This window comes from Peribacillus sp. NPDC055009 (assembly GCF_053608705.1).
Genome location: NZ_JBSGVZ010000022.1, coordinates 1 through 57,671, shown reverse-complemented (window position 1 = coordinate 57,671; position 57,671 = coordinate 1). Strand labels below are relative to the sequence as shown.

Genomic DNA, 57,671 nt, shown 5'->3' with positions numbered 1-57,671 from the left:
CTTCTAAACTCCCAATAAACTTGACTATATTAACGAGAATCCAATTGAATTTAAAAAACTTGCATTACTAATTATTTTAAGATTATAATACTTGTATACAAGTGTACTTGAACTCTAATAGAGGTGAATATATGGCTGAATCAAAGGAATTTCTTTATCCTGTAAAATGGCTTTCAAAAGCTTCAGCTGGTGATCGTGTTACATCCGAGCTTAGAATGCGTATTATTTCGGGGATGATTGAAAGCGGTGCCATCCTATCTGAAAATAAATTAGCTGCTGATTTTGGTGTAAGCCGCTCACCAGTTCGTGAAGCGTTAAAAATACTGGCCTCTGAAAATATCATCCGATTAGAAAGAATGGGTGCGGTTGTCATTGGTTTAACAGAAAAAAAGTATTCAGAAATTTATGATGTACGTATACTCATCGAAACATTTGTATTTGAACGTTTAGTAAGGATGAACACGAATGAATTGGTAATGGAACTTAGTAAAATATTGGAAATGATGAAAGTGTCCATAAAATACCTTGATGCGGATGAGTTTTCCTATCAGGATGTTCTGTTCCACGAAACGATCATTCGATCCATCGATCATTCCTACATCCTGATGATCTGGGATAATTTAAAACCTGTGATGGAAAGTTTGATTCTTCTATCCATGCGCAGTCGTTTTAAAGAAAAGTATGAAGACTTTACACGGATCATAAATAATCATCAACTTTATATTGATGCGATCAAAACAAAGGATCGAGACATCATGATTAAGTCGTTACATGAAAACTTTGATGATGTTCAAGAGAAAGTTGAAGACTTATGGATGGCCCAACAGATGCTTTCAAAAGGAGTCGAACAAGAAAATGACTAGCTATATGTTAGGTGTAGACATCGGTACAACAAGTACAAAAGCTGTACTATTCACGAAAAAAGGCGATGTCATCCAGCAAGAGAATATTGGCTATCCTCTTTACACACCGGATATGACAACGGCGGAACAAGACCCTGAGGAGATTTTCCAGGCTGTTCTGAAAGCCTTTTCAAATATAACGAAGCAGCATCCAGATAAAAAACCAACATTCATTTCATTTAGCAGTGCGATGCATAGTGTTATAGCTATGGATGAAAATGACCAGCCGCTAACCGCTTGCATCACTTGGGCAGATAATCGCAGTGAAGCTTGGGCCCATAAGATAAAGGATGAATTAGATGGGCATGAAGTTTACAAACGAACCGGAACACCGATTCACCCGATGTCGCCATTATCCAAGATCACCTGGATCGTGAATGATCGCCCGGAGATCGCAACCAATGTTAAAAAATATATCGGGATTAAAGAATATATCTTTAAAAAGTTCTTTGATCAATATGTGGTCGATTATTCCCTTGCTTCATCGATGGGCATGTTGAATCTCAAAAATTTGGATTGGGATGAGGAAGCCCTAAGAATTGCTGGAATAACGCGTGATCAATTATCTGAACTCGTACCAACAACAAAAATCTTTAACAACTGTGACCCGGATTTAGCCAAACAGATCGGGATTGATCCAGAAACCTCTTTTGTCATTGGGGCAAGTGATGGTGTCCTTTCAAATCTAGGTGTAAACGCTATCCGTAAAGGTGAAATCGCTGTCACGATTGGGACGAGCGGTGCGATTCGGACGATTATTGATGAGCCGAAAACAGACGAAAAAGGAAGAATCTTTTGCTATGCCTTAACGGAAAAGCATTGGGTGATTGGCGGGCCGGTAAACAATGGTGGGATGGTCCTTCGCTGGATTCGCGATGAATTTGCTTCTTCTGAGGTGGAAACAGCTAAAAGACTCGGAATCGACGCTTATGAAGTTTTGACCAAGATTGCCGAACGCGTAAGACCAGGCGCTGATGGATTGTTATTCCATCCATATCTTGCAGGTGAACGTGCACCATTATGGAATCCGGACGTACGGGGTTCATTTTTCGGATTAACACTGTCGCATAAGAAAGAACATATGATTCGAGCGGCTCTGGAGGGAGTCATTTACAATTTATACACAGTATTTTTAGCCTTAACCGAATGCATGGACGGTCCCGTGACCCGAATTCAAGCTACGGGAGGCTTCGCAAGGTCGGCGGTTTGGCGGCAAATGATGTCCGATATCTTCGAATCGGAAGTCGTGGTTCCAGAAAGCTACGAAAGTTCATGCCTTGGTGCTTGTATATTAGGGTTATATGCCGCTGGGGAAATTGATTCCTTCGAAGTAGTTTCTGAAATGATAGGCAATACCCACAAGCACACACCGATAGCTGATTCTGTAAAAGAATATAGGCAGCTGCTGCCGATTTTCATTAACCTATCAAGGGTATTGGAAAACGAGTATACACAGATTGCGGATTATCAAAGAAACTTAATAAATGCTGCAAAGTAAAGACATGGGGGGATTACAATGCCATTAGTTATTGTCGCTTTAGGAATTGTCGCCTTATTAATTTTAATAATGGGCTTAAAATTAAACACCTTTATTTCCTTGATCATTGTATCGTTTGGAGTGGCTTTAGCACTTGGGATGCCACTTGACGGAATTGTCAAAACCATTGAAGCTGGATTAGGCGGAACACTTGGCCACTTAGCGTTAATCTTTGGACTTGGAGCGATGTTGGGTAAGTTGATCGCAGATTCAGGCGGAGCGCAACGCATTGCCATGACCCTTGTTAAAAAATTCGGGGAAAAGAATATTCAATGGGCTGTCGTGGCAGCGTCATTTATTATCGGTGTCGCCTTATTTTTTGAAGTGGGCTTAGTATTATTGATTCCAATCGTTTTTGCGATTTCAAGGGAATTAAAAGTTTCGATATTGTATCTTGGTATTCCAATGGTAGCGGCATTATCCGTAACACACGGTTTCTTACCGCCACACCCAGGACCAACCGTTATTGCTGGTGAATATGGTGCAGACATTGGCCAGGTTTTACTTTATGGCTTCATCATTGCGGTTCCAACCGTTATTTTGGCTGGACCAGTATTTACGAAAATAGCCAAAAGATTAGTACCTGAATCATTTACGAAAACAGGCAGCATTGCCTCTTTAGGAGAACAAAAATCATTTAAACTTGAAGATACACCTGGATTTGGAATCAGTGTATTTACCGCTTTACTTCCGGTTATATTAATGTCAATTGCTACGATTATCACTTTGATGCAAAAAACAATCGGATTTGAAGATAATGGTTTACTGGCAGCTATCCGTTTCATTGGTGAAGCAGGTACTTCCATGTTACTTTCCTTATTATTTGCGGTCTATTCAATGGGGTTAGCAAGAAAGATTCCTATGAAAGATATTATGGAATCCTGTACATCAGCGATTCTGCATATCGGAATGATGCTCTTGATCATTGGGGGCGGCGGAGCCTTCAAACAAGTATTGATCGACGGCGGTGTAGGTGACTATGTAGCTGAATTATTCAAAGGAACATCATTATCACCAATCTTGCTTGCCTGGATCATCGCGGCAATCCTGCGTATTTCATTGGGATCTGCTACCGTTGCAGCCTTAACGACAGCTGGTTTAGTTATTCCGATGTTAGGTCAGACGGACGTTAACCTTGCTCTAGTTGTACTTGCGACAGGAGCGGGAAGTTTAATCGCTTCACACGTTAACGATGCTGGTTTCTGGATGTTTAAAGAGTATTTTGGTTTAAGCATGAAAGAAACATTTGCAACGTGGACTTTGCTTGAGACAATTATTTCAGTAGCTGGATTAGGATTTATTCTATTACTAAGCTTATTTGTATAAGCCTTTCCCGGCAGTAAATCCCCCACTTATGGCAGGGATTTACTGCCTATTATTCTTACATAGAAGGAGCAGAAATAAAATGTACAATACAATTGGTGTCATTGGTTTAGGGGTAATGGGCAGTAATATCGCTTTAAATATGGCTAGTAAAGGGGAACAAGTGGCTGTCTATAACTACACAAGAGATTTAACGGATCAGCTTGTTGCTGAATTGGACGGTCAGTCGATTCATCCATATTACGAGATCCAAGACTTTGTTCAGTCACTGGAAACACCGAGAAAGATTTTTCTAATGGTGACTGCGGGTAAACCGATCGACTCGGTGATCACTTCATTACTTCCTCATCTTGAATCAGGCGATATTATCATGGACGGCGGTAACTCCCATTACGAAGATACTGAACGCAGATATGATGAATTGAAATCTAAAGGATTCAGTTATGTAGGAATTGGTATTTCCGGTGGGGAAGTCGGTGCGTTAAAAGGACCTTCAATCATGCCAGGCGGAGATAAGGACGCCTATGAAAAAGTAGCTCCAATCCTGACAAAAATCGCAGCCAAAGTAAATGATGCTCCTTGCTGTACCTATATCGGTCCAAAAGGGGCAGGTCATTTTGTGAAAATGGTACATAACGGGATTGAGTATGCAGATATGCAATTAATCGCCGAAGCTTATACGTTTTTAAGAGAAAAATTGCATTTGGAGGTTAATGAAATTGCTGACATCTTTGAAACATGGAATGAAGGCGAACTGAAAAGTTATTTAATCGAAATCACAGCGGAAATTTTAAGGAAGAAAGATGAAGTAACGGGCTTACCCTTGATCGATGTGATTCTTGATAAGGCAGGACAAAAAGGCACAGGGAAATGGACCAGTATGCAAGCAATTGATAACGGAATACCAGCATCGATTATTACCGAGTCTTTGTTTGCTCGCTACATTTCCGCTTTAAAAGAAGAACGGGTTCATGCAGAAAACATTCTAACAGGGCCTGAGAACGTTCAGCAACAATTAGATAAAAATGAGTGGATTGACTATATTAGGCAAGCATTATATATGGGCAAGATTTGTGCATACGCGCAGGGTTTCACTCAATATAAAATGAGTTCTGAACTTAACGGCTGGGACTTGCCTTTAAAGGATATTGCGCTTATTTTCCGCGGCGGCTGCATCATTCGGGCAGAATTTTTAAATGTCATTAGCGAAGCCTATCAAGAGCAGCCGAATCTGGCCAATTTATTGATTTCACCATATTTCGCTGAAAAGGTTGCAAATTACCAGGCAGGATTGCGAAAGGTTGTCTGTGAGGGAATAAATTCTGGCATCTCGTTTCCATGTTTAGGCTCTTCACTTACTTATTACGATAGTTATCGTACAGGCATTTCAAATGCTAACCTACTGCAAGCACAACGTGATTATTTTGGGGCACATACCTATGAGCGACGTGATTTAGCAGGGGTCTTTCACACAAACTGGCAGTGATGGAAAGAGACAAAAGAGACAAGCATTTATCAATGACCGTTCATGAATTGGAGAAGGTACCTTCCTTCAAAAAGAGAGCTGCTTTGGCAGCTCTTTTTTTATGTAACAAAAGGGGTCCATTTAAATGTTAAAACAAAGTTGATTGGAACTGGTGTGAGACTCCTGCAAGGAAAGTGAGTTTCTTGAGAGGTAAAACAATGTTCAAATTGTACAAGCCTTTAAATAACTTAGACTCGAAATTTTAGATGGGAAATTTAAATGGTGTATTTAAATGATAATAATCCCTATATGATCGATAAGATACCATTTTTTTATTCTTATAATACCCATCCAACTGCAAAATTTTGGATTTGTTGGTTTCTAAATAATAATGATACCCTTCTGTTTCTAAACTATAGAAGGCATAGGAAATTCCAAGCATTTGTTTCTTGGTGACTTTTGTATCAGGGTGATGTTGTGTAAAATCAGCCAATTGCTGTACAGATGTTGCTCGAATGTCTGAGATATCAAATAATGTTTCCTTAATATTAGTCTTTATTTTATTCAAAGTAGTTTTTGCTTTATGTTTGATTTTTTTGGAATGCCTTTTCAAAAATATCACTCCTACTCTGTTTATAGTTAAAAGATTTATTATGTTATTTCCAATCAGGAAACGGAGTAAACGCAAATTTTAATCCTGGGTGAAATTCCACCAAAAGAGAAAGAATCTTGGTGAAAAGATCGACGGCAACGAATAATGTTTTTGGGGGTGGTTTAATATTCAGGTAAAGTGGTATATAAATGATAGCGGTTTATTCCTATGCTGTGCCTATTAATGGTCTGGGTTACTTACGAAGAAAGAGTATCGTTTCATGAATGATGTCGACAGGTAGCACATATTCTTCTTTTGATTATTACCAATTATTTCTGTATGAAAAAGGAGTGATATATCATGAGGCAAATGTGTATTTACTGTTTTAAATGGGCTGACATAGATACGATGACACCACTTTTTGAACAAGGTAGAGAGTTCGTCAATTATTATTGCGAGGATTGTGTTACTGCTGTTATGGATAATTTGTTTAAGCTCCCATACAAACATGTATGCGAACAATCAAGAATCCACTAGCATCAAGCAATGCGATTTAAAAGTTAAATGATTGCGCTGGAACAGCATAACTAGAGGCCATCTCAAACGAGAAGGGCTTTTTTTGTTCGCGTTTGTATATGGATGGGGAGCATGTGTAATCATCGGTGCTCATCTAACATGTGAATGTCTTTAAAGTTGAAGTCCTCCCACAGTTTATTGATGGGAGGCCTTTTCTTATCCAGTAAACAGGCTGTTTAACCCTAGTTATTTCAACCCACTTAAACAATATGATCATAACGAATATTATTAAGTAGTACTATGGAGACAGTATATCGGATTGAGGAAAAATCACATGATTTAATACTGTTGATTATTGAATTTGGATTAGATATTAACAATAAAAACAGATAAAGAAACTAAAGCATTTAAGGGGAAGATTAACCTGTTAAAGGAATTCAATGTTTGTTATACTCTTGACGCTGATGTTAAGTGGGAGAAAATAAAAAAAGGATTGAGCAGTAAAAAAGAGGATGTTTTACAAGAAGTCTTGAAAAGGATGGAGCACTGTGAGTATTTTATTGTGAAAAGTGATAGTAAGCATCATATTATCAATACTTCATTAATACGGTATATACGCATTTTTGAAAATAAGTAATCTCACTACTGCTTTCTTGGAATATAAGTTATGGTTGTATTCTCCTAACAGTCTATCTGGGAGGGGATTTTTCTATGGCAAAAAAACCTTTTCATACATATACAGAGCGAATAGGTTTGGTTAACACTTTGAAAGGAGTGAAGAGATGAATAAAGAGTTAGATGATGGTTTTATTGAGTCATTAATGGTTTCCCTTCAAGACGAAAGGGTCATTGAAAAGATAAAAGCAATAGCTGAAGCGGCCTCGTTTAGTCAAATGGGGGAATATAAGGAGCTGCTGAGAGGAAAAGAAAAAGAAATAGCAAGACTCCAACAAGAGATTGAGTCGAAGAAAGAGGAAATTAGTGAGTACCAAATAAAGATTACCCATCTAAATGAGAAAATGGAAGCCTATTTTACTGAATTGCAAAAGAGAAGAGCTGACTATCGGGAAGCGGAAGAACTTTACGAAGCTGTTCATCAATTATCCGAAACCACTAAAAATTCGTTAAAAGGAATTTTCAAGGGCGGGTCGGTGCAGGAATTTATTGTTTGTGGTGTGCAATATGAAAACATTTCATCTTTGTGGGATTTTATTAAAAACGAGATTATGGAAGGAAGAGAGCAGGAAAGAGAGATTTTGCTCGCCCTTTTTCTGTATTTCTTTCAAGAATACGGTAAAACATACGATACCCCTTTATATAAAATACAGCAAGTGAAAATGAATGAGGTCTTCAGGGAAGACTTATACATAAGGGCCCTCAATAGCAAAATATCAGGGAACATTACGGACATCCTGCTGCCGGGTTATATAAGCATTAATGGTAAAACCATAAAAAAATCGGTTGTGAGAATCTAGCAGGCGAAAAAGAGAATGATATTAAAGGAGAAATACAATGACATCGATAATTATCCCAGAGATTGAAGAAGGCATTGAAAAAATCCTTCTTATGCAATGGTATAAGCAGCCAGGCGATTATATTACGGTTGGCGAAAGCTTAGCCAAATTCAGCTGTGAGGGCATCGAATTTGACCTCTTTTCAGAAAAAGAAGGTACCCTTAAAGAATTGAATGTAGCGGAGGACACTATAGTCAAGATTGGTGATCTGATATGTTATTTGGATTCTGGTGATGCAATTTCAGAAGAATTATTAAAAGAAGTTGAAAAACAAGAAACGATAGAAGATAAAGAGCCGCATGAGAACGTAACAAGCTTAGCTGAAAAAAACAACATAGACAGTTCCATATACTTAATGAATAAGAACGAAGAGCAGGTTCTATTCTCACCTGATTCCCAAACCGTTCCGGTCTCTGCCATTTCAATGACTTATAAAGAATTGAAATCTTTAATCAGCCATTTATATCAGAGTGCAGAAGAAACCCTCTTCAAGGATGAAGCGAGCTTCTTTCAAGACATTAAAAAGATGCTCCGTTCCAGATGGGTTTACATGAATAACGGGAATATTATATATGATCACAACATTGCAGCTTTATTTCCTTATAGAAAATACTATGAATTAGTGGACGAGGATTTTGACTACAAAAAGCATCTGGACGTTTCCGGTTTTAAGGGTGATGCCATGACTCGGGAAGAGGCTGTGAAAAGTTTCAATACAACCGATCATCCTGTATATAAGAGAATACTAACTTTAGACGATTATTCCGCGAGTAAAAATCCTTCCATTTCAAGGATATTTGCCAATCAAACGGCTAACTCTTCTAAATCGATAGCGTTTAAATCCAACGGGTACGACATTCAAAGCTACGATGTAGTAAATCAAAAAAACAATTTGCTGGGAAAAGGATTTTTCGTTCCCGTTTTCCGTTTAAATGCGGAAAATGCCTTTGAAATCAATGACCGAATGGCTCTCCATCTCTGGCTGGAAAACCGATTGGTTCCAAGCGGATTAAGCGCAGAACGCCAGAAGGAGTATGATTATTTGCTGGAATTGTATCAATTAAAGGGTTTAGATCAGGAAAGTTTTCTAAAAGAATTGCCATCGATCGCTATCGATTCCAAGACGTTTTATGAGAAGCTTTTAAAATCTGAAAAAGTAAGAGCTGATATTGATACATATGACGAAAAGATGTTAACAGATCCAAACCGGGGACATTGGGATTTATGGCCTGTCCACTCTGCTGAAAAACCTTTAACGATAAAACTGAACGAAGAAATAATGGCCAGAAACCCTAAAATGGATATTAGGGAGGACGGCATAGTTGGTATTGACTTTGGAACGAAAAGTACAGTGGTCGTCCATCAAGAAGAAAGTGATTTTACTCTTCCCATGCGTATAGGGATTGGCTACCTTAACACGGAAGTACAAGACTGGCATTATGAAAATCCAACCGTGATCGAATTTATCGATTTAGAACATTTCCTGGAGCTTTATCAAGAAAAAGAAGGAAGACCAGATACAAGGTGGCAGGATGTGACGGTTTCCCATAATGCCCTTAACAACTTGATGAATGGAAAGAGTGACCATTACTATTCCATATTGAATAATCTAAAGCAGTGGGCTGGGGAAAAGAATAACGAACTCCGATTAAAGGACAAGAGGGGGTATGCCGTTGTACTGCGTTCCTTTTTGGACTTAACCGATCAGGAAATCAATCCAATTGAATTATATGCCTACTACCTCGGATTGTATATCAATAACCAGAACAATGGAATTTACCTGGACTACACCTTATCTTTCCCGGTGACGTATGAAAAAGAGGTAAGGGAAAAAATTCTTAAGTGCTTTGAGCGTGGGTTAAAAAAGACGCTTCCTATGCCGATTCAGCAGGATGAAGAATTAATGAAAAAGTTTCGTGTCACCGCTGGGGCGAGTGAACCTGCTGCCTATGCCGTTTGTGCGTTACAGGAATACGGGTTTGAACCTGAAGAGGATGAAAAAACGTACTATGGCGTGTTTGATTTTGGTGGAGGAACGACAGATTTTGATTTTGGGATTTGGCGTGAAGCGGGCTTGAAAGAAAGCAGGTATGATTATGTCATCGAGCATTTTGCAGCGGGAGGGGACCGTTATTTAGGTGGGGAGAACATGCTAGAGCTTTTGGCGTTCCAAGTGTTTAAAAACAACCAAAGAACAATGCGTGAGCTAAACATTCCTTTTACTCTCCCAGCAGAATGTGTGAAATTTCCCGGAAGTGAAACGCTGATAAATGAGTCACAAGAATCCTATTTAAATACGAAACAATTGGTAGAAAAATTAAGGCCGCTTTGGGAAAGGCATGAACGGTATGAAGAACAGTTTGGAAAAGGCATGATCCGGGCTGACTTGTTTGACAAAGCAGGTCACGCAAAACTCAATGTGGAACTTTTGATCGATCAAGATGAAATGGAACAACTGATTGAGGAAAGAATTGAAAAAGGCATTAAAAATTTCTTTGAGTCATTAAGGCGCGCTTTTGCCCGGTCAGAACACAGTAGAATTAATAAAGTGAATATCCTGCTTGCGGGTAATTCAAGTAAATCCCCGGTCGTCATGAATCTATTTAATAAATGGATTGAAAGGGAAGTGCAGAGCACTCAAAACTGGGGAGAAGTATCTAATGATCTTTTTGAGATTCTCCCGCCACTGGGGACAGAAGGCGCTTATTTAAAGCAAGAAGAGAGAAACAGAGTGGTTAACCGAGATATATTAACAGCTCCTACAGGAAAAACGGGCGTTGCCTTTGGACTTGTACAAAGCAGAAAAGGCGGAAGTATAAAAGTTATTGACCGCGATATGGTGAATGGTGAATCAAAGTTCAAGTATTTTCTTGGCATCGGGAGAAAAGGTAAATTAAAAACAATGATTGATCAAGAAGAAGAGTATAACAAATGGCATCTTTTCATTGATGCGTCAGAAGAAGATTTTGAAATTTATTACACAAGCCTGCCGGAAGCTAGTACCAACCAGCTTGATATTAAGCAGGCACAGAGGAAAAAGCTTCGAATTGAGCATGTGGATGATTCGGCTTTTGTTTATATTCGAACCATAAGCCCGACTGTTATTGAATATGTTGTTGCAGACGAAGGCTCGATTTTAAGTGGGGATCATTTATCTGAAATTACTAAAGTGGAATTAAGCTAATAAGATATGTTGAACGAAAAAATTAGGTTAAAACACAACAGATCATTCATGTATATAGGCTTTGATTTCTTCAATTGAATATATCAAGATGAAAGATGCTATGTTCAATTGAGTGGTATATAAATAGGAGATGTCCTCGCTTGGTGCAGGGTTAAGGTTTTATGCAGGACCTTGAGTGACTATAAAGTTAAAGGCCCCCCACAGTTTACTGTGGGGGGCCTTTTCATGCTCATCGTATATGTATTCCAATGGATCCCATTTAATAGCCTTTATAATGTTCAAGAAATAGTTTTCATTTCCAACATTTTTTCACTTCTTTGATCCTCCTGTTGTTCCATAATCATTAAGAGTTAATTTTACATCGTAGTTGATTGGAGCTTCACTAAATGTTTGGTCCCAATCCTTTTTGACCCTATTCCATACTTTTGGGTGCTCAATTCTCAATCGATTTCCGAAGCCGGCAACGTCCGTTTTGTATTCTTTTTGCATTTTTTCTAAAACATTCCCCACCAAGCGTTTCACTTCTTTTTCTGATGATTTTTCTGCTTTTTTTAGAAATTCATTTTTAAAAGTATCTCCTGAAACTACCCAGTTTTCAGATAGTCTCCCCACTGATTCAATGTTTACATCAAAAGAGATGCTGTCTCCTTTAACACGTGGTATGATACTGCTTTTCATGGTCTCTATTTCATATACAATCGGCTCACCGGTTTCTTTATCAAAGCTTTTCACTACACCGCCTTTTCCCTTACCTGTTATCCATGTTACGCCCTCCAGTTCCTCTTCATTTAAAGTACCAGTCATTTTGTGCGTCTTTCCATTGATTACGGCAGCTCCGGCAAATTTGACTTGCCCATCTGCTGATAGAACTTTTTGCATCAGAAAACTAGACCCTGATTTGATCTTGCTTTCTACTTTAATATGCGACATGGGGGGCAAAATCCTCGTTGTTCGATATGCATTTTCTACAATGCCAGCCAGACGGAACGCTGGAATTTCTCCTGCCTTCTTTGTTTCCAGTGTTTTGCTTGCTCTTCCTTTACTGATGAGCACAAGGCAGCTTGGCCTAAGCTCACTTTCCCGTAGATTTTGATCAAGTAATTGTTCCAACTTATACGATCTTGCAAGGTTTTCACCGATAACAACCACTTTCATATGGTGCGCGGTTACGGGTTGTTCACTTCTCAGTGATAATTCACGAACCATTTGATGCATGGAGTCTCCAGTTTCAGAAACATTAACATAAGATTTTTGTTGTGGTCCGGATTGTTTCGTTGTCGAACTCGCTACCTGTGGAGTGATGAATTGATAGGTTGCAGTAATCAGGTTCCTTTTTGAATAACCCCCCCCTTGTTCGTTTAACTTTTTCTCGATGGTGGACTGCTTGGCCTTATCGAATGCCAAACCTATACCTAAACTTTGCTCTTCAATTTCATGACTGCTCCAACATCCTGTAAGGGATAAGAACAAAAGAACGGAGAGGGAAATGTAGAGGGGGCGCGTATTGCTATGTGATTGTTTCATATTTTTTCCCTCCCTTTATTTTTGAGATGATAAGCAGTAGAAGGGGGAGTAAACCAAATAAAAACATTGCGATATTGCCGACGAAATCTCCTTGCTTAAATAGGTCATTGATATTTTTCGGAATCATGGCAAGGATGTAGAGAATCGGAAGCAAACCAAACATGAATGGGTGAATGCTTTTTTTCGTAATTTGAGCCAGCCCTAAAGCGGCTGCAAAAAATGTTATCGTAAATGTGGCGAATATTTGCATGATCCAGACAACGAGCAATAAAGATTCAAACCGTTCAAAGATCAACCCGGCGACTTCAAAACTTCGGATAAGATCAAGTGTCGGCCATGTTCTCATGACCACTCCATCAATAGATAATGCCCCGATAACCATTACGACCGTTATCACGTAAAAAATCAATGGAATGGAAACTCCAACAAGGAGGGCTTTTACGGCTTTTTTTGGTGAATTCATAAATGGAATAAGCAGCAGCATTATTTCAGGCCCTGAAAAAGCGAGAGCCGTTGTTTTTACTCCTTTTAGTACAGGGACGATTCCTTCTCCTAATACCGGACGCAGATTATCGATCTCGAATATTTTAAAGCTCATAAAGGTAACAACCAAAAAAAGGATAACTGTCAAAGGTAAAATAATTTCAAAAAGACGGGCCATCGGGTTAATGCCGCCGATGATGAGATAAAGACCTACCCACATGAAAATCATGATGATTGCCCAAGTAGGCGTACCCTCCAGAAGTAAATACCTTATTACTTCCGCCATTGCACGGAGCTGAAAACTGGAAGTTGTAAGAAAGTAACATATTACAACTAAACTTAGTAACCCACCCAGCCATTTTCCTACAATTTCATTGATGTATTGATAGAAGGTCTTTTCGGGAAACTGTTGGCTTAATTTGACCATGATCAGCCCTGCGGTTATAGTGATGAATCCGCCTAAAATAACGCTTATCCATACATCTGGTGTTTGTACCTTTTCCGTAGATGATCTGGGTAGGGTGAGTAATCCTGTGCCGAGTATGAAGTTGATGACAATGACAGCTGCTTGTGGAGTTGTAATTTTGTCTTTCGGACTGAGAATCATTCTTTAACCACCCTTTCACCGATAGGTTATCCTTTACGTATGGGGTTTTTTGTATGCATCATCTTTGGACGGCGTTTCATCATCATAAGTGGCATTCGCACTATCAGGTCTTTCCACTCACTTAAGCGATAAGGAACGGCTGGACTCAAGTAAGGCACACCAAAGCTTTTTAATTTCACTAAATGACTGACCATTAAAAGAAAAAAGAGAATGACCCCGTATAATCCAAATGTAGCAGCACAAATCATAGCTGGAAAACGCAGAATCCGTAATGTAATCCCAATACTATAGTGCGGAATGGAAAATGATGAAATGGCAGTTAAGGCTACTACAATGACCAAAACAGGGCTAACGATCCCTGCCTGTACAGCAGCTTCCCCAATGATTAAACCGCCGACAATTCCCATTGCGGGACCGATTGGCTTAGGCAATCGCAGTCCTGCTTCCCTCAAAATTTCGATGGCCATTTCCATGAATAATGCTTCGATAAGTGCCGGAAAAGGAACCCCGGACCTGGTTCCGATAATGGAGATGGCCAGCTTGGTCGGAATCAACCCTGAATGAAATGAGATAAAAGCTATATACAAAGACGGTGTAAAAAGAGCCAGAATAGCTGCGAGGTAACGAAGCATACGAATGAATGTGCCAGGAATCCACCTTTCATAATAATCTTCCGGTGATTGCAACATCATGCTCAATGTAACCGGAACGATCAAAGCGAATGGCGTCCCATCTAACAAGATGGCCACTCGACCTTCCATCAAAGCAGCGATCACCCGATCAGGACGCTCTGTATTCTGTACCTGCGGAAAAGGACTAAGGTAATTATCTTCGATAAGTTGCTCTACATAACCTGATTCCGGCACACTATCAATATCAATTTTCTTAATTCGATTTTCCACCTCTTGCACCAATTCGGGATCAACAATATCTTTTATGTAAGCGACAACCAAATCTTTTTTTGAACGCTTTCCTACTTGGAATTTTACTAACGATAAATTCTCAATTTCACCACTGCACCTTAAAAAGGATGTATTATCACTCAATGATTCAGTGAAGCCGACACGGGGACCTCTGACTAATGCCTCTGATACCGGTTCCTCGATCGCCCTTGTTTTATGTTTTGTAGTTCCTAGGATCAGCGCATCCAATGATCCATCAATTAAAAGGGCGGTAGAACCTGTTAGTACTTTAGATGCTAACTCTTTAATGGAACGGACAGCTTCTATTTCACTAATGGATAACACTTCATTTTTTATGAATTCATTTGAAATGCTTCCCTTGAGGTAGGGGAGGTTCTGTTTATATTCTGCTGAAAAATCAACCATCAATGATGGCATGATATGCTGATCAATGAGATCTTTATCCGATAGTCCATCCACAAAAATGATAACTGACCGTATACCGGTTCGCCCTAGATTAAATTCCCGAAAATGCACATCCCAATTATGGCCAATTTCTTGCTTAACACATTCAAGATTAAAATTAAGTTTATCTGTAAACTGATGTGTGGGTTCTTGGGAGGTATATTCTTCTTGTTTGTCTTTTTCGTTACCCTTACCTTTTTTACCAATCTTTGATATCCACTCTTTCATCATCATCACTCATCCTTTGAGGTGCGAAGCAAATTAAACAATTTGCTGATTAGATACGGAATAACAAACACAATGGAAGCCTGTATAAAAACCTGCCATTCTGGAAGGTAGGAAACAATCGTTTTCCACATTTTCATCACCCTAAACTTGTCTCAGATAGCAGCTGAAATCCCTTTATTTCTCAAATAGTATTAATATCTTCTATGTTTCTTATGCAATGAAGTTAAAAAGCCATTAGCCGTATTTGCCATTAATTTATACTTCGCAAAGTAGAGGCGAAATGGATATCAGCGATTTATCCAAATGACTCATTGATAATAGTGAGCTTTAATAAACATTGGTTTTTCTTCTTTGAACTGTGGATGACTTATGCTCACGATTTGAAATATAATTTTAAAAATATCAATATCAAATTGAAATGATGCTCGAAATAACATATACTGAAAATTGAGAATTATTTGTAAATATTAACTGATTTTGGGAAATGTCGCATTTATCAACTTGAGAATAAGATATCCCAATCGCAACCCGGAACATACACGATTAACACTTTATCGGATTGTGAATCCTGGTGAAAAAAGAACGGAATGGATGAGATTATTATCTTTCGGTAAAGTTGCTCTTTATTTTCTAAAGTGATTTCAAAGGGGTGGAAAATGATGAATATATGGACAAGCTGCACAATTAGTTCAATTCTGGCACTTTCCTTACTAGCACCATCCGTGTCTTTTGCTAATGAAAATCCAAATCATGAAGCCGCTGTGAGTAAGGAGACTGCAAGCCAGTATCCAATATTAAAGAAAGCAAAAAAACCGGAAGAAGCGGGCTTTTCGTCTGAAAAGCTGGAAAAAGTGGATCAGCTTATTGAAATGGAAGTGGCAGCCGGTTTCCCCGGTGCTGCCCTGATTGTCATAAAGGACGGGAAAATCGTTAAAAATGAAAGCTACGGGTACAAACAGAAGTTTAATGAACATACGCCTCTTAAGAAGTTTCAGAAGATGGAAAATGACACGTTGTTTGACCTTGCTTCAAACACGAAGATGTATGCAACCAATTTTGCCATTCAAAAATTAGTCAGCGAAGGCAAGCTAAATATCCAGGCAAGAGTCCAGCAGTACATTCCTGAATTCAAAGACACGGAGAAGGATGTAATCAAAGGAAAGGACAATCTGAGGATTATTGATGTTCTTCATCATACAGCAGGGTTCAGACCCGATCCCCAATACCATAATCCAAAGGTTTCTAAAGAACTTTATTCCCAGGAGCGGGATAAAACCATCGAGTTCATCTCAAAAACACCGCTCACATATGTACCTGGAACACAGAATGTCTACAGTGATGTCGATTATATGCTGCTTGGTGCCATTGTTGAAGAAATAACGGGTAAGCAGCTTGATGCGTATGTTGAACATGAATTGTACAAGCCGCTTGGGTTGAAAAATACTAAGTTCAATCCTCTTCAAAAGGGCTTTAAGCCAAAGGATTTTGCCGCAACTGAATTGCTTGGCAACACCCGTGATGGCGTGATAGACTTCCCTAACATTCGCACATACACACTTCAAGGGGAAGTACATGATGAAAAAGCATTTTATTCAATGGGAGGCGTTTCAGGGCATGCCGGTCTTTTCTCCAATACGGAAGATATGGCAGTCCTTCTGCAGGTGATGCTGAATGGCGGGGGATACGGTAAACATATGTTGTTTGATCAAGAAACCATCGATGAATTCGTCGCACCTTCCGAGATGAATCCTACATATGGGCTTGGGTGGAGACGAAATGGCGATGCTAGCATGGAATGGATGTTCAGCCCTTATGCGAGCGACAGTGCCTACGGTCATACTGGATGGACTGGGACGGTCACGATCATTGATCCGGAAATGGATTTAGGGATTGTGTTACTAACAAATAAAAAGCACTCTCCGCTCGTTAACCCTGTAGCCAATTCCAATCAGTTTTTTGGCGACCTCTTCACAACAGGAAGCTATGGAAGTGTTGTAACTGCAATTTATGAAGCATTGAAAACGAATGAATGAATGTGCATTTCCCATAAAGTTTAAGGCCTCCCAATAATGTTGGGAGGCCTTTTTTCTCGTTTATGGCATTCTTTTAGCCAAGCTCTATTCTACACAGTTTGGGCAAGGATCAGATTTTTATATGCTCCGTCTTGATGGAGCAAATTATCATGGGCACCTTGTTCGATGATTTCCCCATTTTGTACAACGATGATGCGATCGGCATGTTTAATTGTCGCTAATCTATGTGCAATGACAAGTGTAGTCCGATTTATCGAGAGTCGCTCCAATGCTTTCTGAACTGCTTTTTCGGTCTCGGTGTCTAGAGCGGAAGTGGCTTCATCAAGGATTAATATCGGTGGGTTCTTCAGGAATATACGAGCAATCGAGACACGCTGCTTTTGTCCTCCCGATAATTTCACTCCACGTTCTCCAATCAACGTTTCCAAGCCTTCTGGCAATTGTTCGATCAAGTCATTTAATTGAGCATCTTCGATGGCTTGGTTCAATTGGGCTTCGGTTGCCTCGGTATTGCCGTACATGATGTTATCCCTAATCGTTCCATCAAATAAAAAAACATCTTGTTGTACGATACCGATATGTTTTCTTAATGAAGTCAATTTGTAGTCCCTGATATCAATGCCATCAATTTTAATACTGCCTGACTGGATATCGTAGAAGCGGGGCAGCAAGCTGCATAATGTTGTTTTACCACCACCTGAAGCACCTACCAATGCTATCGTGTTACCTGCCGTAACAGAAAAAGAGATATCTTTCAGTATCGTTCTGTCCGCTTCATAGCCAAAAGAAACATTCTCAAAAACTACATCACCTTTTACGGAATCAACTTCGATTGCGTCCTTGACATCATGGATATCCGGGAACATATCAACCAATTCCAGGTATCTTTTAAACCCTGCATAACCCTTGGGCAAGGTTTCCAAAATCGAGCTGATTTGTTTGATTGGTGCTATGAAGATATTGGAAAGCATGATGAATGCCACGAATTCCCCATAAGTCATTTTTCCATGGATGACATACCAAGCCCCGCAGCCCAGCACGGTTAAGGCGACCAATTTCATGAGAATGAAGTTCATCGACGTACTCCACGCCATGATTTTATAAGCAAGGAGTTTTGTCAGGCGAAATTCTGAATTGCTGCGATTGAATAGCTGAATTTCATGAGCTTCTTTAGTAAAGGATTGGACAACGCGGATGCCGCTAATATTATTTTCGATACGGGCATTATAATTCGCGATATCACCGAACATCCTTTTAAAAGCCCTTGTCATTTTACGGCTGAAATAAACGGATAAGACTATTAAAAAGGGAACAACCGTAAATACGATAATGGCTAATTGCCAATTAATTTGGAACATGACGAAGAAGGCGCCAAAAATGGTCATGAACGCTATGAATAAATCCTCTGGACCATGGTGGGCGATTTCCCCGATATCCATTAAATCATTCGTCATCCTGGATACTAAATGCCCTGTTTTATTATTGTCGAAAAATTTAAAGGATTGCTTTTGCAGCTTGGAGAATAGATTTTCCCTAAGGTCCGTTTCGATGTTTATACCAAGTTTATGTCCGTAGTAAGAAACGATGAAGTTTAATAGAGTACTCAATAAGTAGATGGCAAGAAGAGCTACGCATGCTATTATTATGTATTTCCAATTGTTGGTTGGTAATAGATCGTCTATTATTCGGTTTACTGCCAGGGGAAAGACCAACTCTAAAACGGCAATTAAAACTGCACATGAAAAATCAATAATGAATAGCCTTTTATAAGGTTTATAATAATGTAAGAAACGCTTGATAACAGTAGACATGATATATCCTCTTTTTTCCTTGATTTCATCAAACATGATTCAAAATAGGTCCCCCATGAGGAAACAGGCAAAGGCCATCACTGCCTGTGATAGCCTTTTATTATTATTTCACTAAACTTTTTAAAACATTATCAATGATTTGTTCATTAGCGATTGCACCAGTGTATAACCAGCTTTCATCAGCAGAAAATTCATGAACATTTCCGGATTTTACAGCTGGTATGCTTTTCCATAAAGACTCATTCAAGGCTTTAGAGCCAGTTGATTCATCACTATTGATCAAGAAAAGGTGATCGGCATCCAATTCCACTAACTTCTCTAATGAAATGGCACTCCAGTTCCCAGTTGCACTAGCGGATATCTCTTTTACCACAGCGGGAACTTTCAAGCCTAAATCTCCGTACATTACAGCTCCGCTGGAAAGCGTTTCACTTACAACGAAGAATTTGCCGCCTACTAGCCAAATAGCTGCCACAGAAGGATTATCCGTTTCTTTTTTTAGTGTTTCTTTTGCTTTTGCAGCCTTAGCATCATACTTTTCTAAAGCTTTCTTAGCGGCCTCTTCTTTGCCGAATACTTCTCCAACGCGCTTAAGTTCATCACGCCAGTCATTGTTTACCTCGGTACCGATTACATATGTAGGTGCGGTTTTATTATATTGCTCATACTTTCCGCCTTCAACCATACTTGCAGAGTCCATGATGATTAAGTCTGGTTCCATTTTTTGAACAGCTTCAAATGGAAGGTCGTGTGGAATGGTAGGGATTCCATCAAGTTCGTCTTGTAAATACCCCTGTATACTTGCCCCATCTTTTACACTCCATTGAGCGACAGGCTTTATCCCGAGAGTGACAAGATTATCTTCAAGATATGTAGCGATGACACGTTTCGGATTAGCTGGGACAACTACCTTATTCCCCATTGCATCCGTTAAGGTTCTTGTTTTGGCTTCTTCTTGTTGGTCTTTAGCTGAGGTTTGATCTGTTTTATTTGTCGAAGATTGACTATCCGTCGCTTCTTCGTCACCGCAGGCAGCTAATGAAAGTGCTAATAATCCTGCGCCCATCGCCTGCAACATTTTTTTCGTGCTCATAACTTTATACATTTGAATCCTCCTAAGGATATGATAGAATATACTGTGAATGATAATGATTATCGATTTCAATTAATTTAAATATAGAAACCACTCATTGTCAATCGTTATTTTTGCATTTTCACTTTGGAGAGAGTAGCTGTTAAGATGAATTCAAAAACGGAAATAAATAAGATACCACTAAATACATATAAAAATAGATTAGTAAGTTTGATACTAATAATAGTAGGTATTGGGTTATTGCTCATTTCGGTCGTGGCTTCGATTAACTTTGGGGCTGCCGATTTGAGCTATCGTGATGTTTATAACGCATTATTTCATTTCGATGAAGATAATCCGGCTCATACGATCATTCGGCAATTAAGGTTTCCGCGTGCGGTCGCCGCAATATGTGTAGGAGCTGCTTTAGCTGTTTCAGGAGCGATCATGCAGGGAATGACAAGAAATCCATTGGCATCACCTTCGATAATGGGTGTAACGGCGGGGTCTTCATTTTTAATTGCAATTGCTCTCGTGGCTATACCAGGTGTTACTTACCTAGGTTTAATGATGTTCTCTTTTGTAGGGGCAGGTTTAGGAGCTGCATTAGTTTTCGGGATTACATCGTTTTCCAGAGGCGGCATTACACCAGTAAAGCTCGCGTTGGCCGGCTCGGCCATTACATCCTTGCTTAGCTCACTTTCTACGGCTGTCGGGATTAAATTCAATATTTCAAAGGATATAAGCTATTGGTTTGCCGGGGGAGTTTCAAGTGTGCAGCCGCAGCATGTTTTATTTACACTTCCATTTATATTGGCCGGGCTATTATTAGCCTTGGCCCTTTCCCGTTCTATTTCCATTCTCAGCCTAGGTGAAGAAGTGGCAAAAGGTCTTGGTCAAAATACAGGCATAGTGAAACTAATGGGAACGATTGTGGTATTGCTGCTGACGGGAGCTGCGGTATCGATAGCGGGAATGATAGGATTCATAGGCTTGGTCATTCCCCACATTACAAGGTTTTTGGTAGGTAATGATTATCGGCTGATCATTCCATGTTCTGCAATTTTGGGTGGTGTGCTATTGATTGTGGCCGATATCGTCGGGCGTATGGTGAATGCCCCATTCGAGACGCCTGTCGGAGCCATAACGGCCATTATCGGCGTCCCCTTTTTCCTTTATTTAGCACGTAAGGAAGGGAGGGGATTATGATGCCCAAGCATTCAGACCCAAAAGAGGGAATGTTTAAGAAGCTGCTTTTATTAACTGGCGTTTTAACCGTCATAGTCTTTTTCATTAGCATTAATGCAGGCTACATTAAGATTCCATTGATTGACGTCATAACGACATTATCGGGAAATGGCACTGCTCAAAACGAATTGACGATTTTGGAATTTCGTTTACCAAGAATCGTTTTAGCTATTCTAGTTGGAATGGGAATTGCCATATCAGGGGCCATTCTGCAAGGCATCTCACAGAATCCCTTAGCTGACCCTGGGATCCTTGGCATCAATGCAGGAGCAGGGTTCACAGTTGTACTATATATGTTCTTCTTCCAGGGCACTGCATTTTTCAAGGGTTGGTCATCGGTATTCATCATGCCTTTCACTGCTTTAGTGGGTTCTTTCCTTGCCGCTTTTTTAATTTATGCACTATCTTGGAAAAAAGGGAAGGTGACGCCTGCGAGATTATTATTGGTAGGCATAGGAATCAATGCAGCATTCGGTGCAGGTCTGGTCATCTTCCAGATGAAAATGGAACCGAACAATTTCATGAAGGCATTAATCTGGTTATCCGGGACGATCTGGGGGACGAATTGGACTTTTGTATGGGCGTTATTACCGTGGTTGATCGTATTGATACCTTTAGCGATTTATAAATCCAAAGTATTGGATGTTTTGCGCTTGGGTGACTCGATTGCCATTGGAGTTGGTGTACAGGTAGAAAAGGAACGCAGGCTTTTATTGCTGATTTCAGTCGCCTTGGCAGGTGTATGCGTTTCGGTGGGCGGAGGCATTACGTTTTTAGGCCTGATTGCACCGCATATAGCCAGGAGATTAGTGGGGGCAAGACATGCAAAACTACTTCCGCTTACTGCAATCCTAGGTTCCTTATTGCTGTTATCTGCCGATACTTTAGGTAGGGTCATCATGGCCCCGATGGAATTGCCAGTGGGGATTATCGTTTCAATTTTAGGAGCGCCGTATTTTATCTATTTACTCGTGAAAAACATTTAAAGAAGTACAGAAAAGTTGCAGAAAAAAAAGCCCGTTTTCAGGACGTTTATGAGGATGGGTTTTTTTGCAGTTTTCAAAGAATTTTGATGAGAACTGTACGAACAGAAAGCGGCTCTCGGGAGTGATGAATCATCCCCTAAAAGAACTATTTTAAAAAATATATTGACCGAACGGCTTGTATCCGCTTACAATAATATTTAGTTATTAGTGTATTTAGAAAATTGTAAAAGAGGTACCTGCATGACAAAGGAATTCGACAGAAGAATCGGGCGCCATGCAATCATGTACGCGTTTGCGAACGAAGAAGAAGAAGTCATATTGACGAATGACCTTAAGCGGATGGATTGGCTTTATGGAAAAGGTAAAGTCGGTTCAATGGAGCTGCAGAAAATAGTTGCGGCCATTGAGACATCAGCGAAAAGACTTGGATTAGTCAATCCCGATATGTATCGTGAAATGCATGCGCTGTATCATGCGATCATCGAAGCACTCCAAGGAGTGACACGCGGCCAGGTTGAGCTTGGCGGTCTTTTGAGGACTGCGGGACTTCGGTTTGCCATCGTTCGGGGCAGGCCGTTTAAAAACGGGGACGAAGGTGAATGGATTGCTGTAGCCGTGTATGGAACGATTGGAGCACCGGTTCGGGGATTTGAACATGAAGCCGTTGGCTTGGGAATTAACCACATTTAAATAATTAAAAGCCTATAGTTATTTAGTGAAATAGGGGGCTGTATTGAAAGACTGGATAAGTCTGTCAATACGGCCTCCTTTTGTTTGTTTAAAAAAAGAATAGGGGTGCAGGAAATGATTATGTTAACGGGCCAAACTTTAACGATTGAAGAAGCAAAAAAAGTGTTATATGGGGAGGCATTTGTCACGGCTTCTGCCGAGAGTGTCAAGAAAGTTGAAAAGAGCCGGGAAGCGGTTGAAAATATCGTGAAGCAAAAGAAAGTCATCTATGGCATCACAACAGGTTTTGGAAAATTCAGCGATGTATTGATTGATGCAGAGGACGCAGAGCAGCTACAGTGGAATTTGATTCATTCCCATGCTTGCGGAGTCGGGGAGCCGTTTCCTGAGGTCGTTTCGAGAGCTATGGTCCTTCTCCGTGCCAATGCGCTATTAAAAGGGTTTTCCGGTGTGCGTCCTGTCGTCATTGAACGTTTGATCGATCTTTTGAATGCCCATATCCATCCGGTCATCCCTCAGCAAGGATCTCTTGGAGCAAGCGGGGACTTGGCGCCGCTTTCCCATTTGGCGCTAGTATTGATGGGAGAAGGGGAAGTGTTTTATAAAGGAGAGCGAATGGAGGCCATCATAGCTTTATCGAAGGAAGGCATTCTTCCTCTGACTCTTAAAGCAAAAGAAGGTCTTGCATTAATAAATGGAACACAGGCCATGACTGGGATGGGCCTCGTCAATTACATTGAAGCCGAACAGCTGGCACATCAAACTGAAGCGATCGCTTCACTGACGTTAGAAGGTTTACGCGGCATAGAAGATGCCTTTGATGCCGATGTTCATCTAGCACGAGGCTACCGCCAGCAAACAGAGGTCGCGGAACGGATTCGTCGCATGATCAGCGGCAGCCAGCTCATCACGAAGCAAGGGGAACTGCGGGTACAGGATGCTTATTCGCTCCGCTGCATTCCGCAAGTGCATGGGGCATCATGGCAAACACTTGATTATGTAAAAGAAAAACTGGAAATTGAAATGAATGCAGCGACGGATAATCCGCTTATTTTTGACGATGGGGAAAAGGTTATTTCAGGGGGTAACTTCCATGGCCAGCCGATTGCATTTGCGATGGACTTCATGAAAATCGCTGTTGCAGAGCTTGCGAACATTTCAGAGCGCCGCATTGAGCGACTCGTCAATCCTCAGCTGAATGATTTACCGCCATTCTTAAGTCCGTCACCTGGCTTGCAGTCGGGAGCGATGATCATGCAATATTGTGCCGCTTCACTAGTTTCTGAGAATAAAACACTCGCCCATCCTGCAAGTGTTGATTCCATTCCATCTTCAGCGAACCAGGAAGATCATGTAAGCATGGGAACGATTGGGTCCCGACACGCACATCAAATCATTCAGAACGTACGCCGCGTTTTGGCGATTGAGCTCATTTGTGCCTTACAGGCGGTGGAATACCGCGGAACAGAAAAGATGGCTCCGTTTACAAAAGAGTTTTATACGGAAGCAAGAAAGCTCATTCCAAGCATTACACAAGATCGTATCTTTTCTAAAGATATTGAAGCAACGGCTAGCTGGTTACATCAAATCGATTGGAATTCATTTATTCATAGGAGTTTACCTACAACATAATATGAAGTGCGGAATATCCGAATGAAAGTTAGGCTTATAGCCCTTTGGGTTTTAAGCCTAACATCGTTATGTAAATGCTACATAGATCCCAGAAATCCAAAAAGGTCTCAGCTTTAGAGAAAATGACCTTGAAATAGTAATAAATGCAGGAAATGACCATTGATGGAATGATTGGCTTTACCTATTCGTGCTAGATTAAAAATGCATTTTTGGAGGGGAATCTAATTTGGAAAATCGGCAATTGCAACCACCTGTCATAAATGAAAAAAACCAGCCGTCAAATACTTTACAAAGGAAGCTGAAAGCGCGCCACCTTACGATGATATCGCTAGGCGGTGCAATTGGTACAGGGCTGTTTCTCGGAAGCGGGCCGGCCATTCACTCTGCAGGACCTGGCGGTGCTTTGGTCGCTTACACAGTAATTGGCATAATGGTTTATTTTATTATGACAAGCCTAGGTGAACTGGCATCATTTATGCCAGTCAGCGGAGCTTTCAGTACCTATGCTACGCGTTTCATCGACCCGGCATTAGGGTTTGCGCTTGGTTGGAACTATTGGTTCACTTGGGCGATGACACTTGCCGCGGAACTATCTGCCGCAACGATGGTAATGAAGTTTTGGTTTCCTGACAGCTCGTCTTTTTTATGGAGTTCATTGTTTTTAGTTTTAATATTCTTATTGAATTACGTATCCGTTAAAGGGTATGGCGAAGGGGAATATTGGTTTTCCCTCATTAAAGTGGCAACCATCATCATTTTTATAGTAGTCGGAATATTGATGATATTTGGAATCATGAACGGAGAGGCGATTGGTTTTAAAAACTTCACAGTTGGTGACGCTCCGTTTGCCGGTGGTTTTTTGGCTACATTGGGTATTTTCATTGCTGCTGGATTTTCTTTTCAAGGTACAGAAATAGTCGGTGTTGCAGCCGGTGAAAGTGAAAACCCGGCAAAAAATGTACCTCGTGCAGTTCGCAGCATTTTCTGGAGGATATTCCTCTTTTACATCCTAGCCATACTTGTTATTGGACTGATCGTTCCTTATACGAATGGCAGTCTGCAAGGACACACGATCATGGTTAGCCCATTTACGATGGTGTTTGAAAAAGTGGGACTGGCATTCGCTGCTTCCGTGATGAATGCCATCATTTTGACAGCTGTATTATCCGCTGGAAATTCGAGTCTTTACGTGACGAGCCGAATGTTGTACTCAATGGCAAAAGAAGGGCTGGCACCGCGTATTTTTGGGAAGCTTAACAAGCGCGGCGTTCCCATTTGGGGACTGGCAGTCACTTCACTTGTAGGGATGCTGGCATTTTTTGCTTCCGTTTTCGGTGATGGAGTTATTTATATTTGGCTTATGAATGCTGTTGGAGTCACTGGATTTATATTTTGGCTGGGAATAGCGGCGAGCCATTATCGGTTTAGAAAAGCCTATATTGCTCAAGGGTATTCACTGGACGATCTTCCCTATAAGTCAAAGTGGTTTCCTTTTGGACCGATATTTTCCTTTGCTCTTTGCTTTTTCGTTTTATCGGCGCAAAACTATCAGGCCTTCATTGGCGATGAAATTAACTGGGCCAGTGTGTTCGCTGCCTATCTTGGCATTCCATTCTTTCTGGTAATGTGGCTTGGATATAAGTTCATTAAGAAAACAAAAGTAGTTCCGCTAAAGGATTGCAAAATTGATTTTGATGAACATAGGAATGCAAAATAGACATGAGACTTCTTTTAATAATTTATTTGGATTAATTATTAAAAAATACAACTTTCTTTGTTAGGATCGTTAGAAGCCTTTAAATGACAAGGTTTCTTACCGCCAAGAAACAAAACAAACAATAATTTGAAGTGATGAAAAAATGATCATCGGTCAGTTGATTAAGCCGAAGTAACAGTTGGAGATGATTGAATCAATACGCACTATATCAATTTCATTTTAGGGATATTCCTTTTTTAAGAAGTATTATCCCATTATCCCCCTACAAGTAGAGTGACAAGATGTCCTTAATAATCTACCTGGAGGGGATTTTTTTATGGAGGAAAAGGGATAAACATTTAAAACATATACAGAAGAATTAAAACGTGAAGTCGTTCGATAAAGTTGGAGAGGTTCATTGAATTTATGCTTTGTTTAATAGGAAAGGAACTTACCTTGATATAGATTAATTAACCGTTTTGTAAAACAGAGATAAGCCCTTCCAAAAGGGTTTGGAGGGTTACTTGGCATGGCCATGAATATTGTAACAATAGGATATATAATAATTCAGGTTAATTGGGGAGGAAAGACATTGATAATATATTTTGTCTTATAAGATATATGAAGGTATTGTTAAGTCTATCGACTATATGAAATGGTCTATGAACACGTTGGAAAATAATGGTTAATATACTTAATTAAATTTCCTTTCTTCCATATACTCACCAATTTTGCGAAACTTATCAAAACGCTGTTGACGTAGAATGCCTTTATCTAATTGACCAAGTTCTTGTAATGCCTTTCGTAATGTTTCTTTGATAAATTGCGATTGAAGTGGGGTGTCAATATGTGCTCCACCAACAGGTTCTTTGATGACCTCATCAATCACCCCTAGTTCCATCAAGTCCTTAGCCGTAATTTTCAATACTTCAGCTGCTCGTTTTGCTTGTGTGGCATCCTTCCATAACACTGCTGCTGCTCCTTCAGGTGAAATAACCGAATAAAATGTGTTTTCTAGCATGTAGATTCGATTACCAATCCCTAGAGCCAACGCACCACCACTCCCACCTTCACCAACTACAAAGCAGATGATTGGTACTCCAAAACTAGCCATTTCACGAAGATTGTGGGCGATAGCTTGAGATTGTCCACGTTCTTCAGCCTCACGTCCTGGGAAGGCCCCTGGCGTGTTAATAAATGTTACGATGGGGCGATTGAACTTATTGGCTTGTTGCATAATTCTTATGGCTTTTCTGTAGCCTTCAGGTTGCGACATGCCAAAACGACGATAGATATTGTCTTTTGTATTTTGACCTTTTTGATTTCCTAAAACAGTTATAGGCATTCCTTCGAAGGTAGCTATTCCTGAAACTAATGCAGGGTCTTCCCCATAAAGTCTGTCACCATGAAGTTCAATAAAGTCTTCAAAAATATGGTGGATATAATCTAAAGTAGTTGGGCGTTGTTGAATTCTAGATAGTTGAATTTTATCCCAAACTTCCATATTTTCATTAAGATGAATTTTGATTTCATTGACTTTTTGCTCAAGATTTTTTAATACTTCGTTAAGGTCAAGATTATGCTTTGTAGACACCTCTTTCAGTTCAGCAATTTGATTTTCCAGTTGTTTTAATTCTTGCAAATTCATCGTTTAAAACACTCCCTGAAATTGAGATGATGGATTTTTAAAATGGTTGTTAATGATTGTTTTAATTCATTCCTATTTACAACCATATCCAGTTGCCCATGTTCCAATAAAAATTCAGAGGTTTGAAAATTCTCTGGAAGTTCTTCTCTTATAGTCTGTTCAATTATGCGTCTTCCTGCAAAGCCAATTAAAGCTTGTGGTTCGGCAATATTGATATCACCTAATGAAGCGAAACTAGCAGAAACTCCACCCGTTGTAGGATTGGTTAAAACGGATACGAAAAGAATTTTTTCGTAGTTTAGTTGTTCTAAAGCAACACTTGTTTTTGCCATCTGCATGAGACTAAGAATTCCTTCTTGCATGCGAGCTCCGCCGCTTGCTGAAAACAATATAAATGGTTTTCGTGTTTTTAATGACTTCTCAATGGCTCTTGTGATTTTTTCACCGACTGCTGATCCCATGCTTCCCATACGGAAACGAGAATCCATGACACCAATCACAACCGGATAGCCACCTATGGAAGCTTCCCCAGTAATAACCGCATCATTTAATGCAGTCTTATTCTTATCAGAAATTAATTTATCTGTATATTCAGGGAAGTTCAACGGGTCAACGGAAATTAAACTTTTATTGAATTCCGAAAAAGAACTACTATCTGTAAGCATTGAAATGCGGTCATAAGCTGTAACGGGGTAGTGATATTGGCATTTCGGACATACATTCAATTCTATTTTCATAAGAGATTCATCATAGGTTTCCCCACATGATTTACAAGTAAAAGGGATGGGAGTAAAGCTTTTGTCTATTTCAAAAAAAGAGTTCGATTCTATTTTTTCTCTTTTTAATGGATACATCTTCATCAATCCTCCTGTGGTAAGACCGCCGTATTACAAGTTACGCTCACCATTCTTTAAAATGTGGAGCGTGATTTTTAGCTTTTCTTAAAAAGTTTTATACAATCAGAAATCATTCTAGAGAATAAAAATTTTATTTGGTGGGTGCTTCATAGAAATTATCTATTCCTGTATGAATGCATTTTTACTTGAAAAATCAGAAACTTACGATTTTATTGACGGGAATTACGTAGGCTTGTATACAAACCGAGTATACAAACATTAAGACTTCTTATTATTTTTCTATAAAGAGGATAAAGGTTACTTAGCTTAACAGAACGGTTGTTTGAAGTGTATGAGTGTAATCATTATTTATCGCTCACCATTATTCCAATTCTTAGAAAGAACGATTTACCAAATAGCAAAGCGTCATCTAATAAAGCTAATACTCCCATTGTTGGTGTAAGCTCATAATATGCATTTACGAATATAATTGAATGGGCTCATTCTTCAGTGGATAATATTTTATTGGTTTATCAGATTGTAAAAAGATAAAGATTAATAGTTTTTTTAATCTAAAGGGGCAGATTAGGATTTTGTTTAACAAGAACTCTAGGGATGTTAGGATATCATTTGGGGGAATACGGTTGTTATCTGCCGGACAACCTCATAAAAAATATTTTAAAATAACAAAAAATGATTGAAAATAAAATCTTGATAATGAACAGTTAGGCAATAGAGGTGTAGCGATTGGTCACACCGGTTTAGTAAAAATACATGTTGGTGATGGGCTGTATTTTTTTTAATATCTTTTGCAACATTGAAAACTTGTACAGCCAAAGAGGCTCTATGAATGGATTAATTGAAAGAAGTCAATCTATAACTAAGTAGCCATATATCGTCTTTTTGTACTTCTGGTTTTGTCCTCGAAGAGTATTCGATTGTAAGATTATTTCCCATTTAAAAAAAATGATAAATCGTGGGTCTGAAAAAATGTTTCGATGCCCCGGTTATTGCTTAAACCGTTGCTAAGTCAATGTTTATAGAGGGATGGTGCCACTTTCATATGGTGCACCATCTTAACGTATATACACAACAATTCCGCCCCACATCATTTGAATTTATATTCATTCTTTGTTAAGGTAATGAAGTACTTTAGGGATAGCGGTTCATTCCGTGTGCTGGGACTGAACAAAACCCTAAAATAAAAAACCATTATATTTCAGTTGGTATATGCTGTGCCTGTTAGTTTCCTCAGTTGTATTGCATCTCTTTTCCCTGCTAGCTCCAATAAGACACATTGGGAATCCCATAATCATATTTCTATGCGTTTTGGTGTTATACTGCACTGCAAGTACCATTCCACCTGGTTAAGGAAATGAAATACATTAGAGGGTAGTCGTAAGTCCATCTGGACAAAACTCTAAGTGGAATCGTTTATATTACAGTTGGTATATGTTGTGCCTGCTTGTTTCCTCAGTTGTGATTGCACCTCTTTTTTTCCTACTTGAAATGCTCAATTTATCACACATAATATAATCCAAGTAAAGAAGTACTTCTTGGGAATAATAAATATAGATTATTTTTCTATGCACGTTATGCCCTGTGCACTGAATAAGTGTCACTTCCGTAAAAGTAATGGGGTAGATTTTCGGTTATTTCAAGGTACTTGTGCATTAATAATCATCACTCGCATAAAACGGGGGAATTCAGCAAAACTGAATATCATATGGGCAACTATTAGAATGAGGTGACTTGATGAAGCCGTATGTAGAAGTCAGAAATGTCTCGAAAATTTTTGGCAAATCTCCAAAAGCAGCAACAGACTTATTGAAGCAAGGCAAAACGAAAAAAGAAATCTTGAAAGAAACGGGACAAACGGTCGGAGTGAATAATGTTAATTTCGAGATTTATCCCGGCGAGATTTTTGTCATCATGGGCCTATCAGGTAGCGGGAAATCCACTTTGATCCGCATGTTCAATCGTTTGATCGATCCCACTTTGGGTGAAATCTTAATTGATGATGAAGATATCGTGAAGATGAATGCTGCCCGGTTAAGGGAAGTCAGACAAAAGAAAATAAGCATGGTCTTTCAGAACTTTGCTTTATTTCCGCATAAAACGATATTGGAAAACGCTGAATTCGGGCTCGAAATTCAAAAAGTGGATCCGGCAAAACGTCATGAAAATGCGATGAAGGCTCTTGAGGCCGTTGGATTGAAAGGCTACGAAAATCAGATGCCATCACAGCTTAGCGGCGGTATGCAGCAAAGGGTTGGGTTAGCCCGGGCACTCGCCAGTGATACGGATATCCTACTGATGGATGAAGCCTTCAGTGCCCTTGATCCATTGATTCGTAAGGATATGCAGGATGAACTGATTCAAATACAAGATCAGTACAAAAAAACGATCATTTTCATTACCCATGATCTTGATGAAGCATTAAGGATCGGGGATAGAATTGCCCTTATGAAAGATGGAAGTGTAATTCAATTGGGTACCCCTGAACAAATCATGATGAATCCAGCCAATGAATTCGTCGAGAAGTTTGTGGAAGATGTTGATCTATCAAAAGTATTGACAGCGTCTCATGTGATGATACGCCCAGAGAAGATTGCGGTGGACAGAGGCCCGAGGGTTGCCTTGGAAATCATGCGCAAACAAGGGTATTCCAGCATTTTCGTTGTGGATAGGAAGCAGAAGTTATTGGGGGCGGTGACTGCTGAACAGGCACGTCAGGCAATGAGTAATAACCAATCGATTTCTGAAGTGATGACAACCGATATCCCAACTGTAAAAGAGGATGAATTACTTGGAAACCTCATGGATGTGATGGCGACTTCAAGCTTGCCAATCTCAGTCATCGATGATCAGAACAGAATTAAAGGAATTCTTCTTCGCGGTGCCGTTATCGGTGCTTTGGCCGGAAATAAAGATTCCTTGAATGAAATGGAGAGTGAATAATTCAATGAATATGCCGAAAATCCCACTAGGAGCATGGGTCGATTCTTTAGTGGATTGGATTACCATTGTATTTGCTGGATTATTTACATTTATAACAAATGTGATTGAGGGTTTATTGAATATCTTGGTCGATGTAATGAGTGCAGGACCTTCTATCATTTTAATCATCGTCCTGACCCTTCTGGTTACCTATACAAGCAAATGGACATTAGGATTATTTACATTAATCAGCTTACTATTGATTGATAATCTTGGTTATTGGGAATCAAGCATCCAAACACTGGCGATCGTTATTTTGTCAGGATTCCTCACCATATTGATCGGAATACCGATCGGAATATGGTGTGCCCAAAATAAAACCGTGCGCAATATCGTAACCCCAATCTTGGATTTCATGCAAACGATGCCTGCCTTCGTTTATTTGATTCCTTCGATTTTATTCTTTGGAATAGGGGTGGTGCCTGGAATCATCGCGTCATTCATTTTCGCGATCGCACCAACAATCCGAATGACCAATCTTGGGATTCAGGAAGTGCCTAATGATTTGATAGAGGCATCTGATGCATTTGGTTCAACCAGCAGCCAAAAGTTATTCAAAGTACAAATACCATTGGCTACTCCAACGATTATGGCAGGAGTTAACCAAAGCATCATGCTGGCACTATCCATGGTTGTTACAGCCTCTTTGGTTGGAGCACCAGGACTTGGGGCGGATGTCTACCGGGCTGTCAGCCAAATTAATGTGGGGCAAGGATTTGAAGCAGGATTATCCATCGTAATCATTGCAATCATACTCGATCGTATCACGCAAAACCTTCGTAAACCAGCTTACGAGCATATCGTAAGCAGGAAAATCATTTTTACGATTTTGGCTTTACTTGTTGTGGGTACTGCACTATTCAGTACTTTTACAAAAGAAAAAGCAGTGGACGGGGATCAAAACAGTCTTGCTGCCAAAGCCAATTATGAAATCATCGGAATTGAACCTGGAGCAGGAATAATGAAGTTGACTAAAACGGCTATTGATGATTATAAGCTGGATGACTGGAACGTGGTTGAAGGGTCATCGGCAGCAATGGTTGCAGAATTGAAAAAAGCGATTGATAAAGAAGAACCAATCGTCGTTACTGGCTGGTCACCACATTGGATGTTCTCGACATATGACTTGAAATATCTCGAAGATCCGAATGGATCCTTCGGCAAGGCTGAAAACATCAATTCCATTGCCAGAAAAGGACTTGAACAGGATGCACCAGGTGCCTATAAAATTCTTGATCAATTCTACTGGGAAACAAAAGATATGGAAGATGTAATGGTCAAGGTTGCTGATGGGATGTCTCCTTCAGAAGCAGCAGAAGATTGGATAAAGAAAAATCAGGACAAAGTGTCCAAATGGACCCAAGGAGCACAATCAGGAAATGGTGAAAAGATCAAACTGGTTTATGTTGCCTGGGACACTGAAATTGCCAGTACCAATGTGATTAGCAAAGTGCTGGAGCAGAATGGCTATGATGTAACATTAAGTCAGGTTGAAGTGGGGCCGATGTTTGCCGGCGTAGCAAACGGAAGTGCGGACGCCATGGTGGCCGCATGGCTCCCGGGAACACATCTTGAATACTATAATAAGTACAAAGATGAAATTGTTGACCTTGGACCAAACTTAAAAGGAACAAAGCTTGGTCTGGTCGTACCTGATTACGTCGATATTGATTCGATTGAAGACTTAAAATAAGAAAGAAGAGGGAATTTCAGAAATGGAATTCCCTCTTTTTTAAGTTTAGCCGCTTGGGATCAATGGATGGAAACGAATTTATTCATCAATTCCTCTTCAGTTACTTCAATCTTTCCTTTCATATCTTCAGCCAATAATACATAACTTTTCACGCCAATGAATTCTGAATGTGATATTAAAAAGAATTTTGTTCCTTTTTTATACGCAGAAGGATCATCTTCAATCAATTTAAACATTTTCATCCTTTTTCCACCTTGGATATCATATTCGTAACGCATGTATTCATAACTACCTTTGGAGTAGAAGTAATTGCATCGAACAAGTTGAAAAGGAGTTAGGTCACTACTAATGTACAACTTCTCTTTTCACTTTTTATATCATTGATATTTATGGGTGGTCAACTATTTTTACTGGTAGATACAAGAACCAGCTGGCATTGTCATTTGTTTGCAAATTATGATTATTCCTAACTTTCTGTGGAAGTGTCTATCGTTGAATGTTAAAATTCAGTTGGAAAACAGTGATTCTTTATACATATGAAAGAGATTAAAAAGTGTTTTGGAAGGTGTGGAAATATTGAAACCAATCATATTTGATGTAGATACTGGGATTGATGATGCCCTGGCGATGGCATATGCTTTAAATTCCCCTGAATTGGAAGTGCTCGGATTTACCACTTGCTTTGGTAACGTGCCCGTTGTTGAATCGACCCGCAATACGCTTGCCGTTTTGGAGAAATTAAATAGGCGCATTCCGGTTTTTGAAGGTGCTGACCAAACTTTGGTACGCGGAAGGAAGAAGAGGTATCCCAAGCATGTACATGGGGAAGACGGGTTAGGAAATACCCTTCGGTTTGAACCAACCATCAAAGCATCACAAGGAAATGCAGTGGATTTCATTATCGATCAGGTGCAAAGCCGACCGCATGAAATCACGATTATTGCAGTTGGACCACTGACTAACATCGCATTGGCGATTAAAAAGGCCCCAATGACCATGTCCTTAGTAAAAGAGGTCGTTATTATGGGCGGTGCCGTAAACGTACCAGGAAATGTAACCCCTTATGCTGAAGCGAACATAATATCAGATCCTGAAGCAGCACATCAGGTATTTGCTTCAGGACTGCCAATCACCCTAGTGGGGCTTGATGTGACGCTGCAAACATATCTTTTGAAATCGAAGCTTGATGATTGGCGTGCCACTGGTAAGGAAAGCGCCGAATTTTTAGCGGAAATGACCGATTATTATATGAAAGCATATGAAAACTCCCATCCAGGTTTGGGCGGTTGCGCCCTTCATGATCCGCTTGCAGTCGGGGTTGCGATTGATTCAAGTTTTGTGAGTGCAGAATGGATGAACGTCAAGGTGGTGACCGAGGGTGAAGAAACAGGCAGGACAATCGGTCAAAAGGATGGCGAATCAAGAATCCGCGTCTGTACGAATGTGGAAAGTGCTCGGTTTGTGAAACATTTCTTGGAACGGGTTATATGACATTGAATCATGTATTAATTATAAAGGCTGTTTCTTTTCCCAGAACCATTGGGAATAGATATGCCCTGTTTCTGTTGAATAAATAGATCGGAGTCAGGCCGAATTATTATAGTGGCCTTCAAACTTTAATCAAACGTTTGATTAAAAAGAAAGTCTAAAGTCACTATTATTATGATGAAAACCATATTATTGGGTTATGGCTCGGAAATATTGGGTATAAGGAACTTTTTTTACCATAAAAAAGTAAAATGTTTAAAATTATTTAAAAAATGGGTTTGGAAATATGGAAAAACAGGTACATAGACTTTCGTAATGCCATATTTAGGTTTTTTTGCATAATCATAATTTACCATTTTTCGACTTTGCGGTTATTTATATGGCAGAAAATGTATGGTTCTATTAAAATGTACTATATAAGATAAAAGGAGGAGTTTTTTTCTATGTCACAAATTCGCGTAACACCTTCAGAACTGAAAGATGTAGCCAGACAATATGATAATGAGAGCCAACAAGTAACGGATATGATTGGTCGTTTAGATAGAATGAGAGATCATTTAACTGGTATTTGGGAAGGTTCTTCCAGTGAGGCTTTCGTAGGCCAGTACGAAGAATTAAAGCCTTCATTCATGGATATGGCTCGCTTGTTGAATGAAGTTTCTCAACAATTGAATAAATCAGCTCAAATCCTTGAAGACACAGATAATCAGATTGCTAGTCAAATTCGCGGATAATCATTAGGTCAATGAAATAAAGAAATTTCTAGGAAAAAGCGCCGCGACTCTTTATGAAGATCGTGGTGCTTTTTTGCATTAAAGAGGTGGTTTACATATATATTCAACTAACGATCGATTTAAACAGGTATACAGGGGAAGTATTTGATTTGCAAGTGTCGAATTACCGCTCCATCAAAAAGGTTGTGGAAATCATATGGCAGGTAAAGGATATTGCCAGTGCACCTAAAGAAGGCTATTGGGTGCGGGTCCAGAATAAGGAGTTCGTATGTTCAGGTTATGAAACCCTGCTTGATAGCGGAATTACGACGGGGGACCGCCTAGAGATCCTCTAATGGATCAGTGTGGACTCTTTATAGGAAAAAAGTCTAAAGCCCTTTAGCAGGGGTAAAGGAGTTACATAAAATGGATGAGAAAAAATCCTCATATCTGGAGAAAAAAACAGAAGCTGCAATGATGAAGGGTGATAATGGGCATTTGTTCGTTTTCCAACGGGCAAAATTATCGATGCAAGACCCACTGGAATTACAGCTTATTCATGAAGCGGATGATGCTCTCCAGAAACATATAGAAGTGACAGAGGACGAGGTGCAGATCAGAGTAAATCCACCAGCCTCTTTTTTTGTTTTTTCAAAAGCTAAAGATAAAAATCCATTGAGTAGATGGTTATCGTCTTATCAAATCTTGAAGAAAATCAGGAATCATGAATTGAGTCGCCTGCAACTTGTCGTTTGTCCGGAAAATATCGTTTTTGATTCAAGCTTGGCCCCATATTTCCTGCATTATGGCGTAAAAGACAGTTTGCCTCCTTATGAGCATAAACAGGATGAGCTATTTAAAGAAACGAAGGCAACGATTTCAGCGCTTGTGGATGGGCAGTATACATTCGAAGAGTATCTGCTTTACCATAAAACCCTGAAACTATCGAGCGAATCACAAAGCATATTGGCGACGGGGACTTGGGATGAACTTTCCACGGTCATTCAAAATCGGATAGAAGATTTAGAGAAGGAAGAAAAAGCATTTGTGCATATCCCCGAAAAGAAATGGAAAACGGGCCGTTATACACTTTGGGGTACGGTGATAGTTCTAGTGCCGCTGCTGTTGTTTACGATTTACACATTATTCTTCTCCCAACCTAAGCAGGAGGCATATGTGGAAAGCGGTGAAAGCTTTTTAAAACAAAAATACAGTGAAGTCATTGACCGGTTGGAGAACTACGATCCGAAAAAAATGCCTTATGTCGTTCAATATGAACTGGCGAAGTCTTACGTCGCTTATGAACCGTTGGATGATGTCAGAAAGAAGAATGTAGAAAATGCAATCACTTTGCAGACTGATAGTCAGTATCTTTTATATTGGATTTATATAGGCAGGGGCATGAGTGAGGACGCGATCGATTTGGCGAGGATCATGGAGGATCGTGAATTGATTATGTATGGACTCGTAAATCTGAAAGAACAGATTAAGTTGGATGATAACCTTTCCGGGGAAGAAAAGGAAACGCAAATTAAAGAAGTCGATACGGAGTTATCCCAATATGAAAAGGAACTAAAGGAATTGAAAGAGCAATTGGAGGAACAGCAAGATGAGAACCAGCCTTCAACAGAGTCGAATTTAGAGGACAAAGGCGAAACGGAAGCAAAGCCTGCTGTAAAAGAAGAAGCGGAAAAAGAACCTGCTTCTGGTGAGAAAGAGGGAAGTAAGGATTCCTCCAATAAATCATCTGAAGAAAAAGAGAAAAGCAAAGAGTGAGCAATGGGCCTTTTGCGGAGGTGAGATTTAATGAGTTTATTATGGATTTATTCTAAGGGAAACTACCAATCCTATACGATCAAGGTAAATCATAACGGTCCAATTACGATTGGGCCATCAAAGCAGGATACGATCACCATATATTCCATTCCCTTTGAACATGGTCCTATCAAGCTGAATAAATCTGAAGGACTTGATGGATATGAGGTGTTTAGAGAGGACATGAAGCTTGGTGATGTAAAGCCATTCCAGAGCTTCACCTTTCACGAAGGAGAAGAAAAGGTCGAGATTTTTTATACGGCTGGAGAATTGGAAGAGAGCCTCTATTATATAGGCAACTTGAAAGAAATCACTTTATCGGCCCAGGCAGGAGCGACTATCCGTAAAGAAGGATCTGTTTCCGGCAATGGGGCTTCCTTTGTGCTTCATAAAGGGCAGTGGCTACTCATGCCAAAGGAAAATAGCGGGATATTCCTGAATGGTGAAAGAGTAACGAAAGCTGTTCCCATTCAAAATGGTGATCTCATTTGCTGGCCGAATATGGTGCTAAGGTTGATTGAAGGCGACTTATTGATGATTCATAGTGCCGAGAGCTATGAAACATCTTTAGCTAAAATGAAGAAGCCAATCTCTGAAATGAAAAAAAACTATCCACAATATCGCCGGACACCAAGGATGATCTACGAATTGCCGGACGAGAAAGTGACGATATCTTTTCCGAGCCAAGAATCGGAAGATAATAATAGAGGGTTATGGCTGATCCTTATGCCGCCTTTAATGATGCTAATCGTCATGGGGGTCATCACGGTCATTCAGCCTCGGGGCATTTTCATCATCATATCGATTGTTATGTTCACAACGACTTTAGTTACCTCGACGGTACAATACTTTAAAGACAAAAAGAAGCAAAAACTCAGAGAAGAAAAACGTCAACGTGTATATACAAGGTATTTAGAGCAGAAGAGGGAAGAACTGCAAGAGCTGTCTGAAAAACAAAAGAATGTGCTGTTCTATCATTACCCTTCATTTGAAAGGATGAAGCTGCTGACTGACAGTATTAGCGACCGTATATGGGAGCGAACTTTGGAAAGTGAAGATGCTCTGCACTTTAAGATTGGAACGGCGACCATACCATCAAGTTATCAGGTGTCGGTAAATAGCAGTGATATGTCCAATCGGGATATAGATGATTTACTTGAGCAGTCGCAGGAACTTGTGGATGTATACAAAAACCTGGATGATCTTCCGTTATCGATCGATTTATCAAGCGGATCGATGGGCCTGGTCGGAAAGGAATCGATTGTTAAACGGGAGCTGCAGCAACTGATTGGGCAACTGGCCTTTTTTCATAGTTATCATGATGTTCGTTTTGTGGCCATTTTTCCGGAGAAGGATTACCAGGAATGGGAATGGATGAAATGGCTGCCTCATTTTCAATTGCCGCATGCCTATGCAAAAGGCTTTATATATAATGAGCAGTCACGTGACCAGCTTCTGACCTCGATTTATCAGCTTTTGAGGGAAAGAGATTTGGATGAAAATAAAGGGAAAGTGAGATTCACTCCCCACTTTGTCTTTATTGTCACGGATCGTAATTTAATTGCGGAGCATGTCATATTGGAATATTTAGAAGGTAAAACAGACGATTTAGGTATCTCGACGATTTTTGCAGCGGATGCAAAAGAGAGTTTGACGGAAAATGTCCATACGCTAGTGAAGTATATCAATGATTTTGAGGGTGAGATTCTCATCCAGCAAACGAAGGCCGTTCATACTCCATTTACACTTGATGCACATTCAAAAGAAGGGAATGAGCGTTTTGCACGTACGCTGCGTTCACTTGATCATCAAAAAGGCATGAATAATTCCATACCAGAAACGGTATCATTTTTGGAATTATTGAAAGCTCGAGAAGTGGAAGATCTGCCTATCAGCCAAAACTGGCGGACCAATCAGTCTTCTAAATCCTTGGCTGTTCCGATTGGATTGAAAGGGAAAACGGATAGGGTTGAATTGAATTTACATGAAAAGGCGCATGGCCCCCATGGTTTGGTTGCTGGAACGACAGGATCGGGGAAAAGTGAATTACTGCAAACCTACATCCTTTCATTAGCCGTTCATTATCATCCGCATGAAGTTGCCTTTTTGCTCATTGATTATAAAGGCGGGGGAATGGCACAGCCATTCAGGCAGATTCCGCATCTGCTGGGAGTCATTACGAATATTGAGGGGAGCAAGAACTTCAGTGCCAGGGCACTAGCCTCCATCAATAGCGAATTGAAGAAACGCCAGCGCATGTTTGATCGATACGAAGTCAATCATATCAACGATTACACGGATTTATACAAAGAAGGCAAAGCGGATGAACCGTTACCGCATTTATTTTTGATATCAGATGAGTTTGCGGAACTTAAAAACGAAGAACCCGATTTCATCCGCGAATTAGTGAGTACGGCGCGAATTGGACGGAGCTTGGGAGTTCATTTAATTCTTGCTACACAAAAGCCGGGCGGTGTTATTGATAACCAGATTTGGAGCAATGCCCGCTTTAAAATTTCCTTGAAAGTGCAAGATGCCAATGATAGTAAGGAAATTCTTAAAAATAGCGATGCGGCAAATATTACTGTCACCGGACGGGGATATTTGCAGGTAGGTAATAACGAGGTTTATGAATTGTTCCAGTCTGCGTGGAGCGGTGCACCATACTTAGAGGATACGGTTGGATCTGAGGATGAAGTGGCACTTGTCACAGACCTTGGTCTTGTTCAAATCTCAAACGTAACGGAACAAACAACTAATAAGAGGAAAGAAAAGATTAGTGAAATTGAAGCCGTGGCGGATCAAATTGTGGCGACACAGGAAGAAATGGAGATTAAGAAGTTGGCAAGCCCATGGCTGCCTCCTCTTTCAGATCGGTTATCGAGAAATGCTGAAAGAAGCCTGACGAGGAATCAAATCCACCTGGGAATGAAGGATGAGCCCGAATTGCAGAGCCAGACAAATTATGTCTATAACTGGATTGAAGATGGGAATGTTGGGGTTTTTGGTTCTTCCGGGTACGGCAAGTCAACCACCGTATTGACACTTCTCTTTAGTTTTGCAGATCAATTCAGTCCTGAGGAATTGCATTATTATATTTTCGATTTCGGGAATAGCGCTTTACTGCCAATGCGCCAGCTGCCTCATACTGGGGAATACTTTAGGTTCGATGAACTAAGGAAAATCGAAAAATTCATGTTATTCATGAAGGCGGAGATGGAAAGGCGTAAGCAGCTTTTTTCAGAAAAGGAGCTTAGTAACATAAAGCTTTATAATGCATTAGTGGAAGATAAATTGCCGATTATTTATATTGTGGTCGACAATTTTGACTTAGTGAAGGATGAGATGCAGGACCAGGAAGCGCAATTCGTTCAGTTTGCACGTGATGGACAATCACTTGGAATATTCATGATTTTAACGGCAACGAGAATCAATGCGATTCGCCAGCCGTTAATGAATAGTCTTAAGACGAAGGTCGTCCATTACTTAATGGACAGTTCGGAACAATATTCGGTTTTGGGAAGAACCCCTTATGAAAATGAACCTGTACCGGGAAGGGCGTTAGTGAAGAAAGACCAAACCTATCTCATGCAGGTTTATCTTCCAGCTGATGGAGCGGATGATATAGCCGTTTTGGAAGAAATGAAACAGGCCGTGGCAGAGCATAAGGTTAAATATAAGGAAATGGCCAAACCGCCGGCGATTCGGATGTTACCGGCACGTCTTGATTCCAGCAGCTTCAAGAGTTACTGCTCACAAGCCATTAAGAAGGATTCCATTCCAATCGGACTTTCAGAGGAAAGCGTTACACCTGTTTTCTTGGAGTTGAATTCCAATCCATTCCTGCTTGTTGTAGGGCAGTCACGTAAAGGGAAAACGAATGTTCTTAAAGTGCTCTTGGAATCATTGCTTTCAGAGACAATTGGGGAAATTGGTTTGTTTGACGGAGTTGATCGTGGCCTATCTTCTTATGCCATAGAGGAGAAGGTGCGCTATGTAGAAACAAAAGATCAGATAACCGAATGGCTCGATCATATCACTGGAATATTTGAAGAACGTGAACGAAGTTATCTAGCGGCATTGGAAATGAAACCGATGAAGCAACTGGAATTCCCAAGGATCATGTTTATCATAGATAGCATTTCAAGGATCCAACAAACGATCGACGGCAGGATTCAGGATAGGATCAGCGGTTTGATGAAACAATACAGCCATCTTGGGTTTAGTATGATTGTCGCTGGAAATGCCAACGACTTCACCAAGGGATATGATTCGTTAACAACCGAACTGAAACAAGTCAGACAGGCTGTTTTGCTTCTTAAAAAATCGGACCAAAGCTTGTATACCCTCTCTTATTCAAGAAAAGAAGAAGAAATACAGCCGGGTTACGGATACTTTGTGCTCAATGGCCAGGAGAGTAAAATCCAAATTCCACTAAGTGAAGAAAGAAGGAGAGTGCAAGAGAGTGTCTGAAAAAATAAAACCGATGCTGTTAATCGGTAAAATACTGGTGATCTTAGCGCTGCCAATCTTGTTTTTTTCTTATATTGGCCAAAATCCAATGAAAAAGACAGAAACGGCTTCTCGTGAAATCGCCATTGTAAACGAAGATAATGGCACTGAATTTAACAATAATCCCATTTATATGGGCTCAGAGCTTGTTACTACACTGGACAAGGATTCTGAATATGAGTGGTTTGTGGTAAATAGGAGTACGGCGGAAAGTGGACTTGCAAATGAAAAGTATGATGCAGTCATATATTTTCCATCCGATTTTTCAGAGAATATTTATACATTCGATGATGAACAGCCTATCAAGGCAGGGATAAAGTACAAGGTACAACCTAGTTTGAATGCAGAGAACATGGAAAAGGTACAAAAGGAATTAGAGAAGACAAAGAGCAAAATGAATAAGCATATTTCAACACAGTATTGGAGTTATGTTTCCCAATCAGTCGAGGACATCCGTAAGAAGTTCGATAATGTCCTTGCTAAAGAAATCGCTTTTCAAAACACGATGTATGAGTTTTATACTCCAAGCTCGGAAAGCCTTGCCGGGGAAATCAAGCAGCATAAGGACATGCTTGAAGGAGTCTTTGCCGAGACGAAGGATGCTGGCAAAACAAGTAATGAAACAATGGATGAAATAGGGAGCACGAAGACTCAAATGGCTTCCTTTGTGAAAGATGTTGTTTCTTTTGAGGAATATCAAAAAGCTCAAAGTATCCTTTTTGAGAAAACCTCTGCCCAAAATCAGCAGCTTGTCAAGGAGAGTGTACAATCATATGACAAGGTGCTGAATGAGGGTGACCAAACAATACCTGAGATTCAGCAAGGGATGAATACGAAATACAGTCTTAATGATCAAGGCATTAGTGAGAATGTTGGGATCATGCAGCAGAAACTCGATTCCAGCAGTAATGAATTGGAACAATTTTCAACAAGCATGAAGGATAAACAAGTAGAACAGATTACGAAAATCACTCAAGATCAACAAAGCTCGATTGAACAATTGAAACAATCGGAAGAGGCGGGTCTTGATAACCTTCAGTCTACGTTGCTTGCGCAAAGAGGGAATCTTGCAAGCAGCTCTGGTGATGGGGAGGTTATTGGTGAAGGTACGAAGCCTATAGAAGATATTGAAACGGAAACGGAAAATGGTGAATCGGTTGCCGCACCTGAAAAGAAGGATCCGATTGATGAACTGTCACTGCAGGTACTGCTGGATCAAATCACTGGGATTAACACGGCACTTGAAAGTTTGGTGCCGGCAGAAGGAAGTGAAGGAACTGCTGAACAAATCAACATCCTTGCAGCGGAACTCCAAGCTGAAATCAATAATCTCAGCGGAACGGTAAACGGCAGAACGGGAAATTATAATCAAGTGATCACGGAGTTTAATACACTGGTAGATTCATATAATGAACTGCTGGCGCAGTTTACGCAATTACAAGCTGATTATAATGAACTCGGCACGAATTACAAGGATTTAGGTGACCAATGGAAAAAGTCACAGGAAGATATTCAAAAATTACAGGACATCCAAAGCATGACAATCGACGAGGCCATCGCAGAAATCAAGGCTCTCGAACAGTCACTTCTTGAAAAGGTGGGGGGAGAAAGGCGAGCGGTGCTGGTGAAGGCCTTTGAAAACCCTATCACGAATCGGGATTCAACTACCCTTCTTGCCTATTACGGTTCACTCTCATCTTACGGTGAATTGGCTGAAAGAGTCACGGAAGCAAATGTAGAAAAGGTATTTGCAGCCAATATAAAAGAATTGGAAAACTTGAAAAATGGGGTTTCCGGAAACGTAGATGAAGAAGCGAAGCTCGTTAAAGCCAGTTTAGCAGGAGTCAATGAGAACTTCGGGATGTTCTCAGATTCCATTATGGGTTATATGAAAGAATATGATGCTAACGTTGAAACGGGGCAGAAAGCTACTTTAGCTGAATTAGCGGCAATTACCGGCAAGGCTCAAGAAGTGTCTGCCAATTTGTCAGATCAAATGGAAGTTCCTGAAATGGAGGCCGAACCGCCAGTTAACCTTGATGGAGAAATGTTTGTATCACTTCAAGACAATACGGCAACAACTGTCGGCTTCATTTCCGAGCTTGTCAATTCTGTAGCGGAACGGCAGGACACGGTCACGAAGGATACAGCAGACCTGCAAGCGAAAGTTGGATCCGTACAGGAAAGGGCCGATCAGCTTAATGATAATTGGTCCCAAAATGTAGACTCGACCGTAAAAATAAAGACGGACGTCTATAGTGTCTTGAATAACACTCTAGTCGATGATCAGGAGAACGGGTATGTGTACGAATATTTAGCAAATCCTGTACAAATCAGCGGGGAAGTCCTGCATCAGGAAAAGGTTAATATCCCACCGATCGTCATGTTGGTGATCATACTTATTTCTGGGTTATTGATCGGTTTCTTCCTGCATCACTATGAAACCATTCCAATGATGGTGCATGCAGCCTTGTTTGCCTTATTGAATCTGATCGTAGGTTTAATCATCAGCATGTATGGTTTGAAGATCTATCCACTGGGAGATATGCAGGAGATTAAATGGACCGTTTTCACCGTCCTGCTTTTATTCTTCTGTTCAGCGTTTACCCGGCTTGCCTTCTCGATTGGGCCGTTCGTAGGTGCTATCCTGGTGATTGGCTTGATCAGTTTCTTTACCATTCCATTATTGGATTTAATCATGCCTAATTTCAATGTAGACCATCCGGTTGCAGATGTATATATGTCCATACAATTCGGAAATCAGTCGGCATTCATTCCGGCTAGTATCATCTTGATTGTGCTGACGCTTATTGCAACGATCATTCCATATATAGTGAAGCGTCTTACAGAAAGAAGAGCAATGGCCCATGAAGTGGAATAAATACGTAATGCCTGTCTTGCTCATCCTGTTTTTTAGCCATGCACCTCATGGCGGGGCGGAAGATGAACCCATGGTGGAGCCCAATGAATATCAAGAAAACGATATTGATATTCAAACGGAGTATTTCCATGAAGAAGGATTGTTGGAGCAGAAGCGGAAACTGCCTGAAGAACAAAAGGACCTCACTTTTGAAAGAGGGAAATATGATGTCATTGACTCGGTGGAGGACTCATTGTTTCTGTCTCCGGTAACGGGGAATCAAAATAATACCATCGCTTCAAAAGCAGATCAGCTTGGATTATTCTCGGAGGTCGGCGTTCGAACGAGAAGCGAAGAAAAAACAGAGCCTTCCCTTAATTTTGACCTGACGGTATTGCTTGGCATCGTTTTGGCACTTTTGGTCGTTTGTTTGTTTTTTGTCCTTATCCCGAAAATGGGGAAACTGAATGGAGAGGTTAAACGAAAATGAAAAAAGCCCGATTCCTGGATAAGTCAGGAATCGGGCTTTTTTGCTACATATCCATAACGGTCTTAATAAGCCCTAAAAGAAGGGCGGCTGCGAAGATCAAAATGAAGAATTTTTTATACATGATCAGTACCTCTTATATCTTATGAGTGGATTGCATTCATTTTAGCATAAACAGAAAAAGAATATACAAATCAGAGAGGCGTGGCTTCATTGCCCTAGGGGTTCGAAATTTTTTAATTCCGGTTCCCTTTTGTCTACAAACTGCGATGCGCCGATTTATTGGCGCATCCTATCGGTATTTGACCAAGTCAGGATAAACAGTCTTTGATGCAAGTTCAAAAGCTTCCCCGATCCTTGGTCCAGTTCGTGACGTGAAATTTTCATTAAACGAATGGACGTCATCGTTGGTTCATATTCACTTATCAACAGTTTAACATTCCTTTTTCATTAAGCAGCATTAATGTTTTTAGTACAAATTCGTTTATGGTTTACCGATTATCTAGTAAACTTACAATGTAAGGTTTAATTGGAGCTTAATGTAAAATTCGTGATATAGAGAAGGTATGATGCAATAGTGATATTGTGAATCCCGGGAGGTAGAGAATGATTTATAAGCAGGTCAATCAAAAACTGGAAATGGTTATGGGTAATATTGAAAAGGTGATTATCGGAAAACGGGATATAGCCGAACTAAGCATCGTGGCACTCCTTTCCGGCGGACATGTCTTATTGGAGGATGTTCCGGGCGTCGGAAAGACAGTCATGGTAAGGGCACTGGCAAAATCAATAGGTGCAAGCTTTAAACGAATTCAATTCACGCCTGATTTACTTCCTTCTGATGTTACTGGTGTTTCTATCTTCAATCCTAAGGAACAAGAATTCATTTTTAGGCCAGGTCCGATAATGGGACATATTATTTTAGCCGATGAAATTAACCGGACCTCGCCGAAAACTCAGTCTGCATTGCTTGAAGCCATGGAAGAGGCAAGTGTGACGATTGATGGTGTCACAAGAGGATTGGAGAAGCCGTTCTTCGTAATGGCGACACAAAATCCAATCGATTATGAGGGAACATATCCGCTTCCGGAGGCTCAATTGGATAGATTCCTATTAAAAATGAAAATGGGCTATCCCGGTGTGGAAGAAGAGATAGAGGTTCTTCATAGAGCTCAATACACGGCACCGCTTGAGGAGCTGAAATCCGTCATCACCTTGGATGAATTGATAGAATTACAGGATGAGGTAAAAGCGGTGATAGTGGATGACACAATAAAACGATACATTGTTGAATTGGCGAATCAAACACGTTCGCATGGAGGGGTCTATTTAGGGGTGAGCCCGCGTGGATCGATAGCGTTGATGAAGGCAGCACAGGCCTACGCGCTGATCCAGGGAAGGGACTATGTCCTGCCGGACGATGTTCAATATTTAGTTCCATTCGTATTTTCCCACCGGCTTATTTTGAAACCTGAAGCGAATTATGATGGCTACGATGCTGGAATGGTGATACATGAAATTGTCGTGACAACACAAGTGCCAGTGAAGCGGGCTGTGACCTAATGCGCAAATTCATCAACATTTTAAGAGGAAATATGAGTGTTATAGGACTTGTATTACTCATGAGCGTTTCCTTTTGCTATGCCATGTTTCAAGGCGGTTTTGTCAGTTGGTTCATTTTTTATTCATTTTTGCCGTTTTCTGTGTACGCTTTGATTCTGCTGTTTTATCCGCTGCATGATCTTACCGTTGAGAGAAAGGTCAATAAAAGGGAATGCCAGGCCGGCGAATCTGTTGAAATAGCATTGACTTTTACCCGTAAAAATCGGCTGCCCCTATTATTCATGGTGGTAGAGGAGGAATTGCCTCAGAAGATGGAAGATAGGGGATTCCAAAGGAAAATAATTATCTTTCCGGGATTCAAGCGTACCTTCAGCATGTCATATACCTTGGAAAACTTGCAGCGCGGAGAGCATTCGTTTCAATCGATCCGCTTTTGGATTGGGGATTTTTTCGGGCTAGTCGAAAAGGAAGCGATATATAGTTCACCTATGAAAATAACTGTTTTTCCTCGTTATCATGAGCTTGCTTACAGTGATCTTGATCGAGTGTTCAATCAGGGGGCAGTGGTTTCAGCAAAGAAGACACAACGGGAACATTCAGTTGTCTCCGGGGTAAGGGAATATCAGCCAGGCGATCAGTTGTCATGGATTAACTGGAAGGCGACGGCTAGAACGAGTGAAATCATGACGAAGGAATTCGAAGTGCAGAAAAACCGGGATGTATTCATCATGCTTGATGAAAAGCCGTCGGATTTATTCGAAGAATCCATTGAAATGGCTGCTTCCATTGCACACGCCCTGTTAAAGAGAGGCATGGAAATTGGGTATGTGAGCAGGAGATCGAGGTTAATCATACCGGCAGCAGCGGGCAATAGCCAGAAACGAAAGATTTTTCACCGACTTGTTAAAGAAGAGCCGAGAGTGGAAAACGATGTGAACGAAAAAATCAGGAAGGGAATTCTTCCGGCAAATGCTGTTGTGATATTCATCGTATCAGACTTAACCTTAGAAAAGGTGGACCTATTGAGTGCTTTACGGCCTAATCAGGGATTAATGTTATGCATGAAGAAACAAGCGGATCTTACTGATGAGGAAAGGCTGTCAAGCTCTGCAGCTGTTTCGAGGGGGATAAAGGTTAGCTTTTTTGAACATGGCCAACTAAAGTCTGGCAGATCAGAGGTGATGGCGAAATGAATGTCACCACCGCAAAGTTGGAAAGCTTCATGCACGTCCTCATGTATGTATTTGGTCTGTTGTTGATTACTGAATGGTTGAGGCCTGTCGATAAACTCACAGATACAGGTAATATCATCATTTTTATCGTATTTTTGCTCTATTCCCTGCTACTGCATTATTTCCGCATACATTGGTCAATCCGGTTTATTCTCATTAGTGCTTATATAATCATTTCATTGCAGTTCCTCCATTCAAAAGGCGCTTTATTGCAATTATCATGGCTGAAGGATGGATTCCTAGCGGATTTTACGGCCAATCTTGGTTTTATACATGATGGTAATTGGGAGCTGATCACAAATCCATTTCGAACGTTTCTATTTTTTGTCCTTCTGTGGCTTGTAACGTATTTGATCCATTACTGGGTGATGGTAAGGCAAAGCATTTTTTTCTTTTTTATGTTAACGGTGATTTTTATATCTGTACTTGATACATTCACTCCCTATGTGGGCGATAAGGCAATGATCAGAATCATCATCATCGGGTTCTTGATGCTAGGCCTGCTGTCCCTGCTGCGACTTACGATACAGGAGCGGATCAAGTTTTCGATGGCTTTCATCAATAAGTGGATCTTAATGCTGACCGGCATGATATTGGTGAGTGTCCTTGTAGGTTTCGCTGCCCCAAAGCTCTCTCCGCAGTGGCCGGACCCGGTGCCTTATATTACCTCTTATTCTGATAAAGCAGGGAAAGAAGAAGGTGGTTCGAAGCGTAAAAGTGTCGGATATGATGAAGATGATTCGGATCTTGGCGGTTCAATAGAGCCGGATGGTTCCATCGTTTTTTATAATAATGCTCCTGAAGGACATTACTGGAAAGTCGAGAACAAGGATATTTATACCGGTAAAGGGTGGGTTTCCATCCTGGAAACGGACTTTCACACTTTTTCCAACGGGCAGGATATGGCATCTTTAGATATTTACGACGTTCCTGAAGTGGTGAAGACAGAAGAAATGACGGCAAAAGTGTCCATGACGGAATCATATTCCCATATCCTTCATCCGCAGTCCGGGTATTTAAAAAAGATTGAGGGCAAAAACGGAACGGATTTCAAATATTATGAGGGTATGGACAAAGTTATCTCTGAAAAGGATAATGGCGAGCGACTGTCCATGAAAGAGTATGAGCTGGTCTATGATATGCCGAGTTTTGATATAGCTGAGTTAAGGAAAGTGACGGAACCTGACGAATCAATGGATTTATTAATAGAAAAGAACACGCAGCTTCCAGAGGGAATGCCAAACCGGATATATGAATTGGCATCCGGGCTTACAAGGAATGAAGCGAATTGGTACGATAAAGCAAAAGCCATTGAGGATTATTTTGACGGACCTGAATTCATTTATTCTAAGGATGATATTCCGTATCCGGAGAGCAATCAAGATTATGTCGATCAATTTTTATTCGAGACACAGATAGGGTATTGCGATAATTTTTCAAGTGCAATGGTTGTTTTGCTAAGAGCCGCCAATATACCTGCAAGGTGGGTAAAGGGCTATACGGAAGGGGAAAAATCAATCCTTGATGGCGAATCCGTTTATAAGGTGACCAATAATAATGCACATTCCTGGGTCGAGGTTTATTTTTCAGGGATAGGCTGGGTTCCCTTCGAGCCGACAAAGGGTTTCAATGGGGAAGTTGAATTTTACGATTCGGAATTGAAACAGGAAGCGGTCAAGAAGCCTGAAGAAACTCCAAATAATTCAGAGCAAATAGAGACCAGGGAACGTCAGGATACACCCGATAGGGAAACTCAATCATCCGTGAAAACGGGTATCGGGAACATGGGTGGGTTCTTAAAATGGACTGCCATCTCACTATCAGGTGCATTGATTTTCGCTTCTATTGGTTATTTCTTTAGAAGGAAGTGGATTCCTCATCTGCAGATTCTTCGTTATAGAAAGAAAACCGGTGCTCATTTCTCGACAGCCTATTTAATTTTATTGAAACAATTAAAACGAGCTGGTTTAGTTCGTCCGGAGGGGCAAACATTAAGGGAGTACGCCGCCTATGTGGATGCAGTGTATGATACGGATAAGATGGGCGAATTGACGGCTGGATACGAGTTAATGATATATCGTGGAGACGTGGAAGATGGCGAATGGAAGCACTTTCAAAAGGGTTGGGAAAGCTTGATGAGAAAAACTAGCTCTTGACCAGGTTTTTATTATATTGATACAATAACAAAAACTAACTTAAACTAATATATCCTTCATATATCCTCGATAATATGGATCGAAAGTTTCTACCGAATCACCGTAAATGATTTGACTATGAAGGCGGATTTTAACAGGAAAGCTGAAAATCTGCCTTCGTCTATACTTTTTCTGTATTTTTGAGGGTGGATTTTTAGTTTTTCTTTTTTTATGATAATATTTTTTATAAGAAATTATCACTCGATTTCATGAGTGAATTACATTGATAGAGGTGACGTTTGTGCCGGGGAAAACAGAATTGCAAAAAAACCAGGAAATGATCGTAGTACTTGATTTCGGAAGCCAATATAATCAATTGATCACTCGTCGTATCCGCGAATTTGGTGTGTACAGTGAGCTTCATCCTCATACAATTACTGTAGAAGAAATCGAGAAAATGAATCCAACGGGAATCATTTTCTCAGGGGGTCCGAATAGTGTTTATGATGCAAATGCATTTGGTTGTGATGAACGCATATTCGAAATGGGCCTTCCGATTTTCGGTATTTGTTATGGCATGCAGCTTATGACTAAACATTTTGGCGGTAAGGTGGAACCAGCGAAAAACCGTGAATACGGTAAAGCGACACTTGCCATCCAAAATGAATCTAAGTTATTCAGTGACCTGCCGGAAGAACAGATCGTCTGGATGAGCCATGGTGATCTAGTGGTGGAAACGCCTGAAGGTTTCCAAATTGATGGGACGAACCCGTCTTGCCCAATTTCGGCTATGAGTGACGAATCACGTAAATTATATGCCGTGCAATTCCATCCTGAAGTCCGTCATTCCGTATACGGTAATGACATTTTGAAAAATTTCGTATTCGGCGTTTGTGGCTGTAAAGGTGACTGGTCAATGGAGAACTTCATTGAAATAGAAATGGAGAAAATCCGCCAAACGGTCGGAGATAAAAAAGTGTTATGCGCATTGAGCGGCGGTGTGGATTCATCCGTTGTTGCTGTATTGATCCATAAAGCGATTGGCGATCAGCTGACATGTATTTTCGTTGATCATGGATTACTTCGTAAAGGGGAAGCCGAAGGTGTAATGGAAACATTCAGGGAAGGTTTCAATATGAATGTAATCAAGGTCGATGCAAAAGAACGTTTCCTATCGAAACTTGCTGGCGTTTCAGATCCGGAACAAAAACGGAAAATCATCGGTAACGAGTTTATCTACGTATTCGATGACGAAGCAACGAAGCTTGAAGGAATTGATTTCCTTGCACAGGGTACACTTTACACAGACATTATTGAAAGTGGTACGGCCACTGCACAAACAATTAAATCGCATCACAACGTTGGCGGTCTGCCGGAAGATATGCAATTTAAATTGATTGAGCCTTTGAACACTCTATTCAAGGATGAAGTGCGTGCACTTGGTAGTGAAATGGGCATTCCGGATGAAATCGTTTGGCGTCAACCTTTCCCGGGTCCAGGTTTAGGTATTCGTGTATTAGGTGAAATTTCAGATGAAAAACTTGAAATCGTTCGTGAATCTGACCATATCTTACGTGAAGAAATTAGAAAGAATGGTTTGGAACGCGAAATTTGGCAGTACTTTACGGTCCTTCCTAACATTCGAAGCGTAGGGGTAATGGGCGACGCGCGTACGTATGATTATACAATCGGGATCCGTGCGGTTACATCCATTGACGGAATGACTTCCGATTGGGCAAGAATCCCTTGGGATGTACTTGAAATCATCTCAACGAGAATCGTTAATGAAGTAAACCATGTAAACCGCGTAGTTTATGACATTACGTCTAAGCCACCTGCAACGATTGAGTGGGAATAGAAGATTAAAATCATCCAATCAGTGAAGGAAATATCCTTCACTGATTTTTTTTGGTTAAAATAGTATTTGAATATGTAGATTACTTACATTTTACGTATGTTGGCGAAGATATAGCCATAATAAGTAAGGAATATATAGCGAAAAGCGAACATTGCCTAAAATTACATAAAAAATATTCGTTAGATATATTGACGATTATTTTAGTGACTGATACACTATACCTATAATAATAAAAAAACATAATTGTCGTATAATATTGGGGATATGGCCCAAAAGTTTCTACCAAGCTGCCGTGAACGGCTTGACTACGATGTGGAAGGATTGGCGCGGATAAACCGCCACTTCTTTACATGACCGCAGTCAAGCCCCGTTCGTAAGCGAATGGGGCATTTTCTGTTGGCACGATTTTATGATAGGGGAGACTCATAATGAAAAATTATTTTCGGTTTAATGAGCTGGGAACTAATTATCGCCGTGAAATACTTGGTGGACTGACTACGTTCCTTTCAATGGCATATATCCTGGTTGTTAACCCTGTGATGCTGACTTTACAAAGCATCGAGGACTATCCGGATGAATTGAGAATGGACTACGGAGCGGTTTTTGCAGCGACCGCCTTGGCAGCCGCAATCGGTTCGATATTGATGGGACTCATAGCCAGGTATCCAATCTCGCTTGCACCAGGGATGGGATTGAATGCTTTCTTTGCTTTTACCGTTGTGCTTGGTTTTGGAATTCCTTGGCAGACGGCTTTGTCGGGAGTATTGATTTCAGGTATTATCTTCGTTTTGCTTTCCCTATCGGGAATACGTGAGAAAATCATTAATGCAATTCCAGTCGAGTTGAAATACGCAGTTGGTGCCGGTATCGGTTTATTCATTACGTTTGTAGGGTTTCAGAATGCTGGAATCATCACGAATGATGACAGCGTTCTTGTAGGACTGGGCGACTTGACATCAGGAAATACTTTATTGGCTGTGTTTGGAATTGTCGTAACCGTCATTTTGATGACGAGAGGCGTCAAAAGCGGCGTGTTCATAGGGATGGTCATTACAGCCATAGCAGGAATGATTTTTGGACAAGTTCCGGTGCCGGAGAAAATAATCGGTGCCGTTCCTAGCATAGCGCCTACATTCGGGGTTGCGTTCGATGCCTTCGGAAATCCCGGTGATCTCTTCACTGGTCAAATGTTAATCGTGATACTGACCTTCTTGTTTGTAGCGTTCTTTGATACAGCAGGTACGTTGGTGGCTGTAGCGCAACAAGCTGGTTTAATGAAGGATAATGTTCTTCCTAGAGTGGGAAAAGGATTACTTGCTGATTCATTATCCATCGTTTCAGGTGCAATTCTTGGTACATCCACCACGACATCTTATGTAGAGTCTACATCGGGTGTTGCCGCTGGTGCTCGAAGCGGTTTTGCGGCTGTAGTAACAGGATTGCTGTTTGTCCTATCCCTATTCTTCTTCCCGCTTCTATCAGTGGTTACATCTGCGGTGACTGCGCCGGCATTGGTTATAGTCGGAGTGTTAATGGCATCATCACTTAAAAATATTGACTGGCAGAAGTTTGAAATTGCGGTTCCGGCCTTCTTTACGGTTATCATGATGCCTATGACATATTCGATTGCGACAGGTATAGCTTGCGGATTCATCTTCTATCCGATCACCATGTCGATGAAAGGGAGAGCTAAAGAGGTTCACCCAATCATGTGGGGGCTTGGAGTCGTTTTCCTACTATATTTCATTTTCTTGAAGTAATAAGGCAATAAGTAAGGAGAGTCCTGATTTCAGGGCTCTTCTTTCATGTTGTAAGAGAAAGCTCATATCGTGTATAGTAAAAGGACTAAGTACTAAGTACTTTATCCTGTATGGGGCATAGGGATGACTTTGAGAAAAAAAGAGGGAGAAAAATGAATGGTTTTATCGTTGAAAAGGTTTTGAACAATAATGTGGTGATTGCCACGCATCCGTCGTATGGAGAAGTCGTTTCTATTGGAAAGGGCTTAGGCTTCAACCGAAAGAAAGGCGAAGAGTTAAGTCCGGAACTTGCGGAGAAGACGTTTGTCCTGAAAAATGTCAAGGAACAGGAAAGTTACAAAAAACTTTTGCCGCAGATCGATCAAAATCTTCAAGCTGCCATTATAGAATCCATTCATCTCATTAACGACCGAGTAACTGGAAAACTCAATGAACATATACATGTCGGTTTAACTGATCATTTATTGTTCGCCCTTCAGCGTGTTTCACAAGGAATGACTATCAAAAACCCATTCTTGAAAGAAACGATAACCCTTTATCCTTTTGAACATGATATTGCTGTTGATGTAGTAGAATTAATTCAAGATAAGACAGGCATAGGCCTGCCCCAAGGGGAAATCGGTTTTATTACGCTTCATATTCATAGCGCAATATCAAATAAAGACTTATCGGAAGTCAATCAGCATTCGCAGTTAATCTATCAACTTATCCAAGTTGTTGAAGAACAGCTCAACGTACAAATTAATAAGGATAGCATTGATTATTCACGTTTGGTCCGTCATTTAAGATTCATGATAGACAGGGTGTTGGCTGGCGAAAAAGTAGAGGAACCCGAAAAAATAGCAATGCTATTGAAAGAAGAATATCCTTTGTGTTACAATATCTCTTGGAAGCTAATAAAGATTATGCAGCAGAAATTAGGCAGACCGGTTTGTGATGCGGAAGCTGTCTATCTAACGATGCATATCCAACGATTACAAAAGAAAATTAAATAAACATACATTAACTTACGTGTTACTGATTCGATCAGGCATAAGTGAGGAGAATGATTGTTATGAAAGAGGGTATTATATACCTGAATTTTCATTTCAATCCTATCTTTGCTTATGCCTTTTTTGTATTTGAATTCTGATGCGTGGGAAGGTGAATACCATCGTAAATGTAACCGTTTTATTAGCATGGAATAACAGTAAAGAGGAGGAAAACCTATGTTTAAGAAGTTGTTTGGTGTTTTGCAAAAAATCGGAAAAGCTTTGATGCTTCCTGTAGCCATTTTACCAGCTGCCGGAATTTTGCTTGCGTTTGGTAATGCATTGCAAAACGAAACTTTGTTGGATATCGCCCCGTTTCTTGCGAGTGGCGGAGTGGAAATGGTCGCATCGGTAATGGAGAATGCCGGGAATATTATTTTTGGGAATCTTCCCTTGTTGTTTGCTGTGGGGGTCGCAATTGGGTTAGCTGGCGGAGATGGTGTTGCCGGACTGGCTGCGATTATCGGGTTCTTGATTATGAATGTAACGATGGGAACCGTTCTTGGCATTGACGCTGCCGACATTGCGAACAATGGTGCGGTGTATAGCAATGTTCTGGGAATCCCGACGTTGGGAACTGGTGTGTTCGGCGGTATAATTGTCGGTGTCATGGCTGCTGTTATGTATAATAAGTTTTATGAAATTGAACTGCCTTCTTATTTAGGATTCTTTGCAGGTAAACGTTTTGTACCAATTGTAACAGCCGCAAGCGCAGTTATTCTTGGATTGCTGATGATCTTGGTTTGGCCGACGATTCAATCGGGGTTAAATTCATTTTCCGAAAATATGTTGGGTGCTAACCTGACTCTGGGAGCTTTCGTGTTTGGGGTTGTAGAACGTGCGCTGATTCCTTTTGGATTGCATCATATCTTCTACTCCCCATTCTGGTTCGAATTTGGCAGCTATATCCCTCAAGGCGGGGGAACGCCAGTCAGAGGAGACCAAGCTATCTTCATGGCTCAAATTAAAGATGGCGTACAGAATTTAACGGCAGGTACCTTCATGACTGGTAAATATCCATTCATGATGTTCGGGTTACCAGCTGCAGCTTTGGCCATTTATCATGAAGCAAGACCGGAAAGAAAGAAAATTGTAGGGGGCTTGATGGCTTCTGCGGCACTTACATCTTTCCTTACTGGGATTACTGAGCCACTTGAATTTGCCTTCTTATTTGTTGCACCGGTACTTTTCGGGATTCACTGTCTGTTTGCAGGTCTATCATTCATGACCATGCATTTACTGGATGTGAAAATCGGGATGACGTTCTCGGGCGGTTTGATCGATTACGTACTGTTTGGTTTAATTAATCCGCAAACCAATGCATGGATCGTTATTCCGGTTGGCTTGGTCTTTGCGCTTATCTATTACTTCGGATTCCGATTTGCGATAAGGACGTTTAACCTTAAAACTCCTGGCCGTGAAGTGGAAGAGGATGAGGAAGCGGAAGGATCTGCAAGTACAGCTGGAAGTCTTCCTGGGGATATCTTGGATGCTATGGGCGGAAAAGAAAATATTTCTCACTTGGATGCTTGCATTACCCGTCTTCGTGTATCGGTCAATGACATCGGTAACGTTGATAAAAATAGGCTGAAGAAACTTGGAGCCGCTGGAGTTCTGGAAGTGGGCAATAATATCCAGGCAATCTTCGGACCTCGTTCAGAAACGATCAAGGGGCAAATGAAAGATATCATCGATGGAAAAAGGCCTCGTAAAGTAGAAGCATCTCCTGAAGTGGGTGTGGAAAAGCAAATCGAGGATGTCATCCCGAAACCTTTACGGACTGATGAAGTTTCCGAGCGCTTTGTTTCTCCTATTAAAGGGGAATTAAAACCGATCACGGAAGTGCCTGATGCTGTTTTTGCTGAAAAAATGATGGGTGATGGGTTTGCCATCGTACCTGAGGAAGGGTTGGTTGTTTCTCCTGTAGACGGTACAATCGTTAACCTATTCCCGACTAAACATGCAATCGGTATCGTTTCCGAAGCTGGTCGTGAAATCTTGATTCATGTCGGGATCGATACAGTTAAGTTAGAAGGCAAAGGATTCGAAGCGCTAGTCTCTCAAGGAGATAAAGTGACAAGCGGACAGCCGTTGCTCAAAGTTGATATAGAGTATGTTAAAAACAATGCCAGCTCTATCATTACGCCAATCGTCTTCACTAACCTTTCTGAAGGTGAAAGTGTGAAGATCGAAAAGGCCGGAAATGTAGATAGAGAAGAAGCGGACGTAATTACCATTAATAAATAATCATTAATAACAGGAGGGTGGCTATAATCAGCTGCCCTCTTTTTTTTGATGATCAATGACAGGGTCCGGCTTCTATAGAATGCAAGTGGTGTATAAATAGAAGAAGTTGGCTCATAAAAAAGTGAAGTAACTTTTTAAAAGATTGCATTGACTTATCTAAATGCAAGTGCTAATATATTAAATACACCGCTTGAGACAAAAAAGATAAACAAGTAAATAATAACTTGTTGTTGACTTTGTGTTTGAAAGGTGTTAAACTAATAAAGTCGCTAAAAAGCGATGGAAAATATTGCTCTTTGAAAACTGAACAAAACAAAGCGCCAACGTTAAATTTTAAGTGAGCACACACTATCAAAAAAGCAAATGAGCAAGTCAAACATTTC

37 protein-coding genes and 2 riboswitches are annotated in these 57,671 nt (G+C 40.5%); of the genes, 28 read left to right on the top strand and 9 right to left on the bottom strand.

The genetic code is table 11. The features are described 5' to 3' along the window. Positions 1-131: 131 nt before the first annotated feature. The 4 genes from ACWF5P_RS23495 to gnd all read left to right on the top strand — a co-directional run bounded on the left by ACWF5P_RS23495 (position 132) and on the right by gnd (position 5,248). Positions 132-863, top strand: coding sequence for a GntR family transcriptional regulator (locus ACWF5P_RS23495; RefSeq protein ID WP_101225627.1), 732 nt, complete (start codon positions 132-134; stop codon positions 861-863). Next, a complete protein-coding gene (gene gntK, locus ACWF5P_RS23490; RefSeq protein WP_101225628.1) occupies positions 856-2,400 on the top strand; it encodes a gluconokinase in 1,545 nt (514 codons plus the stop codon). The genes ACWF5P_RS23495 and gntK overlap by 8 nt, the downstream gene beginning before the upstream one ends. An 18-nt stretch (positions 2,401-2,418) precedes the next feature. Then, positions 2,419-3,765, top strand: a complete 1,347-nt coding sequence (locus tag ACWF5P_RS23485) for a GntP family permease (RefSeq protein WP_101225629.1) — start codon at positions 2,419-2,421, stop codon at positions 3,763-3,765. A gap of 79 nt (positions 3,766-3,844) precedes the next feature. Then, positions 3,845-5,248, top strand: a complete 1,404-nt coding sequence (gnd, locus tag ACWF5P_RS23480; RefSeq protein ID WP_434168329.1) for a decarboxylating NADP(+)-dependent phosphogluconate dehydrogenase — start codon at positions 3,845-3,847, stop codon at positions 5,246-5,248. A 241-nt stretch (positions 5,249-5,489) separates the two neighbouring features. On the opposite strand, the gene ACWF5P_RS23475 is transcribed toward gnd, so the two are convergent. Beyond that, positions 5,490-5,840 carry a hypothetical protein gene (locus tag ACWF5P_RS23475; RefSeq protein WP_452445362.1) on the bottom strand — a complete coding sequence of 117 codons (351 nt, stop codon included), beginning with the start codon at positions 5,838-5,840 and terminating at the stop codon, positions 5,490-5,492. 1,277 nt (positions 5,841-7,117) lie between these two features. On the opposite strand from ACWF5P_RS23475, the gene ACWF5P_RS23470 reads away from it, so the two are divergent. Both ACWF5P_RS23470 and ACWF5P_RS23465 read left to right on the top strand, forming a co-directional pair. Further along, positions 7,118-7,810, top strand: a complete 693-nt coding sequence (locus ACWF5P_RS23470) for a hypothetical protein (protein WP_434168331.1) — start codon at positions 7,118-7,120, stop codon at positions 7,808-7,810. A 37-nt stretch (positions 7,811-7,847) separates the two neighbouring features. Further along, positions 7,848-11,033 (top strand): biotin/lipoyl-containing protein, encoded by a 3,186-nt coding sequence (locus tag ACWF5P_RS23465; RefSeq protein WP_452445361.1) that lies wholly within the window; start codon positions 7,848-7,850, stop codon positions 11,031-11,033. 309 nt (positions 11,034-11,342) lie between these two features. On the opposite strand, the gene ACWF5P_RS23460 is transcribed toward ACWF5P_RS23465, so the two are convergent. The 3 genes from ACWF5P_RS23460 to ACWF5P_RS23450 are packed head-to-tail and all read right to left on the bottom strand — an operon-like array spanning position 11,343 to position 15,242. Further along, entirely contained in the window at positions 11,343-12,557 is a 1,215-nt protein-coding gene (locus ACWF5P_RS23460; protein WP_434168334.1) for a Ger(x)C family spore germination protein, read from the bottom strand. Continuing rightward, positions 12,541-13,647, bottom strand: a complete 1,107-nt coding sequence (locus ACWF5P_RS23455) for a spore germination protein (RefSeq protein WP_434168335.1) — start codon at positions 13,645-13,647, stop codon at positions 12,541-12,543. Before ACWF5P_RS23455 ends, ACWF5P_RS23460 begins: the two co-directional genes overlap by 17 nt. Positions 13,648-13,673: 26 nt before the next feature. Next, entirely contained in the window at positions 13,674-15,242 is a 1,569-nt protein-coding gene (locus tag ACWF5P_RS23450) for a spore germination protein (protein WP_452445368.1), read from the bottom strand. A gap of 659 nt (positions 15,243-15,901) precedes the next feature. On the opposite strand from ACWF5P_RS23450, the gene pbp4b reads away from it, so the two are divergent. Continuing rightward, entirely contained in the window at positions 15,902-17,275 is a 1,374-nt protein-coding gene (pbp4b, locus tag ACWF5P_RS23445) for a penicillin binding protein PBP4B (RefSeq protein ID WP_452445367.1), read from the top strand. A gap of 89 nt (positions 17,276-17,364) precedes the next feature. On the opposite strand, the gene ACWF5P_RS23440 is transcribed toward pbp4b, so the two are convergent. After that, positions 17,365-19,086: an ABC transporter ATP-binding protein gene (locus ACWF5P_RS23440; protein WP_452445360.1), complete on the bottom strand. Its 1,722-nt coding sequence runs from the start codon at positions 19,084-19,086 to the stop codon at positions 17,365-17,367. Positions 19,087-19,189: 103 nt separating this feature from the next. Beyond that, the gene (locus ACWF5P_RS23435) at positions 19,190-20,191 is read right to left on the bottom strand and encodes an ABC transporter substrate-binding protein (protein WP_452445359.1); all 1,002 of its coding nucleotides are present in this window, start codon (positions 20,189-20,191) and stop codon (positions 19,190-19,192) included. Between the two features lie 135 nt (positions 20,192-20,326). On the opposite strand from ACWF5P_RS23435, the gene ACWF5P_RS23430 reads away from it, so the two are divergent. The 5 genes from ACWF5P_RS23430 (at position 20,327) to ACWF5P_RS23410 (ending at position 26,431) form a co-directional block, all read left to right on the top strand. Then, on the top strand, positions 20,327-21,367 hold the full coding sequence (locus tag ACWF5P_RS23430) for an iron chelate uptake ABC transporter family permease subunit (protein ID WP_434168339.1): 1,041 nt from the start codon (positions 20,327-20,329) through the stop codon (positions 21,365-21,367). After that, on the top strand, positions 21,367-22,392 hold the full coding sequence (locus ACWF5P_RS23425; RefSeq protein WP_452445358.1) for a FecCD family ABC transporter permease: 1,026 nt from the start codon (positions 21,367-21,369) through the stop codon (positions 22,390-22,392). Before ACWF5P_RS23430 ends, ACWF5P_RS23425 begins: the two co-directional genes overlap by 1 nt. Positions 22,393-22,632: 240 nt before the next feature. Further along, a complete protein-coding gene (hutP, locus tag ACWF5P_RS23420) occupies positions 22,633-23,082 on the top strand; it encodes a hut operon transcriptional regulator HutP (RefSeq protein ID WP_095392619.1) in 450 nt (149 codons plus the stop codon). Between the two features lie 114 nt (positions 23,083-23,196). Continuing rightward, on the top strand, positions 23,197-24,714 hold the full coding sequence (gene hutH, locus ACWF5P_RS23415) for a histidine ammonia-lyase (protein WP_101225639.1): 1,518 nt from the start codon (positions 23,197-23,199) through the stop codon (positions 24,712-24,714). 319 nt (positions 24,715-25,033) lie between these two features. Beyond that, positions 25,034-26,431: an amino acid permease gene (locus ACWF5P_RS23410; RefSeq protein WP_434169593.1), complete on the top strand. Its 1,398-nt coding sequence runs from the start codon at positions 25,034-25,036 to the stop codon at positions 26,429-26,431. A gap of 673 nt (positions 26,432-27,104) precedes the next feature. Here ACWF5P_RS23410 and ACWF5P_RS23405 read toward each other — a convergent pair. Beyond that, a complete protein-coding gene (locus ACWF5P_RS23405) occupies positions 27,105-28,058 on the bottom strand; it encodes an acetyl-CoA carboxylase carboxyltransferase subunit alpha (protein WP_434168341.1) in 954 nt (317 codons plus the stop codon). After that, positions 28,055-28,912 (bottom strand): acetyl-CoA carboxylase, carboxyltransferase subunit beta, encoded by an 858-nt coding sequence (gene accD / locus ACWF5P_RS23400; RefSeq protein WP_230178649.1) that lies wholly within the window; start codon positions 28,910-28,912, stop codon positions 28,055-28,057. The genes ACWF5P_RS23405 and accD overlap by 4 nt, the downstream gene beginning before the upstream one ends. 1,737 nt (positions 28,913-30,649) lie before the next feature. Between accD and ACWF5P_RS23395 the strand changes: the two genes are divergently transcribed. Beyond that, positions 30,650-31,855, top strand: coding sequence for a quaternary amine ABC transporter ATP-binding protein (locus ACWF5P_RS23395; RefSeq protein WP_101225643.1), 1,206 nt, complete (start codon positions 30,650-30,652; stop codon positions 31,853-31,855). 4 nt (positions 31,856-31,859) lie between these two features. Then, positions 31,860-33,587, top strand: coding sequence for a glycine betaine ABC transporter substrate-binding protein (locus tag ACWF5P_RS23390; RefSeq protein WP_434168342.1), 1,728 nt, complete (start codon positions 31,860-31,862; stop codon positions 33,585-33,587). A gap of 59 nt (positions 33,588-33,646) precedes the next feature. On the opposite strand, the gene ACWF5P_RS23385 is transcribed toward ACWF5P_RS23390, so the two are convergent. Further along, entirely contained in the window at positions 33,647-33,829 is a 183-nt protein-coding gene (locus tag ACWF5P_RS23385; RefSeq protein ID WP_260359254.1) for a hypothetical protein, read from the bottom strand. Between the two features lie 334 nt (positions 33,830-34,163). Between ACWF5P_RS23385 and ACWF5P_RS23380 the strand changes: the two genes are divergently transcribed. The 14 genes from ACWF5P_RS23380 to ptsG all read left to right on the top strand — a co-directional run bounded on the left by ACWF5P_RS23380 (position 34,164) and on the right by ptsG (position 57,288). Then, positions 34,164-35,078: a nucleoside hydrolase gene (locus ACWF5P_RS23380; RefSeq protein WP_434168343.1), complete on the top strand. Its 915-nt coding sequence runs from the start codon at positions 34,164-34,166 to the stop codon at positions 35,076-35,078. Positions 35,079-35,518: 440 nt separating this feature from the next. Further along, the gene (locus tag ACWF5P_RS23375) at positions 35,519-35,809 is read left to right on the top strand and encodes a WXG100 family type VII secretion target (RefSeq protein ID WP_034306171.1); all 291 of its coding nucleotides are present in this window, start codon (positions 35,519-35,521) and stop codon (positions 35,807-35,809) included. 95 nt (positions 35,810-35,904) lie between these two features. Further along, positions 35,905-36,144, top strand: a complete 240-nt coding sequence (locus ACWF5P_RS23370) for an EsaB/YukD family protein (protein WP_053537134.1) — start codon at positions 35,905-35,907, stop codon at positions 36,142-36,144. Positions 36,145-36,214: 70 nt separating this feature from the next. Continuing rightward, positions 36,215-37,564 (top strand): type VII secretion protein EssB, encoded by a 1,350-nt coding sequence (gene essB / locus ACWF5P_RS23365; protein WP_434168344.1) that lies wholly within the window; start codon positions 36,215-36,217, stop codon positions 37,562-37,564. A 30-nt stretch (positions 37,565-37,594) separates the two neighbouring features. Further along, entirely contained in the window at positions 37,595-42,076 is a 4,482-nt protein-coding gene (gene essC, locus ACWF5P_RS23360; protein WP_434168345.1) for a type VII secretion protein EssC, read from the top strand. Then, entirely contained in the window at positions 42,069-44,996 is a 2,928-nt protein-coding gene (gene esaA, locus ACWF5P_RS23355; protein WP_452445357.1) for a type VII secretion protein EsaA, read from the top strand. Before essC ends, esaA begins: the two co-directional genes overlap by 8 nt. Beyond that, complete coding sequence (gene essA / locus ACWF5P_RS23350; RefSeq protein ID WP_101225648.1) at positions 44,983-45,465, top strand: type VII secretion protein EssA; 483 nt, start codon at positions 44,983-44,985, stop codon at positions 45,463-45,465. Before esaA ends, essA begins: the two co-directional genes overlap by 14 nt. A gap of 603 nt (positions 45,466-46,068) precedes the next feature. After that, positions 46,069-47,025 carry an AAA family ATPase gene (locus ACWF5P_RS23345; RefSeq protein WP_452445356.1) on the top strand — a complete coding sequence of 319 codons (957 nt, stop codon included), beginning with the start codon at positions 46,069-46,071 and terminating at the stop codon, positions 47,023-47,025. 32 nt (positions 47,026-47,057) lie between these two features. Then, on the top strand, positions 47,058-48,218 hold the full coding sequence (locus ACWF5P_RS23340) for a DUF58 domain-containing protein (RefSeq protein ID WP_452445355.1): 1,161 nt from the start codon (positions 47,058-47,060) through the stop codon (positions 48,216-48,218). Then, the gene (locus tag ACWF5P_RS23335; protein ID WP_452445354.1) at positions 48,215-50,413 is read left to right on the top strand and encodes a DUF4129 domain-containing transglutaminase family protein; all 2,199 of its coding nucleotides are present in this window, start codon (positions 48,215-48,217) and stop codon (positions 50,411-50,413) included. Before ACWF5P_RS23340 ends, ACWF5P_RS23335 begins: the two co-directional genes overlap by 4 nt. Positions 50,414-50,449: 36 nt before the next feature. Next, a riboswitch (purine riboswitch) is annotated at positions 50,450-50,551 on the top strand. Between the two features lie 142 nt (positions 50,552-50,693). Next, positions 50,694-52,250, top strand: a complete 1,557-nt coding sequence (gene guaA, locus ACWF5P_RS23330; RefSeq protein WP_452445352.1) for a glutamine-hydrolyzing GMP synthase — start codon at positions 50,694-50,696, stop codon at positions 52,248-52,250. A 226-nt stretch (positions 52,251-52,476) separates the two neighbouring features. Then, a riboswitch (purine riboswitch) is annotated at positions 52,477-52,578 on the top strand. Between the two features lie 100 nt (positions 52,579-52,678). Next, positions 52,679-54,010, top strand: a complete 1,332-nt coding sequence (locus ACWF5P_RS23325) for an NCS2 family permease (RefSeq protein WP_063235528.1) — start codon at positions 52,679-52,681, stop codon at positions 54,008-54,010. 152 nt (positions 54,011-54,162) lie between these two features. Next, positions 54,163-55,005 (top strand): glucose PTS transporter transcription antiterminator GlcT, encoded by an 843-nt coding sequence (gene glcT, locus ACWF5P_RS23320; RefSeq protein WP_101225652.1) that lies wholly within the window; start codon positions 54,163-54,165, stop codon positions 55,003-55,005. 213 nt (positions 55,006-55,218) lie between these two features. After that, positions 55,219-57,288, top strand: a complete 2,070-nt coding sequence (gene ptsG / locus ACWF5P_RS23315) for a glucose-specific PTS transporter subunit IIBC (RefSeq protein ID WP_434168350.1) — start codon at positions 55,219-55,221, stop codon at positions 57,286-57,288. The last annotated feature ends 383 nt before the right edge of the window (positions 57,289-57,671 follow it).

Bases quoted from the DNA above. Each gene is read 5' to 3' on its own strand.
- ACWF5P_RS23495 (WP_101225627.1), top strand. From the start codon at position 132: ATGGCTGAATCAAAGGAATTTCTTTATCCTGTAAAATGGCTTTCAAAA.
- gntK (WP_101225628.1), top strand. From the start codon at position 856: ATGACTAGCTATATGTTAGGTGTAGACATCGGTACAACAAGTACAAAA.
- ACWF5P_RS23485 (WP_101225629.1), top strand. From the start codon at position 2,419: ATGCCATTAGTTATTGTCGCTTTAGGAATTGTCGCCTTATTAATTTTA.
- gnd (WP_434168329.1), top strand. From the start codon at position 3,845: ATGTACAATACAATTGGTGTCATTGGTTTAGGGGTAATGGGCAGTAAT.
- ACWF5P_RS23470 (WP_434168331.1), top strand. From the start codon at position 7,118: ATGAATAAAGAGTTAGATGATGGTTTTATTGAGTCATTAATGGTTTCC.
- ACWF5P_RS23465 (WP_452445361.1), top strand. From the start codon at position 7,848: ATGACATCGATAATTATCCCAGAGATTGAAGAAGGCATTGAAAAAATC.
- ACWF5P_RS23460 (WP_434168334.1), bottom strand. From the start codon at position 12,557: ATGAAACAATCACATAGCAATACGCGCCCCCTCTACATTTCCCTCTCC.
- ACWF5P_RS23455 (WP_434168335.1), bottom strand. From the start codon at position 13,647: ATGATTCTCAGTCCGAAAGACAAAATTACAACTCCACAAGCAGCTGTC.
- ACWF5P_RS23450 (WP_452445368.1), bottom strand. From the start codon at position 15,242: ATGAAAGAGTGGATATCAAAGATTGGTAAAAAAGGTAAGGGTAACGAA.
- pbp4b (WP_452445367.1), top strand. From the start codon at position 15,902: ATGAATATATGGACAAGCTGCACAATTAGTTCAATTCTGGCACTTTCC.
- ACWF5P_RS23440 (WP_452445360.1), bottom strand. From the start codon at position 19,086: ATGTCTACTGTTATCAAGCGTTTCTTACATTATTATAAACCTTATAAA.
- ACWF5P_RS23435 (WP_452445359.1), bottom strand. From the start codon at position 20,191: ATGTATAAAGTTATGAGCACGAAAAAAATGTTGCAGGCGATGGGCGCA.
- ACWF5P_RS23430 (WP_434168339.1), top strand. From the start codon at position 20,327: ATGAATTCAAAAACGGAAATAAATAAGATACCACTAAATACATATAAA.
- ACWF5P_RS23425 (WP_452445358.1), top strand. From the start codon at position 21,367: ATGCCCAAGCATTCAGACCCAAAAGAGGGAATGTTTAAGAAGCTGCTT.
- hutP (WP_095392619.1), top strand. From the start codon at position 22,633: ATGACAAAGGAATTCGACAGAAGAATCGGGCGCCATGCAATCATGTAC.
- hutH (WP_101225639.1), top strand. From the start codon at position 23,197: ATGATTATGTTAACGGGCCAAACTTTAACGATTGAAGAAGCAAAAAAA.
- ACWF5P_RS23410 (WP_434169593.1), top strand. From the start codon at position 25,034: ATGATATCGCTAGGCGGTGCAATTGGTACAGGGCTGTTTCTCGGAAGC.
- ACWF5P_RS23405 (WP_434168341.1), bottom strand. From the start codon at position 28,058: ATGAATTTGCAAGAATTAAAACAACTGGAAAATCAAATTGCTGAACTG.
- accD (WP_230178649.1), bottom strand. From the start codon at position 28,912: ATGTATCCATTAAAAAGAGAAAAAATAGAATCGAACTCTTTTTTTGAA.
- ACWF5P_RS23395 (WP_101225643.1), top strand. From the start codon at position 30,650: ATGAAGCCGTATGTAGAAGTCAGAAATGTCTCGAAAATTTTTGGCAAA.
- ACWF5P_RS23390 (WP_434168342.1), top strand. From the start codon at position 31,860: ATGAATATGCCGAAAATCCCACTAGGAGCATGGGTCGATTCTTTAGTG.
- ACWF5P_RS23385 (WP_260359254.1), bottom strand. From the start codon at position 33,829: ATGAAAATGTTTAAATTGATTGAAGATGATCCTTCTGCGTATAAAAAA.
- ACWF5P_RS23375 (WP_034306171.1), top strand. From the start codon at position 35,519: ATGTCACAAATTCGCGTAACACCTTCAGAACTGAAAGATGTAGCCAGA.
- essB (WP_434168344.1), top strand. From the start codon at position 36,215: ATGGATGAGAAAAAATCCTCATATCTGGAGAAAAAAACAGAAGCTGCA.
- essC (WP_434168345.1), top strand. From the start codon at position 37,595: ATGAGTTTATTATGGATTTATTCTAAGGGAAACTACCAATCCTATACG.
- essA (WP_101225648.1), top strand. From the start codon at position 44,983: ATGAAGTGGAATAAATACGTAATGCCTGTCTTGCTCATCCTGTTTTTT.
- ACWF5P_RS23345 (WP_452445356.1), top strand. From the start codon at position 46,069: ATGATTTATAAGCAGGTCAATCAAAAACTGGAAATGGTTATGGGTAAT.
- ACWF5P_RS23340 (WP_452445355.1), top strand. From the start codon at position 47,058: ATGAGTGTTATAGGACTTGTATTACTCATGAGCGTTTCCTTTTGCTAT.
- ACWF5P_RS23335 (WP_452445354.1), top strand. From the start codon at position 48,215: ATGAATGTCACCACCGCAAAGTTGGAAAGCTTCATGCACGTCCTCATG.
- ACWF5P_RS23325 (WP_063235528.1), top strand. From the start codon at position 52,679: ATGAAAAATTATTTTCGGTTTAATGAGCTGGGAACTAATTATCGCCGT.
- glcT (WP_101225652.1), top strand. From the start codon at position 54,163: ATGAATGGTTTTATCGTTGAAAAGGTTTTGAACAATAATGTGGTGATT.
- ptsG (WP_434168350.1), top strand. From the start codon at position 55,219: ATGTTTAAGAAGTTGTTTGGTGTTTTGCAAAAAATCGGAAAAGCTTTG.